General features: G+C 74.0%; 55 protein-coding genes and 1 pseudogene (1 of these 56 only partly in view). 22 read left to right on the top strand and 34 right to left on the bottom strand.

The features are described 5' to 3' along the window. Both ppdK and PSED_RS23030 read right to left on the bottom strand, forming a co-directional pair. A protein-coding gene (gene ppdK / locus PSED_RS23035; protein ID WP_013676646.1) for a pyruvate, phosphate dikinase crosses the window boundary here: on the bottom strand, nt 1–560 show its 5' portion. Its footprint begins 2173 nt before the window's first position; the window shows 560 of its 2733 coding nt (coding positions 1–560); its start codon is at nt 558–560; its stop codon lies beyond the left edge, outside the window. Between the two features lie 145 nt (nt 561–705). Then, nucleotides 706–2139, bottom strand: a complete 1434-nt coding sequence (locus PSED_RS23030; RefSeq protein WP_013676645.1) for a protein adenylyltransferase SelO — start codon at nt 2137–2139, stop codon at nt 706–708. An 81-nt stretch (nt 2140–2220) separates the two neighbouring features. On the opposite strand from PSED_RS23030, the gene PSED_RS23025 reads away from it, so the two are divergent. Further along, nucleotides 2221–2880 (top strand): TMEM175 family protein, encoded by a 660-nt coding sequence (locus PSED_RS23025; protein ID WP_013676644.1) that lies wholly within the window; start codon nt 2221–2223, stop codon nt 2878–2880. 45 nt (nt 2881–2925) lie between these two features. On the opposite strand, the gene PSED_RS23020 is transcribed toward PSED_RS23025, so the two are convergent. Continuing rightward, nucleotides 2926–3873: an acyl-CoA desaturase gene (locus PSED_RS23020; protein WP_013676643.1), complete on the bottom strand. Its 948-nt coding sequence runs from the start codon at nt 3871–3873 to the stop codon at nt 2926–2928. Between the two features lie 69 nt (nt 3874–3942). Next, nucleotides 3943–4143 carry a cold-shock protein gene (locus tag PSED_RS23015; RefSeq protein ID WP_013676642.1) on the bottom strand — a complete coding sequence of 67 codons (201 nt, stop codon included), beginning with the start codon at nt 4141–4143 and terminating at the stop codon, nt 3943–3945. A 266-nt stretch (nt 4144–4409) separates the two neighbouring features. Here PSED_RS23015 and PSED_RS23010 point away from each other — a divergent pair, with 266 nt between their 5' ends. Next, the gene (locus PSED_RS23010) at nt 4410–5066 is read left to right on the top strand and encodes a TetR/AcrR family transcriptional regulator C-terminal domain-containing protein (protein ID WP_202946456.1); all 657 of its coding nucleotides are present in this window, start codon (nt 4410–4412) and stop codon (nt 5064–5066) included. A gap of 23 nt (nt 5067–5089) precedes the next feature. On the opposite strand, the gene PSED_RS23005 is transcribed toward PSED_RS23010, so the two are convergent. Both PSED_RS23005 and glnA read right to left on the bottom strand, forming a co-directional pair. After that, complete coding sequence (locus tag PSED_RS23005; RefSeq protein WP_013676640.1) at nt 5090–5794, bottom strand: DUF4097 family beta strand repeat-containing protein; 705 nt, start codon at nt 5792–5794, stop codon at nt 5090–5092. A gap of 233 nt (nt 5795–6027) precedes the next feature. Beyond that, on the bottom strand, nt 6028–7449 hold the full coding sequence (gene glnA / locus PSED_RS23000) for a type I glutamate--ammonia ligase (protein WP_013676639.1): 1422 nt from the start codon (nt 7447–7449) through the stop codon (nt 6028–6030). Between the two features lie 182 nt (nt 7450–7631). On the opposite strand from glnA, the gene PSED_RS22995 reads away from it, so the two are divergent. After that, a complete protein-coding gene (locus PSED_RS22995) occupies nt 7632–8105 on the top strand; it encodes an RDD family protein (protein WP_013676638.1) in 474 nt (157 codons plus the stop codon). 60 nt (nt 8106–8165) lie between these two features. Here the strand turns inward: PSED_RS22995 and PSED_RS22990 are convergent, their stop codons facing one another. Both PSED_RS22990 and lipA read right to left on the bottom strand, forming a co-directional pair. After that, nucleotides 8166–8900, bottom strand: coding sequence for a DUF4191 domain-containing protein (locus PSED_RS22990; protein WP_013676637.1), 735 nt, complete (start codon nt 8898–8900; stop codon nt 8166–8168). Nucleotides 8901–8917: 17 nt separating this feature from the next. Further along, nucleotides 8918–9922 carry a lipoyl synthase gene (gene lipA, locus PSED_RS22985; RefSeq protein WP_013676636.1) on the bottom strand — a complete coding sequence of 335 codons (1005 nt, stop codon included), beginning with the start codon at nt 9920–9922 and terminating at the stop codon, nt 8918–8920. Between the two features lie 143 nt (nt 9923–10065). On the opposite strand from lipA, the gene PSED_RS22980 reads away from it, so the two are divergent. After that, nucleotides 10066–11001 carry an LLM class F420-dependent oxidoreductase gene (locus tag PSED_RS22980; RefSeq protein WP_013676635.1) on the top strand — a complete coding sequence of 312 codons (936 nt, stop codon included), beginning with the start codon at nt 10066–10068 and terminating at the stop codon, nt 10999–11001. Between the two features lie 55 nt (nt 11002–11056). Then, nucleotides 11057–11740, top strand: coding sequence for an HdeD family acid-resistance protein (locus PSED_RS22975; protein WP_143770580.1), 684 nt, complete (start codon nt 11057–11059; stop codon nt 11738–11740). Between the two features lie 37 nt (nt 11741–11777). Here PSED_RS22975 and lipB read toward each other — a convergent pair whose 3' ends face one another. From lipB to lpdA, 4 genes are all read right to left on the bottom strand, one after another. Next, entirely contained in the window at nt 11778–12545 is a 768-nt protein-coding gene (gene lipB, locus PSED_RS22970; RefSeq protein WP_013676633.1) for a lipoyl(octanoyl) transferase LipB, read from the bottom strand. 29 nt (nt 12546–12574) lie between these two features. Then, on the bottom strand, nt 12575–13459 hold the full coding sequence (locus PSED_RS22965; protein WP_013676632.1) for a TIGR01777 family oxidoreductase: 885 nt from the start codon (nt 13457–13459) through the stop codon (nt 12575–12577). An 82-nt stretch (nt 13460–13541) separates the two neighbouring features. Then, nucleotides 13542–15386, bottom strand: coding sequence for a 2-oxoglutarate dehydrogenase, E2 component, dihydrolipoamide succinyltransferase (gene sucB / locus PSED_RS22960; protein WP_013676631.1), 1845 nt, complete (start codon nt 15384–15386; stop codon nt 13542–13544). Nucleotides 15387–15441: 55 nt separating this feature from the next. Next, nucleotides 15442–16836: a dihydrolipoyl dehydrogenase gene (lpdA, locus tag PSED_RS22955; protein WP_013676630.1), complete on the bottom strand. Its 1395-nt coding sequence runs from the start codon at nt 16834–16836 to the stop codon at nt 15442–15444. 201 nt (nt 16837–17037) lie between these two features. On the opposite strand from lpdA, the gene PSED_RS22950 reads away from it, so the two are divergent. Then, the gene (locus PSED_RS22950) at nt 17038–17406 is read left to right on the top strand and encodes a hypothetical protein (RefSeq protein ID WP_013676629.1); all 369 of its coding nucleotides are present in this window, start codon (nt 17038–17040) and stop codon (nt 17404–17406) included. Nucleotides 17407–17429: 23 nt separating this feature from the next. Here the strand turns inward: PSED_RS22950 and PSED_RS22945 are convergent, their stop codons facing one another. Beyond that, nucleotides 17430–18935, bottom strand: coding sequence for a leucyl aminopeptidase (locus PSED_RS22945; protein WP_013676628.1), 1506 nt, complete (start codon nt 18933–18935; stop codon nt 17430–17432). Between the two features lie 150 nt (nt 18936–19085). Here PSED_RS22945 and PSED_RS22940 point away from each other — a divergent pair, with 150 nt between their 5' ends. Both PSED_RS22940 and PSED_RS22935 read left to right on the top strand, forming a co-directional pair. Beyond that, nucleotides 19086–20369 carry an APC family permease gene (locus PSED_RS22940; RefSeq protein WP_132975654.1) on the top strand — a complete coding sequence of 428 codons (1284 nt, stop codon included), beginning with the start codon at nt 19086–19088 and terminating at the stop codon, nt 20367–20369. Between the two features lie 75 nt (nt 20370–20444). After that, nucleotides 20445–21551, top strand: coding sequence for a branched-chain amino acid aminotransferase (locus PSED_RS22935; protein ID WP_013676626.1), 1107 nt, complete (start codon nt 20445–20447; stop codon nt 21549–21551). Between the two features lie 22 nt (nt 21552–21573). On the opposite strand, the gene PSED_RS22930 is transcribed toward PSED_RS22935, so the two are convergent. From PSED_RS22930 to PSED_RS22915, 4 genes are read right to left on the bottom strand one after another with little or no spacing between them, the layout of a single operon-like run. Continuing rightward, a complete protein-coding gene (locus PSED_RS22930; RefSeq protein WP_013676625.1) occupies nt 21574–22344 on the bottom strand; it encodes an adenosylcobinamide-GDP ribazoletransferase in 771 nt (256 codons plus the stop codon). Then, nucleotides 22341–23396, bottom strand: a complete 1056-nt coding sequence (locus PSED_RS22925; protein ID WP_013676624.1) for a nicotinate-nucleotide--dimethylbenzimidazole phosphoribosyltransferase — start codon at nt 23394–23396, stop codon at nt 22341–22343. The genes PSED_RS22930 and PSED_RS22925 overlap by 4 nt, the downstream gene beginning before the upstream one ends. Before the next feature lie 20 nt (nt 23397–23416). Beyond that, nucleotides 23417–23938, bottom strand: coding sequence for a bifunctional adenosylcobinamide kinase/adenosylcobinamide-phosphate guanylyltransferase (locus PSED_RS22920; protein ID WP_013676623.1), 522 nt, complete (start codon nt 23936–23938; stop codon nt 23417–23419). A gap of 2 nt (nt 23939–23940) precedes the next feature. Further along, entirely contained in the window at nt 23941–24597 is a 657-nt protein-coding gene (locus PSED_RS22915; protein ID WP_013676622.1) for a DUF3043 domain-containing protein, read from the bottom strand. A 45-nt stretch (nt 24598–24642) separates the two neighbouring features. Here PSED_RS22915 and PSED_RS22910 point away from each other — a divergent pair, with 45 nt between their 5' ends. From PSED_RS22910 to PSED_RS22900, 3 genes are all read left to right on the top strand, one after another. Continuing rightward, nucleotides 24643–25764, top strand: coding sequence for a glycerate kinase family protein (locus PSED_RS22910; RefSeq protein ID WP_233899122.1), 1122 nt, complete (start codon nt 24643–24645; stop codon nt 25762–25764). A gap of 142 nt (nt 25765–25906) precedes the next feature. After that, entirely contained in the window at nt 25907–26281 is a 375-nt protein-coding gene (locus PSED_RS22905) for a HesB/IscA family protein (protein WP_013676620.1), read from the top strand. A 157-nt stretch (nt 26282–26438) separates the two neighbouring features. Beyond that, on the top strand, nt 26439–27374 hold the full coding sequence (locus tag PSED_RS22900) for a carbohydrate kinase family protein (protein WP_086002816.1): 936 nt from the start codon (nt 26439–26441) through the stop codon (nt 27372–27374). Between the two features lie 125 nt (nt 27375–27499). Here the strand turns inward: PSED_RS22900 and PSED_RS22895 are convergent, their stop codons facing one another. Continuing rightward, nucleotides 27500–29017 (bottom strand): glycerol-3-phosphate dehydrogenase/oxidase, encoded by a 1518-nt coding sequence (locus tag PSED_RS22895; protein ID WP_013676618.1) that lies wholly within the window; start codon nt 29015–29017, stop codon nt 27500–27502. Next, entirely contained in the window at nt 29014–29601 is a 588-nt protein-coding gene (locus PSED_RS22890; protein ID WP_199796708.1) for a TetR/AcrR family transcriptional regulator, read from the bottom strand. Before PSED_RS22890 ends, PSED_RS22895 begins: the two co-directional genes overlap by 4 nt. 37 nt (nt 29602–29638) lie before the next feature. On the opposite strand from PSED_RS22890, the gene PSED_RS22885 reads away from it, so the two are divergent. Beyond that, a complete protein-coding gene (locus PSED_RS22885; protein ID WP_013676616.1) occupies nt 29639–31207 on the top strand; it encodes an FAD-binding oxidoreductase in 1569 nt (522 codons plus the stop codon). Beyond that, nucleotides 31204–32070, top strand: coding sequence for a diacylglycerol/lipid kinase family protein (locus PSED_RS22880; protein ID WP_013676615.1), 867 nt, complete (start codon nt 31204–31206; stop codon nt 32068–32070). The genes PSED_RS22885 and PSED_RS22880 overlap by 4 nt, the downstream gene beginning before the upstream one ends. On the opposite strand, the gene PSED_RS22875 is transcribed toward PSED_RS22880, so the two are convergent. The 3 genes from PSED_RS22875 to asnB form a co-directional block, all read right to left on the bottom strand. Then, complete coding sequence (locus PSED_RS22875) at nt 31986–33011, bottom strand: acyl-CoA desaturase (RefSeq protein WP_013676614.1); 1026 nt, start codon at nt 33009–33011, stop codon at nt 31986–31988. The two genes, PSED_RS22880 and PSED_RS22875, sit on opposite strands and share 85 nt — an antisense overlap. A gap of 168 nt (nt 33012–33179) precedes the next feature. Next, entirely contained in the window at nt 33180–34202 is a 1023-nt protein-coding gene (locus tag PSED_RS22870; RefSeq protein WP_013676613.1) for a GNAT family N-acetyltransferase, read from the bottom strand. Between the two features lie 90 nt (nt 34203–34292). Continuing rightward, complete coding sequence (gene asnB, locus PSED_RS22865) at nt 34293–36206, bottom strand: asparagine synthase (glutamine-hydrolyzing) (RefSeq protein WP_013676612.1); 1914 nt, start codon at nt 36204–36206, stop codon at nt 34293–34295. Between the two features lie 187 nt (nt 36207–36393). Between asnB and ctaC the strand changes: the two genes are divergently transcribed. Together ctaC and PSED_RS22855 are read left to right on the top strand one after the other, a co-directional pair. Further along, nucleotides 36394–37341, top strand: coding sequence for an aa3-type cytochrome oxidase subunit II (ctaC, locus tag PSED_RS22860; protein ID WP_013676611.1), 948 nt, complete (start codon nt 36394–36396; stop codon nt 37339–37341). Between the two features lie 18 nt (nt 37342–37359). After that, nucleotides 37360–37758, top strand: coding sequence for a cytochrome c oxidase subunit 4 (locus PSED_RS22855; RefSeq protein ID WP_013676610.1), 399 nt, complete (start codon nt 37360–37362; stop codon nt 37756–37758). A 279-nt stretch (nt 37759–38037) separates the two neighbouring features. Here the strand turns inward: PSED_RS22855 and PSED_RS35555 are convergent, their stop codons facing one another. The 4 genes and pseudogenes from PSED_RS35555 to PSED_RS22840 all read right to left on the bottom strand — a co-directional run bounded on the left by PSED_RS35555 (nt 38038) and on the right by PSED_RS22840 (nt 40424). Continuing rightward, nucleotides 38038–38502 carry an aromatic-ring hydroxylase C-terminal domain-containing protein gene (locus PSED_RS35555; RefSeq protein WP_407692850.1) on the bottom strand — a complete coding sequence of 155 codons (465 nt, stop codon included), beginning with the start codon at nt 38500–38502 and terminating at the stop codon, nt 38038–38040. Between the two features lie 12 nt (nt 38503–38514). After that, nucleotides 38515–38700 (bottom strand): annotated as a pseudogene (locus tag PSED_RS35550) (FAD-dependent monooxygenase); the annotation flags it as partial. 78 nt (nt 38701–38778) lie between these two features. Beyond that, complete coding sequence (locus PSED_RS22845; RefSeq protein ID WP_013676609.1) at nt 38779–39936, bottom strand: acyl-CoA dehydrogenase family protein; 1158 nt, start codon at nt 39934–39936, stop codon at nt 38779–38781. A 47-nt stretch (nt 39937–39983) separates the two neighbouring features. After that, entirely contained in the window at nt 39984–40424 is a 441-nt protein-coding gene (locus PSED_RS22840) for a DUF2000 domain-containing protein (protein WP_013676608.1), read from the bottom strand. A gap of 49 nt (nt 40425–40473) precedes the next feature. Between PSED_RS22840 and PSED_RS22835 the strand changes: the two genes are divergently transcribed. Continuing rightward, nucleotides 40474–41283, top strand: a complete 810-nt coding sequence (locus tag PSED_RS22835; protein WP_013676607.1) for a helix-turn-helix domain-containing protein — start codon at nt 40474–40476, stop codon at nt 41281–41283. A gap of 136 nt (nt 41284–41419) precedes the next feature. On the opposite strand, the gene PSED_RS22830 is transcribed toward PSED_RS22835, so the two are convergent. Further along, the gene (locus PSED_RS22830) at nt 41420–42079 is read right to left on the bottom strand and encodes an O-methyltransferase (RefSeq protein ID WP_013676606.1); all 660 of its coding nucleotides are present in this window, start codon (nt 42077–42079) and stop codon (nt 41420–41422) included. Between the two features lie 30 nt (nt 42080–42109). On the opposite strand from PSED_RS22830, the gene PSED_RS22825 reads away from it, so the two are divergent. Next, nucleotides 42110–42913 (top strand): enoyl-CoA hydratase/isomerase family protein, encoded by an 804-nt coding sequence (locus tag PSED_RS22825; RefSeq protein WP_013676605.1) that lies wholly within the window; start codon nt 42110–42112, stop codon nt 42911–42913. 46 nt (nt 42914–42959) lie between these two features. Here PSED_RS22825 and PSED_RS22820 read toward each other — a convergent pair whose 3' ends face one another. Beyond that, nucleotides 42960–43583, bottom strand: coding sequence for a hypothetical protein (locus PSED_RS22820; RefSeq protein ID WP_013676604.1), 624 nt, complete (start codon nt 43581–43583; stop codon nt 42960–42962). A gap of 161 nt (nt 43584–43744) precedes the next feature. After that, nucleotides 43745–44641: a DNA-3-methyladenine glycosylase family protein gene (locus tag PSED_RS22815; RefSeq protein WP_041762098.1), complete on the bottom strand. Its 897-nt coding sequence runs from the start codon at nt 44639–44641 to the stop codon at nt 43745–43747. Between the two features lie 489 nt (nt 44642–45130). Between PSED_RS22815 and PSED_RS22810 the strand changes: the two genes are divergently transcribed. From PSED_RS22810 to PSED_RS35545, 3 genes are all read left to right on the top strand, one after another. After that, nucleotides 45131–46549: a sensor histidine kinase gene (locus PSED_RS22810; protein ID WP_013676602.1), complete on the top strand. Its 1419-nt coding sequence runs from the start codon at nt 45131–45133 to the stop codon at nt 46547–46549. Between the two features lie 3 nt (nt 46550–46552). Then, nucleotides 46553–47209, top strand: coding sequence for a response regulator transcription factor (locus tag PSED_RS22805; protein WP_013676601.1), 657 nt, complete (start codon nt 46553–46555; stop codon nt 47207–47209). 119 nt (nt 47210–47328) lie between these two features. Then, the gene (locus tag PSED_RS35545) at nt 47329–49029 is read left to right on the top strand and encodes a C40 family peptidase (RefSeq protein WP_325176123.1); all 1701 of its coding nucleotides are present in this window, start codon (nt 47329–47331) and stop codon (nt 49027–49029) included. A 179-nt stretch (nt 49030–49208) separates the two neighbouring features. Here PSED_RS35545 and PSED_RS22795 read toward each other — a convergent pair whose 3' ends face one another. Both PSED_RS22795 and PSED_RS22790 read right to left on the bottom strand, forming a co-directional pair. After that, nucleotides 49209–49418: a type II toxin-antitoxin system antitoxin gene (locus PSED_RS22795; RefSeq protein WP_013676599.1), complete on the bottom strand. Its 210-nt coding sequence runs from the start codon at nt 49416–49418 to the stop codon at nt 49209–49211. 10 nt (nt 49419–49428) lie between these two features. Next, nucleotides 49429–50349 carry an SPFH domain-containing protein gene (locus PSED_RS22790; protein ID WP_013676598.1) on the bottom strand — a complete coding sequence of 307 codons (921 nt, stop codon included), beginning with the start codon at nt 50347–50349 and terminating at the stop codon, nt 49429–49431. 105 nt (nt 50350–50454) lie between these two features. Between PSED_RS22790 and PSED_RS22785 the strand changes: the two genes are divergently transcribed. Next, nucleotides 50455–51042, top strand: coding sequence for a maleylpyruvate isomerase N-terminal domain-containing protein (locus PSED_RS22785; RefSeq protein WP_013676597.1), 588 nt, complete (start codon nt 50455–50457; stop codon nt 51040–51042). Nucleotides 51043–51228: 186 nt separating this feature from the next. On the opposite strand, the gene PSED_RS22780 is transcribed toward PSED_RS22785, so the two are convergent. Beyond that, nucleotides 51229–52107, bottom strand: a complete 879-nt coding sequence (locus tag PSED_RS22780) for a hypothetical protein (protein WP_143770578.1) — start codon at nt 52105–52107, stop codon at nt 51229–51231. Between the two features lie 484 nt (nt 52108–52591). On the opposite strand from PSED_RS22780, the gene lepA reads away from it, so the two are divergent. Next, nucleotides 52592–54448: a translation elongation factor 4 gene (lepA, locus tag PSED_RS22775; protein WP_013676595.1), complete on the top strand. Its 1857-nt coding sequence runs from the start codon at nt 52592–52594 to the stop codon at nt 54446–54448. 45 nt (nt 54449–54493) lie between these two features. On the opposite strand, the gene PSED_RS22770 is transcribed toward lepA, so the two are convergent. Both PSED_RS22770 and PSED_RS22765 read right to left on the bottom strand, forming a co-directional pair. After that, nucleotides 54494–54961 (bottom strand): MarR family winged helix-turn-helix transcriptional regulator, encoded by a 468-nt coding sequence (locus tag PSED_RS22770; protein ID WP_049803483.1) that lies wholly within the window; start codon nt 54959–54961, stop codon nt 54494–54496. A gap of 78 nt (nt 54962–55039) precedes the next feature. Continuing rightward, nucleotides 55040–56005, bottom strand: coding sequence for a zinc-binding dehydrogenase (locus PSED_RS22765; RefSeq protein WP_013676594.1), 966 nt, complete (start codon nt 56003–56005; stop codon nt 55040–55042). Between the last annotated feature and the right edge of the window lie 15 nt (nt 56006–56020).

Raw genomic sequence — 56020 nt, 5'->3', positions numbered from 1 at the left:
TCGACGAGGCCCTGCAGCGCGGCCGGGCTGAGCTCGACGTCGGTCGTCGCGCCCTCGCGGGTCTTCACGGCGTCGAGCCGGTCCTCGAACCGTTCCGACGGGATGTCCAGCACCGTGCGGCCGAACATCTGGATGAGCCGCCGGTAGGAGTCCCAGGCGAAGCGCTCGTCCTTGGCCGCCTCCGCGAGGCCCTTCACGGAGTAGTCGTTGAGCCCGACGTTGAGGACCGTCTCCATCATCCCGGGCATCGACACCTTGGCCCCGGAGCGGACGGAGACGAGCAGCGGGTCCTGGATGTCGCCGAGGCGCCTGCCCAGGCCGTCCTCGAGGCGGCGCAGCGCCATCGTGACCTGGACGCGCAGCGACTGCGGTTCCTCGCCGCGGTCGAGGTAGTGCCGGCACGCCTCGGTCGTGATGGTGAAGCCGGGCGGGACCGGCAGGCCCAGCCGCGTCATCTCCGCGAGGTTGGCGCCCTTGCCGCCCAGGAGGTCGGTCTGGCTGCGGTCACCGTCGGCGAAGTCGTAGACCAGCTGGGCGCGCTCGCGCATGGCCGTCGTCATGGAAAAACCCCCGGAGGTCCTGCGTCGTCGACATCGGGTCCGGTGCAGTACAACGGACGAACGACGACCACCACAACGCACCGGGTCGTGAATGTTGACACCCCGGTGGTCGTCCGCAGCGAGATCGTCTCGAAACGAGACGATCTCAGGTCCCGCAGTACGTGACGTGCGGAATCGATCCCGTGGGGGCCGGCCCGACGAGATCGTCGAGGCCCGGCCGCTGCTCGAAGGGCCGTGAGACGGCGTCGAGCAGCCGCTCGAACGGCGCCTGGTCACCGGCCTCGGCGGCGGCGAGCGCGGCGTCGACGCGGTCGTTGCGCGGGATGTAGAGCGGGTTGACGCGGTCCATGGCGGCGGCCACCCCCGCGCGGTCGGCCGGGAGCAGCGCCTCGCGCCGGGCGGCCCACGCGTCGAACCGGGCGCGGTCGAGGACGAGGTCGCGCGCCGTCCCCGCCGCGAGGGCCCGGAAGAACGTGGTGAAGTCGACGTGCTCGGCGTGCAGCAGGTCCATCAGGTCGGTGCCCAGCGCCACGTCCGGCGCCGCGATGCCGAGCTTGGCGGCCATCCCCGTCGCCCAGTACCGCTCGTAGGCGGCGGGGTAGCCGGCCAGCACGCCGTCGAGGGCGTCGGCCGCGTCGGGGCCGAGCAGCGGCGCGAGCGTCTCGCCGAACCGGGCGAGGTTCCACCGCAGGATCGACGGTTGCCTGCCGTAGGCGTAGCGGCCGGTGTCGTCGAGCGAGCTGAACACGGTGGCGGGGTCGACGGCGTCCATGAACGCGCACGGGCCGTAGTCGATCGTCTCGCCGGAGACCGTCGTGTTGTCGGTGCTCATCACGCCGTGGACGAACCCGACGAGCATCCAGCGCGCGACCAGCGCCGCCTGCGCGTCGACGACACGGCGGAACAGCTCCAGGTAGGGCTGCGGCGCGTCGGCGGCCGCCGGATGGTGCCGGGCGATCACGTGGTCGGCGAGCGCGCGCAGCATCTCGCGGTCGCCCGACGCCGCCGCGTACTCGAACGTCCCGATCCGCAGGTGGCTCGCCGCCACCCGGCACAGCACCGCGCCGGGAAGCGACCGCTCGCGCCGGACCCGGGTCCCGGTGGCGACGACGGCCAGCGCCCGCGTCGTCGGGACACCCATGGCCTGCATGGCCTCGCCCATCAGATACTCGCGCAGCATCGGCCCGACGGCTGCCATGCCGTCGAACCCGCGGGAGAACGGTGTCGCGCCCGTGCCCTTCAGGTGCAGGTCCCGGCGCCGGCCGCGGGTGTCGACGACCTCGCCGAGCAGCAGCGCGCGGCCGTCGCCCAGCCGGGGCCGGTAGACCCCCCACTGATGGCCCGAGTAGACCAGCGCGCGGGTGGTCACCCCGTCGGGCAGCCCGTTCCCGACGAGCAGCGCCACCCCGGCCGGCTCGCGCAGACCGGCGGCGTCGACGCCCAGCTCGGCCGCGAGCGCGTCGTTGAGCACGAGCAGCTCGGGCGTCGCGACCTCCACCGCCTGCCACGGCAGCGACATCCCCGGTACGTCCCGCGCGTAGGAGTCGTCGAACGTGAACAGGGTCCGGGCTGCCGTCATGTCCCCGAGACTACGTATCCGGTGTCCACGGCCTGCCGTGATCGGCCAGGATGCCGGGAGAGGGGACCGAGGGAGGACGGCATGGCCACTGAGGTGTCCGGGGGCGGGGACGACACCGGGCAGGAGGACGACCTCGAGCGGGAGGGTGGCGTCGGGATGGGCCGGCTGCTGGCCTTCAGCGACGGCGTGTTCGCGATCGCGTTCACGATCCTGGTGCTCGACATCGTCGTCCCGGAGGGGTTGAGCGCGCAGGCGTTGAAGGCGGCGCTGGTGGAGCAGCTGCCGTCGATCTGGTCGGCCGTCCTGAGCTTCGCGGTGATCGGCCGGTTCTGGATCTCCCACCACCACATGCTCGGCCTCGTGCGCAGGCCCGACGCCGGTGTGCTCGTCCTGAACACCGCGCTGCTCGCGACGATCGCGATGATCCCCTACACGACGTCGCTGCTGGCCGAGTACGGCGACGAGACCGTCGCGGTGGTCGTGTACTCGGCGACGGTCGCGGCCACCGCCGGACTGCAGCTGGTGCTGCTGTGGTGGGCGGTGCGGCGACGCCTGCTGGAGCCGCGGACGTCGCGCAACGAGCTCGTCGACACCGTGGGTGGGCTCACGGGCGCGGTGCTGGCGTTCGTCGTCGCGATCCCCGTCGCCTTCGCCTCGCCGACGGCCGGCGAGCTGTGCTGGCTGCTCGCGTTCGTCCCGGTGGGACCGATCATGCGGCGGTGGTCGCGCACGGACGGCTGATCCGCGGGCGACCACCGGCGACGGGCGGGACGGCGCGTCGGCGGCTCAGGCCGGGGTGCGGGCGAGGCGCTGCAGGCGGACCGGGGTCGGCCAGCGGACCGAGTCGGCCCAGCCCAGCTTCTCGAACACCCAGATGACCCGGGCGGAGATGTCGATCTGTCCGCGGCGTACCCCGTGGCGCGCACAGGTCGGGTCCGCGTGGTGGAGGTTGTGCCAGGACTCACCCATGGACAGGACGGCCAGCGGCCACACGTTCGTCGACCGGTCGCGGCTGGTGAAGGGGCGGTCGCCCATGACGTGGCAGATCGAGTTGATCGACCAGGTCACGTGGTGCAGGACGGCGACCCGGACGAGGCTCGCCCAGACGAACGCCGTGGCGGCGCCCCACCAGGACATGCTGATGAGACCGCCGAGCAGGGCGGGCGCGAGCAGGCTGGCCAGGGTGAGCAGGCCGAAGCTGCGGCTGATCCGGGAGATGTCGCGGTCGGCGACGAGGTCGGGGGCGAACCGGTCGGCGTTGGTGCGGGCCGGCTCGAACAGCCAGCCGACGTGCGACCACCACAGGCCCCGGACGAGCGCCGCGGGCGTGGTGCCGAAGCGCCACGGCGAGTGCGGGTCGCCCTCCTTGTCGGAGAACGCGTGGTGGCGGCGGTGGTCGGCCACCCAGGTGAGTACGTCACCCTGCAGCGCGAGACTGCCGGCGACGGCGAGCGCGATCCGCAGCGGACGCTTGGCGCTGAACGAGCGATGGGTGAACAGACGGTGGAAGCCGACGGTGACGCCCAGCGCCGACACGAGGTAGAACCCCACGGCGAGGCCGACGTCGGTCCAGGTGAGGCCCCGCCCCCAGGCCAGGGGGACGGCGGCGACGAGCGCGAGCATCGGCACGATGACCGCGACGTACACGAGGCCGACCTCGCCGCGGTGGCGGCGCCCGTCGAGCACAGGTTTCGGGCCGCTGCCCGTGGGGGCGGGCGCGGTCAGTGTCGTCACAGCGGAGGGTCCTCCTCGGTATGGGGGCATGGGGCGGTGTCGGGAGCGGGGCCGGGGACGGCCGGCTGGTCAGGGCTGCCACACGCCGGTGGCGTGCGGCCCGTCGGGGCCCTCGACGAGGGTGAACGTCACGCGGTCGCCCGGGCACAGGCTCTGCTGCCCGCCCCCGTCGATCTGCGCTCCGGAGACGGAGACCTCGGTGCCGTCGTCGAGGGTGATGACACCGATGCGACGGCGCGGATCGAACCACGTCACGGTTCCGTCGACCATGCCGCCTCCGCGCTCGAAATGTACCTGGCGTAGCGCTACGGTGTAGATCTACGTCGTAGACGCTACGCTGTAGCGGCGAACTGTCAAGTTGGAGCACGGGGGCTCGACGCGGAGAGTCACGGGGCAGAGTCACGGGGCATGGGGGGACGATGGAGGCCAGGGGAACGGCGGAGGGGGACGAGGCCGCCTCGTCCGGGGCCGGGGGTGGGCGGACGCTGCGGCGGGCCGCCCTCGACCGTCGGACGGTGCTCGTGGAGGCCCTCCGCATGATCGACGCGGATGGCGTCGAGGCACTGTCGATGCGCCGCCTCGGCCGCGCTCTCGGCCGCGACCCGATGCGGCTCTACCGGTTCGCCGCCAGCAAGGACGAGCTGCTCGACGGTGTCGTCGAGCTCGTGCTGGCGGATCTGCAGGTGCCGAGAGCGGTCGACGGGGCGGACTGGGACGTCGTCCTGCGCCGCTGCGCCCACAGCTTCCGCGCCATCGCGCTCGCCCACCCGCACGTCGTGCCGCTCCTGGTCACCCGCCCGCTGGCCACGCCCCTGGGGCTGCGCCCGATCGCCACGCTGCGCCCGCTCGAGGCGATCGTCGACCTGCTCGTGGGCGCCGGGTTCGACCCCAAGGGTGCGCTGCACGGCTACCGGCTGTTCACGGGGTTCCTGCACGGTCACGTGCTCAACGAGGTCCAGGAGCAGGTGGCCGACCCCGACGAGACCGACGACCTGCTCCGGCTCGGCCTGCACCGGCTACCGGCGCGTGACTTCCCACGGCTGCGGGCGCTCGCGCACGAGCTCGCCGCCTACGACGGGGCCGCCGAGCTCGACGAGGGCCTCGACATCCTCGTCACCGGCCTGCGCCACCAGCTCTCCGCCGGGCTGCGGTCCGGCCCCGCCCACCGTGAGGGCGGGGCCGGCGCCTCCTGAGCCGCGGCGCGGCGGCGCGCGGGTCACGCGGAGGCGAGCTGGATCGCTCCGCTCACCGTCGTCGCGGTGAGCGTCCGGGGAGCGGCCGGGTCGTCGACGACACGGACGCCGACGTCGCCGGACACGCTGCGCGTGCTCACGCGGTAGCCGGCGGGCGGCACGGCGAGGTGCACGTCACCGGAGACGGTGCGGGCCTGCACGTCGTCGGGCACGACGGCGAACCCGGCCCGGATCGGCCCGTCGACGGTCGTCGCCGCGAAGCGCGGCGTCCACAGCCCCGTGGCGTCGATCGCGCCGTCGACCGTCCGGACGCTCACCGCGGTCCCGGCGGGCACGGCGACCTGCTGTTCGGTCTCGCAGCCGAGGTGGAAGGACGGGCAGTCCGACCGCAGCGTCAGCACGCCGTCGGCGACCGCCGTGGTGAGGACCGGCTCGTCGCCGGGGGAGAAGTGGCGGACCGTCGTGGCGACGACGTCCGGGCCCTCCGCCGGGCGGAGCCCGACGGTGCCCGAGTCGACCTCGACGACGATCTCGCGGACGCCGGCGAACGTGCGGCTGACGGTGTCCTGCTGCAGCGACCGGGCGGTGGAGACGCCCAGCGCGACGGCCGCGACGGTCACGCCGACGACGAGGACGACGACGGCGCCGATGACGAGGGCGAGCCGGGCGCCGCGCCGACCGGAGCGGGGTGGCGGGGCGGCGGGGACGGGTGTGCGTGTCGGTGGCATGCGGCGAGGGTCCGCCGGCACGTGCCGCCGCGGCACCGGGCGGGCCCCGCGACAGGGGCAGGGTTTTCCCTCGTCGGAGCCGGGTCCCGGAGGCCCGTACGGACGGGCCACCCCGACGACGGGCCCCTGGAACGACGGGGGCCCGGCACCCACGCGAGGTGAGGTGCCGGGCCGACGCGGGCGTCGATCCCACGACCCGGGCGCGTCAGGCGCAGCCCGGACCGCTCAGTGGATCAGACGTCGTAGTACAGGGCGAACTCGTACGGGTGCGGGCGCAGGCGGAGCGGGTCGATCTCCGTCTCGCGCTTGTAGGAGATCCACGTCTCGATCAGGTCGGACGTGAAGACGCCACCCTCGAGCAGGTACTCGTGGTCGGCCTCGAGCCGGTCGATGACCGCGCCCAGGCTGCCCGGGACCTGCGGGATGTCCTTGGCCTCCTCGGGCGGGAGCTCGTAGAGGTCCTTGTCGATGGGCGCCGGCGGCTCGATCTTGTTCTTGATGCCGTCGAGGCCTGCCATCAGCATCGCCGAGAAGGCCAGGTACGGGTTGCCCGACGAGTCGGGGCAGCGGAACTCGATGCGCTTGGCCTTCGGGTTGTTGCCCGAGAGCGGGATGCGGATGCAGGCCGAGCGGTTGCGCGCGGAGTACACCAGGTTGACCGGCGCCTCGAAGCCCGGGACCAGGCGGTGGTAGGAGTTCACCGTCGGGTTGGTGAAGGCCAGCAGCGACGGCGCGTGGTGGAGCAGGCCGCCGATGTAGTAACGCGCGGTGTCGGACAGGCCGCCGTAGCCGGACTCGTCGTGGAAGAGCGGCTGGCCGTCCTTCCACAGCGACTGGTGCACGTGCATGCCGGAGCCGTTGTCACCGAACAGCGGCTTGGGCATGAAGGTGGCCGTCTTGCCGTGCTGCCACGCCGTGTTCTTGACGATGTACTTGAACAGCATGATGTCGTCGGCGGCGTGGAGCAGGGTGTTGAACTTGTAGTTGATCTCCGCCTGACCCGCGGTGCCCACCTCGTGGTGCTCGCGCTCCACGTCGAAGCCCATCGCGGTCATCGTCGAGACGATGTCGGCGCGCAGGTCCGCGTAGTGGTCGACCGGCGGGACGGGGAAGTAGCCGCCCTTGTAGTTGACCTTGTAGCCGAGGTTGCCGCCCTCCTCCTCGCGGCCGGTGTTCCACCAGCCCTCGGAGGAGTCGATGTGGTGGAACGTCTCGTGCGGGCTCGACGCGAAGCGGATCGAGTCGAAGATGTAGAACTCGGCCTCCGGGGCCATGTACGCGGTGTCCGCGATGCCCGAGGCGTTGAGGTACTCCTGCGCCTTGCGGGCGATGTTGCGCGGGTCGCGGCTGTAGGGCTCGCCGGTGATCGGGTCGTGCACGAAGAAGTTGATGTTCAGCGTCTTGTGCTTGCGGAACGGGTCCAGCCGGGCGGTCGCCGTGTCGGCGAACAGCGCCATGTCCGACTCGTTGATCGCCTGGAAGCCGCGGACGGACGAGCCGTCGAACGCGGCACCGTCCTGGAGCAGGTCGGCGGCGGTGGTGGCGGGGACGGTGAGGTGCTGCATGACGCCGGGCAGGTCGCAGAACCTGATGTCGACGTACTCGACCTTCTCGTCCGAGATGTACTTGAGTACCTCTTCGGAGTTGCTGAACACGCTCACTCGCTCCTTCGATGGGGCCGGGTTGATCGGCGGAGTCCGCGATGACCCGCATGGATCGGCTGAAATCGTCGTTGACGCTATGGCGGCGGTGTTGCCCGGCCGTCACCCTCGCGTTTCACCGAGGTTAACGGCCGGACCTGGGACTGACCTCACAACGCCCGCCTACGCTAAGGGGCATGAGCCGCTGGATCGACTCCTGGATGCCGGGATCACCCGCCGGATCCGACGACGCCGCCCCGCGCACGCCGCCCGGCGAGAAGTTCGGCCTGCCTGCGACGGGGGTGGGGTCGGTGGCCGGTTTCTGGCGCCGTGCCGGGGGTGTCACGATCGACTGGCTGCTGGGCTACCTCGTCTCGCTGCTGTTCGTCGGCGCGAGCTCGTTCGACCGCGGCTCGACGTTCGGCTGGACGATCTGGCTGGTCTGGTTCGCCATCACGGCGCTGTCGGTGGCGGTGTTCGGCTCGACGCCGGGCATGGCCGCGCTGGGCATGCGGGCGGCTCCCGTCGACGGCAAGGTGCTCGTCGGCATTCCGCGTGCCGTGGTCCGCACGCTGCTGCTCGGCGTCGTCATCCCGCCGTTGATCCGCGACGAGGACGGCCGCGGCCTGCACGACCGGGCGGCGAAGACGATCGTCATCCGTACCCGGTGACACGCGTCCCGACGGGGACAACCTGACCCGGGACGGGCCGGAGAGCGAGGCGGACGCCGGTCAGCGCCGCCGGACCGTGCGCTGCACGCTGCGCATCTTGGCGCCCTGCGGCAGCGGGCCCTTGGGCATCGCGGCGGTGCCGGTGCGCGTGCCGAGGGCGGCCAGCCGCGTCTCGAGCGAGTCCATCTGCTTGCGGTCGATGTTGCGCGGCAGCTTGCGCAGGTGGGTGTGCAGCTTCGACAGCGGCACCTCGTTGTCGCCGTTGCCGACGACGATGTCGTAGATCGGCGTGTTGCCCACGACGCGGGCGGTGCGCTTCTTCTCCTGCGCGAGCAGCGGGCGAACCCGGTGCGGGCTGCCCTCGCCGACGAGGACGACGCCGGGCAGGCCGATGACCCGGTGCACCGCGTCGAGGTGGGTGTTGCCGCTGACGCTGCTGGTGACCCGCCACTGGCCGCGCAGATTGTCCAGCGCCCAGCCCGCGGCCCCGGGCTGGCCCTCTGCCTTGCCGTAGACGGTGCGCTGCACCCGGCGGCCGAAGATGCTGACGGCCCCGAGCGCGCCCACCGCGATGCCCAGCGGCAGCGTGAACCACTGCAGGTGCCAGAACAGCCCGATGACGAACCCGAGCGCGCCACCGAGCACGACCGCGCCCACCATGAGCGGGATGAGCAGCTTGTCCTCGCGGCGCTGCATCTTGAACGCCTCGAAGATCTGGGAACGTCGCTGCTTGGATGCGGCGCGACGCTCGCGCTTCGCCGCGCTCCTCGCCGCCTTGTCGGGCTTACCGGCCATGGGGGCCAGGATACGTCTTAACTCCCGGCGAGCAGGGACCGAGCCTCCTGCGCGGCAGCGCCCTCGCTCGCGAGGTGGGCGAGGTTCGGGGAGAGCTCCTCACCGCGGGCCGCGACGGTCTGGGCGTAGAGCCGCCCGGCGCGGTAGGACGAGCGCACCAGCGGCCCGGCCATCACCCCGGCGAAGCCGATCCGCTCGGCGGTCTCGGCGTGCTCCACGAACTCCTCGGGCTTGACCCAGCGCTCGACGGGGTGGTGCCGGGCCGAGGGACGCAGGTACTGGGTGATCGTGATGATCTCGCAGCCGGCCTCGTGCAGGTCGGCCAGCGCGGCGGTGACCTCGTCGGGAGTCTCGCCCATGCCCAGGATGAGGTTGGACTTGGTGACCAGGCCGGCCGCCCGGGCCTTGGTGATGACCTGCAGCGAGCGGTCGTAGCGGAACGCCGGGCGGATGCGCTTGAAGATCCGCGGGACGGTCTCGAGGTTGTGCGCCAGCACCTCGGGGCGGGCGTCGAAGACCTCGGTGAGCTGGGCGTCGGTGTTGGTGAAGTCGGGGATCAGCAGCTCGACGCCGGTGCCGGGGTTGAGCGCGTGGATCTGGCGGACCGTCTCGGCGTAGAGCCAGGCGCCGCCGTCGGGCAGGTCGTCGCGCGCGACGCCGGTGACGGTCGAGTAGCGCAGGCCCATCTGGGCGACGGACTCGGCGACCCGGCGGGGCTCGTCGCGGTCGAGCTCGGCGGGCTTGCCGGTGTCGATCTGGCAGAAGTCGCAGCGTCGCGTGCACTGCTCGCCGCCGATGAGGAACGTGGCCTCGCGGTCCTCCCAGCACTCGTAGATGTTGGGACAGCCGGCTTCCTCGCAGACGGTGTGCAGGCCGCCGGTGCGGACCAGACCCTTGAGCTCGGTGTACTGCGGGCCGGTGCGGGCACGGGTGCGGATCCACGACGGCTTGCGCTCGATCGGGGTCTCGCTGTTGCGGACCTCGAGACGGAGCAGCTTGCGACCTTCGGGTGCGATCGTCACGCCCGCAAGGTTACGCCGCGCGATCTCGGCACGGCGCTGCCCTGAGTGCTGCCCTGAGTGCTGCCCGGAGCTGCACGGACGACCACGGACCGTCGCGCGGACGGCCTCGGCGGCCCGCGCCGCGCGGGGCTAGCGTTGACGCCGTGGACTTCCGGATCTTCACCGAGCCGCAGCAGGGTGCCGACTACGACGACCTGCTGCGCGTCGCGCGGGCCGCCGAGGACGCCGGCTACGACGCCTTCTTCCGCTCCGACCACTACCTCGCCATGGGCGACGTCAGCGGTGAGCCCGGCCCGACCGACGCCTGGATCACGCTCGCCGGCCTCGCGAGGGAGACCTCGCGCATCCGGCTCGGGACGCTGGTCACCGCCGCGACGTTCCGCCACCCCGGCCCGCTGGCGATCTCGGTGTCGCAGGTCGACCGGATGTCCGGCGGGCGCGTCGAGCTGGGCCTGGGCACCGGCTGGTTCGAGGCCGAGCACCTCGCCTACGGGCTGGAGTTCCCGTCGCTCGGGGAGCGCTTCGACCGCTTCGCCGAGCAGCTCGCGGTCGTCACCGGGCTGTGGGAGACGTTGCCCGGAGACCGGTTCTCCTTCTCCGGCAAGCACTACACCGTCGTCGACTCGCCCGCGCTGCCCAAGCCGGTGCAGCAGCCCCGCCCGCCGGTCGTCATCGGTGGCCGCGGCGCCACCCGGACGCCCGCTCTCGCGGCCCGCTACGCCGACGAGTTCAACGTGCCCTTCGCGGCCCCGGACCTCGTCTCGACGCAGTTCGAGCGGGTGGCGGCGGCCTGCGCCGAGATCGACCGGGATCCCGGTGAGATCGTGCGGTCCATCGCGCTGACCGTCTGCGTCGGGCGGACCGACGCCGAGGTCGCCGCGCGGGCGCTGATGATCGGGCGCGACGAGGCGCAGGTGCGTGCCGAGGGGCTCGCGGGCTCGCCCGCCGAGGCGGTCGACCGGCTCGGGCGGTGGCGCGAGCAGACCGGAATCTCCCGTGTCTACCTACAGCTGCTCGACCTGAACGACCTCGACCAGATCGAGCTCGTCGCGACGGAGGTCGTGCCCCAGCTGGGGTGAGCGGTCCCCTTTCGGGGGCTGGCCCGGCGGGCGCGGTCGGGTACGTTCTGCTCGCATGACGGTCCCTGGATCCAGCGCTGTGTCCGGTGTGGAGTCGATCGCGCGCGGCGTGTGGTGGCTCGTGCTGCTCAGGGGGATCCTGGGGATCCTCTTCGGACTCATCCTGTTGTTCACGCCCGGCACGGCGCTGCTCGCGCTCGTGTTCGTGTTCGGCATCTACGCGGTGCTCGACGGCATCACCGCCGTCGTCGCCGGCATCCGGCACCGGTCCCAGGACAACCACTGGGGCTGGCACGTCGTGCAGGGCGTGATCTCGGTCGCGGCGGGCATCGTCGCGTTCGTGTGGCCCGGCGTGACGGTGCTGGCGATCCTGTTCGTGATCGCGTTCTGGAGCATCGTCAACGGCATCGCCCAGATCTCCGAGTCGCTGGCGATGCGCCGCAACGGGTCCACGACCTGGGGCTGGATGCTCGCGGCCGGGATCCTGAGCATCGTGTTCGGCATCCTGCTGCTGGTGTGGCCGAAGATCGGTCTCGTCAGCCTGCTGTGGATCGCCGGGATCTACGCACTCGTGTTCGGCATCGTCGTCGTGGTCTGGGCGTTCCGGCTCCGGTCGGCGATCAGCGCGGTCGCCGGGAGCGGGACGGCGCCGGCAGCCGGGGACACGGGCCCGGCGGCCGCCGGCGGCGCGTCGCCCGACACACCGCCCCCGGCCGGGAGCGGGAACCACGAGCGGTAAACCGCCGCACTGCTCGGGCGGGGTCGACCGGGGACGGTCAGCGCAGCCGGGGGTCCAGCCGCAGGTCGATGCCGGCGGGCGCCGCCGGTCGTTCGACGACGTGCTCGACGACCGGGAGGGTGCCCTCCAGCGCGGCGAGGACGGCGTCGTGGGCGAGGCCGCGGACCTCCGCGACCGACACCCGCCGGCCCAGCTCCAGCGACAGCGACGTGACGCCCGCGTCGCTGATCCCGCACGGGACGATCTTGTCGAAGGCGGAGAGGTCGGCGTCGCAGTTGACGGAGAACCCGTGCAGGGTGACCCCGCCCTGGACGCGGACGCCGATCGCGGCCACCTTGCGCTCAGGACGGCCGCCCTCGGCGGGCAGCCACACCCCGCTGCGGCCGGCGACGCGGCCGGCGGAGGTCAGACCGAGCTGGTGGCAGACCCGGATCAGGGCCTCCTCCAGCCGGCGCACGTAGTCGACGACGTCGAGCGGCTCGGTCAGCGCGATGATCGGGTAGCCGACGAGCTGGCCCGGGCCGTGCCAGGTGATCAGGCCGCCGCGGTCGACGTCGATGACCGGGGTGCCGTCGGTGGGTCGGTCGGACGGGCGCGTCCGCCTGCCCGCGGTGTACACCGAGTCGTGCTCCAGCAGCATCAGCACGTCGGGGCCGGTGCCCTCGCGGCGGGCCGCGGCGTGCTCGCGCTGGCGGTCCCACGCCTCGAGGTAGCCGATCCGCTCGATGACCTCGGTCTGCACGGGACCCGTGCCGGCGCGGCAGCTGCGGGTGGTGGTGGGGACCGAGATCAGCGTGTCGGACATGGCCCCACAGTACGTCAGCGGGGGGTCCGTCAGACCGCCGCGGCGAGGGCCTCGGTCACTGTGTCGTGCCGGTGCCGGAAGCCCGCGTCGAGCAGTGCCTTCGGCACGGCCCGCTGCCCGAACAGCAGCATCTCCTCGCCCATCTCGCCGAGCACGGAGCGGATCACGACGGCCGGCACGGCGAACGGCGCCGGGCGCCCGAGGGCCTTGGCGAGCGTACGCGTCAGCTCCCGGTTGGTGACGGGCGTCGGCCCGGTGACGTTGACGGGCCCGGACAGCTCCGGGTGCTCGATCGCGAACACGATCGCGCCGACCTCGTCGTCGAGGGAGACCCACGACATGTACTGCCGCCCGGTGCCCAGCCGGGCGCCGAGACAGAGCCGCCACACCACCTTCATCGGAGCGAGCAGCCCACCCGACCGCGACAGCACCAGCCCGGTGCGCAGCAGCACCACGCGTGCGCCCGCCTCGGACGCGGGCGCGGTGGCCGCCTCCCAGTCACGGCAGACGTCGGCGAGGAAGCCGCCACCCGACGGCGCGGACTCGGTGACGGCGCGGTCGCCCGCGTCGCCGTAGTAGCCGACGGCCGACCCGCTGACCAGCGTCGGGACGCCGTGCTCGGCGACGGCGCGGGCGAGCACCTCGGTCGGGACGTTGCGGCTGTCGCGGATCGCCTGCTTGCGCGAGCCGCTCCAGGGGCGGTCGCCGATCCCGACCCCGCCCAGGTTGACCACGGCGTCGGCACCGTCGAACGTGCCGTCGTCGATGCGGCCGGCGGGTGGGTCCCAGCCGCGCTCGTCGGGGGCCGACGGAGCCCGCCGCACGAGCCGTACGACGTCGTGCCCGGCCGCGCGCAACGCGGACACCAGGCTGGTACCGATGAGACCGGACGAACCGGCGACGACCACGCGCACGCCCGTGATCCTTCCCGAGCCCACCGCGGCCCGCGACCGGAGCGGCCCGGCGGCCCGCCGGGGGCCGCCGGACCGTCGATGCCTACAGGCCCAGGTCGGACTCGAACGCGCCCTCCTCGAGGCGGGCCTTGACGGCGCTGACGAAGCGGCCGGCGTCGGCACCGTCGACGAGGCGGTGGTCGTAGGTCAGCGGCAGGTAGCAGACCGAGCGGATGGCGATGACGTCCTCGCCGTCCGCGCCCGCGACGACCTTGGGCTCCTTGACGATCGCCCCGGTGCCCAGGATCGCGACCTGCGGCTGGTTGATGATCGGGGTGTCGAACAGGGCGCCCGCGCTGCCGATGTTGGTGATCGTGAACGTGCCGCCGGACAGCTCGTCGGGACCGATCTTGTTGGCCCGGGTGCGGGCGGCCACGTCGGCGATGTGCCGGGCCAGGCCCGCGATGTTGAGCTCCTCGGCGTTCTTGATCACCGGGACGAGCAGGCCGCGGGGGGTGTCGACCGCGATCGCCAGGTGCACGGCGCCGTGGTAGGTCACCTCCTTGGTCTCCTCGTTGATCGACGCGTTGACCTGCGGGAACGCCCGCAGCGCCTCGATGGTGGCCTTGGCGAAGAACGGGAGGTACGTGAGCTTGACGCCCTCGCGGGCCTCGAACTCGGCCTTCGCCGCGGCGCGCAGCTTGGCGACGCGGGTGACGTCGACCTCCTGCACCGTCGTCAGCTGGGCCGAGACGGCGAGCGACTCGCGCATCCGCTGCGCGATGACCTGGCGCAGCCGCGGCATCTTGACGGTGGTGCCCGGCTGGGGCGCGCCGTCGGCACGCTGCGGGACCGCCGTCGGGGTGCGCGGCGCGCCGCTCGCGGCCGGCTGTGCGGGAGCGGCGGGGGCGGCCGGGGCCGGCGCGGGAGCCGCCGGGGCGGCCTTCTCCGCGGCCTTCTCGGCGGCGGCCAGCACGTCCTGCTTGCGGATGCGGCCGCCGACGCCGCTGCCCTGCAGCGTCGCCAGGTCGACGTCGTTCTCCGCGGCGAGCTTGCGCACGAGCGGGGTCACGTAGGGGATGCGGTCGCCACCGGCCGCATCGCCGTTGTCGCTCCCGTTGCTGCTGCTCGCGGCCGGTTCGCTCTGCCGGGGCGCGTCCTGCGTCGCGGCCGGCTCGGGCTCCGCCGGGGCGGCCTGCTGCGCCGGGGCCTGCTGCGCGGGCTCCTCCGCCTTCGTCTCCTGTGCGGGGGCCTCCTGCGGCTTCTCGGCGGGAGCGGACGGGGCGGCGGCGGCGGCCGAGCCGTCGCCGATCAGGGCGAGCTGCGCACCCACCTCGACCGTCTCGTCCTCGCCGACGGTGATCTCCAGCAGGGTCCCCGCGAGCGGCGAGGGGATCTCGGTGTCGACCTTGTCGGTCGAGATCTCCACGAGCGGCTCGTCGACCTCGACGGTGTCGCCGACCTGCTTGAGCCAGCGGGTGACCGTGCCCTCGGTGACGCTCTCGCCCAGCTCCGGCATCGAGACGGGGGACCCGCCGCCGGAGCCGCCCGAGCCCGACCCGGACGACGCGGCCGCCGGCTCCGGCTCGGCCGTCGCGGCGGGCTCGGCCTGCGCGGCCGGCTCGGGCTCGGGCTCGGCGGCGGGCTCGGGCTCGGCCTGCGCGGTGCCCGCGCCGCCGCCGGAGTCGGACCCGCCACCGGCCGCCTCGTCGGCGTCACCGATCACAGCCAGCTCGGCGCCGACCTCGACGGTCTCGTCCTCGGCGGCGACGATGCGCTGCAGGACGCCGGCCGCGGGCGACGGGATCTCGGTGTCGACCTTGTCGGTCGAGACCTCCAGCAGTGGCTCGTCGACCTCGACCCGGTCGCCCTCCTGCTTGAGCCAGCGGGTGACCGTGCCCTCGGTGACGCTCTCACCGAGGGCGGGCATCTGGACGGAGAAGGCCATGGCGGGTCGGAGCTCCTCTTGTGCGTGTCGCGTCGTGTGCGGGTGTCGGCAGCCGTCAGCCGTGGGTGTGCAGCGGCTTGCCGGCGAGGGCGAGGTGGGCCTCGCCGAGTGCTTCGTTCTGGGTCGGGTGGGCGTGGATCAGCGCGGCGACGTCCTCGGCCTGAGCATCCCAGTTGTAGATCAGCTGCGCCTCCCCGATCAGCTCACCCACCCGGGCACCGACCATGTGCAGCCCGACGACCAGGCCCGGGGTGCCGGCGGGGCCGGCCTTGACCAGCTTGATCGCGCCCGACGTCTGCAGGATCTGGGACTTGCCGTTGCCGCCGAGGTCGTAGGTCAGCGTCTGCACCTCGCCGTGGCGCTCGCGGGCCTGCTCCTCGGTCAGCCCGACCGAGGCGACCTCCGGCTCGCAGTAGGTGACCCGCGGGATGCCGGCCTCGTCGATCGGGGCGGGAGCGAGGCCGGCGATGTCCTCGGCGACGAAGATGCCCTGCGCGAACCCGCGGTGGGCCAGCTGCAGGCCGGGGACGATGTCGCCGACGGCGTAGACGCCGTCCAGGTTGGTGCGCAGGCGGTCGTCGGTGAGGACGAAGCCGCGCTCCATCCGGACCCCGGCCTCCTCGTATCCGTGGCCGGTGGTGTTGGGGCCGCGGCCGACGGCGACGAGCAGCAGGTCGGCCTCGATCTCCTCGCCGGACTCGAGGCTGACGGTCACCCCGTTGTCGTCCTGCTTGGCGCCGGTGAACCGGACCCCGGTCTTGAAGGCGATCTTGCGCTTGCGGAACGCGCGCTCGAGGAGCTTCGAGGAGAACTCGTCCTCGTTGGGGACCAGCCGCGGCAGCGCCTCGACGACGGTGACCTCCGCCCCGAACGACCGCCACACGCTGGCGAACTCGACCCCGATCACGCCGCCGCCGAGCACGACGACCCGTTTCGGGGCCTCCTCGAGGGTCAGCGCCTGGTCGGAGGTGATGATCCGGCCGCCGATCTCGAGGTCGGGGAGGCTGCGTGCGTAGGACCCCGTCGCGAGCACGACGTTGCGGCCCACGTAGCGGTCCACCGCGCCGTCGACGGCCACGTCGACCGCGTTGGGCGCGACGAACGTGCCCGTGCCCTGCACCAGCTCGATCCTGCGGGACTTCACCAGCCCCTGCAGTCCCTTGTAGAGCCTGCCGACGACACCGTCCTTGTAGGAGTTGACGCCGGCCATGTCGACACCGTCGAACGTGGACCGGACACCGATCTTGGAGCCCTCGGCCGCGGCGTCGGCGACCTCGGCGGCGTGCAGCAGGGCCTTGGTCGGGATGCAGCCGCGGTGCAGGCACGTGCCGCCCAGCTTGTCCTTCTCGACCAGCACGACGGACATGCCCAGCTCGGCGGCGCGCAGCGCGGCGGCGTAGCCGCCGGACCCTCCTCCGAGAACGACCAGGTCGGCGTTGCGCTCGGACACGTTCGGCTCCTCCTCGAGGTGCTGGGCGCGGGTCTCGCGCCACAGGCGCGCTCATCTTGTCATTCGGCGACGCCGCGGTGGGGGCAGGGCCGCCGGGAGAAAATCACCGCCCCGCTCCGTTGGACGCGTGAGGCAGCACAGCGGCGGCGTGATCCGGGCCCGCGAGGGCGGGCGCCGGGGCCGTCGGGCGGAGGTGACGCGATGGGCCTGGTCAACAGGCTGCGGGGGGCGCGGCGCGTGCGCGGGGGCCGGCACATCCCGGAGGCGGAGGAAGCACATCTGCGGGCGTGGGCGGCGGCCCACCACGGCGTCGAGGCGTTCGTCGAGCCGAGGACCACTGTGACCGACACGACCGTGGTGATGGTCGCCTCCGACGGTTCCTGGACGCGGCGGCGGGTCGCCGGCCCGCAGGCCGCCCGCAAGCTGGGGCGGTCGCTGCGGATCCCGGTCTACGACGTGCAGCTCGTCGGCTACCCGCAGCGGATGCGCGACCACGACGCCCGCGAGCGGGTGCTGCGCGAGCGTCGCCGCCGTGCCGACCTGCAGGATCGCGACGACCCGCAGCGGTGACCGCCGGGCGTTCTCAGCCGTTCTCAGCCGTTCTCGGCGATGTCGGTGAGCAGCGCCCACAGCGTGCGGACGGGCACGCCGGTGCCGCCCTTGCCGGTGTAGCCCCACGCGCCGCCGGTGTTGAACGCCGGGCCCGCGATGTCGACGTGCGCCCACTGGAGCCCTTCGGGCACGAACTCGCCCAGGAAGATCCCGGCCGCGAGCATGCCGCCCCACCGGGCGCCGGTGACGTTGGCGAGGTCGGCGATCCGCGAGTCGAGTTCCGGGCGCAGGTGCTCGGGCAGCGGCATCGCCCAGCCGCCCTCGCCGGTGGTCCGGGCGTGCGCGGCGACGCGGTCGCGGAACGCGTCGGAGCCCATGATCCCGGCGGTGCGGGTGCCGAGCGCGACCATCTGCGCGCCGGTCAGCGTCGAGGTCTCGACGAGGTAGTCGGGGTCGTCCTCGGCGGCGCGGACGATCGCGTCGGCCAGGATCAGCCGGCCCTCGGCGTCGGTGTTGAGCACCTCGACGGTCTTGCCGCCGTACATCCGCAGCACGTCGCCGGGGCGGTAGGCGGTGTCGCTGGGCATGTTCTCGGCCATCGGCACGGTCGCGGTGACCGCGACGGGCAGGTCGAGCCGGGCGGCGAGCACCGTCGTCGCGACGACGGCCGCGGCGCCGGACATGTCCGAGGTCATGTGGTCCATGCCCGCAGCGGGCTTGATCGAGATGCCGCCGGTGTCGAACGTGATCCCCTTGCCGACGAGGGCGACCTTCGCCCGGGGCGAGTCGCCGCCCGCCCAGGACAGCCGCACCAGCCGCGGCTTGCGCGACGAGCCCTGCCCGACACCGAGGATGCCGCCGTAGCCGCCTTCGGCGAGCGCGGCGTCGTCGAGCACCTCGACCTCGAGCCCGGCCGCCTCGCCGAGCTCGCGGGCCCGGCGCGCGAACGAGTCGGGGAACAGGTCGTTGGGCGGGGTGTTGACGAGGTCGCGCGCGGTGGCGACGGCGCCCGCGACGGCCGCGGCGGTCGTCGCCGTCTCCTCGGCGCCGTCGGCGTCGGGACCGGTCAGCAAGGTGATCTTCCCGACGGGACGCGTACCGCCGTCGCCGCCGCGGTACTCCTGGAACGTGTACGCCCCGAGCAGCGCGCCCTCCGCGGCGGCCGCGAGGTCGATCGCGCCCAGGGTGCTCGCGACGTGCCCGGTGCCCGCCAGCGTGCGGCTCACCGCCCCCGCAGCCCGGCGCACCTGCTCGGCGTCGGGCGCCCCGTCCGCGCCGGGCCTGCCCAGCCCGACCCCGACGACGACGGGTGCGGCGACGGCCCCGCGCGCGGCCAGCCGCACGACCTCCTCGGCCTTGCCCGTCGCCCCGACGAGCGCCAGCTCGGTGACGAGCTCGTCGCCGTCGCCGAACGCGGCCGCGACGGCCTCGGCACCCGCGGCGAGCGACGGTCCGGCGTCGCCGGACCCGGGCAGCAGCCCGACGACGACGGCGTCGGCCTCGACCTCGGCGGCGGAGGCGGTGCTGGTGCGCAGTTCGGTGGTCACGGGGCTCCTTGTCGCGAGAGAGGGGCCGACCGGGTGCCGGGCCGGCGACGGTGCCGCGGCCCGCACGTGGGGCGACGTGAGACCGCTTCGAAATGCTAATGACACCTCGACGGGGCCCGGCCGGACGGGCCCGGATGCAAGGCTGTGGGCGTGTTGTCGTCTCTGACCCGGCGCCTCGGAACCGCCGACGCGGTCGCCCTCGGTCTGGCGGCGATGCTGGGCGCCGGTGTCTTCGCGGTGTTCTCCCCGGCCGCGGCTGCGGCGGGGCGGTGGCTGCTGCTCGCGGTGGCCCTCGCAGCGGTCACCGCACTGTGCAACGCGGCGTCCGCGGCCGATCTCGCGGTCGCGCACCCGGAGAGCGGCGGCGGGCACGTCTACACGCGCGAGCAGCTCTCGCCGGGGGTCGGCCGGCTCGCCGGGGTGGCGTCACTCGTCGGCAAGGTGTCCTCGGCCGCCGCGGCGGCGGGGGTGTTCGGCACGTACGTGCTGCCCGCGCAGCCCTTGATCTGCGCGGTCGTGGTGATCGCGGTGGTGGGTGCGCTCACGGTGTCGGGCGTGCGCTGGTCGCCGGGCACCGCGTGGCTGCTCGTCGGCGGCACCCTGGCGGTGCTCGCGGTGGTGGTCGTCGTCGGGCTGCTGGGCCCCGGTGGGTCGACGGGCGTGTCCGCGTCCCCGGTCAGCGACACCCCGGTCCCGGTGCAGGTGATCACGGGGCCCGTCGGCGTCGTGACGGCCGCCGGGCTCGTCTTCTTCGCGTTCGCCGGGTACTCGCGCGTCGCGACGATCGGCGAGGAGCTGCGCGATCCCGAGCGTTCCCTGCGCCGCTCCATGGTCATCGTCTTCACGATCCTCACGCTCACCTACGTGGCGGTGGCGGGCGCGCTGCTCGTCGGGCTGGGCGCCGACCGGGTCGCGGCCGAGCACGCGCCGCTGGTCGCGCTGGTCGACACCGGGCAGGCGCCGGCACTCGGTGTGCTGGTCCGGATCGGGGCGGCCGTGGCGTCGGGCGCCGCGCTGCTGTCGGTGCTGGTCGTGACCGGCCGGACGATGCGGGAGATGGCCTCGCAGGGCGAGCTGCCGCGGGTGTTCACCAAGGTCGGCAGCCGGTCGACGCCGTGGGTCGCCGACCTCGCGGGCGCGGTGCTGGCCCTCGTCGTGGCGCTGTTCGCGGGACCGGTCGCGGCGATCACGCTGTCCGCGTGCGCGACGCTCGTGCACTATGCGCTGATCGACGTCGCGGCGCTGCGGCTGCCGCGGGCCCGCCGGCACTGGCCGGCCTGGCTCTCCGCGCTCGGCCTCGTGCTCTGCGTCGGGCTGGCGGTGCTGCTGCCGCTGCCGACGGTGCTGGTCACCGCCGCGGCGCTCGCCGGTGGCTGGGTGCTGTGCACGATGGTCGCGCAGTGGTCGGCGCGGCCCCGGCCGTCCGGCGACTGACCGGGCGCCGCCGTCCGGCGACCGGGTGTTCGGACACGCGATGGGCAGGCTTGCCCGGCGGGTTACCGTTCTGCCATGAGCGCGACGGCCTTCACCCGCACCATGAACCCCGCCCCGGTGTCCGACGAGCGCCGGGCGGAGATCCTGGCCGACCCCGGGTTCGGCCGGTTCTTCACCGACCACATGGTCACCGTGCGGTGGACCGAGAGCCGTGGCTGGCACGACCCGGCCGTCGTCCCCTACGGCCCGCTCTCGTTCGACCCCGCCTCGATGGTGCTGCACTACGGCCAGGAGATCTTCGAGGGGCTCAAGGCCTACCGCCAGCCCGACGGGTCCGTCGCGTCGTTCCGGCCCGAGGCCAACGCCGCCCGGTTCCGCGCGTCGGCGGCCCGGATGGCGATGGCCGAGCTGCCCGACGAGCTGTTCCTCGCGTCGTTGCGCGAGCTGATGGCCGTCGACCACGCGTGGGTGCCCGAGGCCGGCACCGAGGACTCGCTCTACCTGCGGCCGTTCATGCTCGCCACCGAGGTCGGGCTGGGGGTGCGGCCGTCCGCGGAGTACCTCTACGCGCTGATCGCCGCCCCCGCAGGCCCGTACTTCACCGGCGGGGTGAAGCCCGTCGACGTCTGGCTCTCGACCGACTACACGCGCGCAGCCCTCGGCGGCACGGGTGGCGCGAAGTGCGGCGGCAACTACGCGGCGTCGCTGCTGCCGCAGGCCCAGGGCGCGGCCCACGGCTGTGCGCAGGTCGCCTACCTCGACGCCGAGGAGCGTCGCTGGGTCGACGAGATGGGCTCGAACAACCTGTTCTTCGTCATCGGTTCGGGCGACCACGCCGAGATCGTCACGCCCTCGCTGACCGGGAGCATCCTCGCCGGCATCACCCGCGACTCGCTGCTGGTGCTGGCCAAGGAGATCGGCTGCGAGGTCACCGAGCGCCGGATCTCCGGCGACGAGTGGCTGCAGGGGTCCGCCGACGGGACGATCACCGAGGTGTTCGGCTGCGGGACCGCCGCGGTGATCACGCCGATCGGCAAGGTCAAGCACCCCGGTGGCGAGGTCGTCGTCGGCAACGGCGAGCCGGGCCCGGTCACGCTGCAGCTGCGCAAGCTGCTCACCGACATCCAGCGCGGCGTCGCGCCGGACACCCACTCCTGGATGACGACGCTGTACCGCGCCTGACACGCCCGTCCGATCAGCCCGATCAGAGCGCGGCGGAGAGCACGACGAGCACGGCGGTGACGCCGAGCTCGGACGCGGCGCCGAGCACGTCGCCGGTCATGCCGCCGAACCGCCGGCGGGTGTGCGCCGAGAGCCCCACGACGAGCACCGCCGCCGCCGCGACGCCCAGCACCCCCGGCCACCGGGCCGGGACGAGCAGCGCCGCGGCCGCCGCGAGCAGCACCCACCAGGCGGCGGCCACCCACCACGGCTGGGAGCCCGCGACGGACGCGCCCAGCCCGCCCGGTCGGGCCGCCGGCACCCCGCGGCGCGCGCACCAGGCGAAACCCGCCCGGCCCGTCGCCGCGGCGAGCGCACCGGCCGCCGTCGCGACGGCCGGGCCCAGCGGCGCCACCGCGGCCAGCGCGGCGGCCTGCGCCCCGAGCGCGACGAGCAGCGTCACCACCGCGAACGGGCCGGCGCCGCCGTCGCGCATGACGGCCAGCGCCCGCTCCGGCGGGCCGTAGCAGCCGAGTCCGTCGGCGGTGTCGGCGAGCCCGTCGACGTGCATGCCCCGCGTCGCCAGCACCCCCGCGGCCACGCCGAGCAGGCCGGCGACGAGCGTCGGCACCCCGGCGGCGACCAGGCCCCAGGCGAGCGCCCCCGACACCGCGCCGACCAGTGCGCCGACGACCGGCGCCCACCGGATCGCCGCCGCGGCGACCCCGGCGGCGGGAGCGCTCCCGGTGCCGGCGCGGACCGGCAGCACCGTCAGCCACGACAGGGCGAGCGCGAGCCCGCGCCAGGCGGTCACGTGCCGGTCGCCGCCGAGGCCCGGGGCGCGGTGTCGGCCAGCAGCCTGGCGGCCATCTGCAGCATCGGGACGACGGCCAGCGCACCCGTGCCGTCGCCCAGCCGGATCCCGAGGTCGAGCACGGGCTCGAGGGCCAGCCGTTCGAGCAGCGGGCCGACGGCGGGCTCGGGGGAGCGCTGCCCGGCCAGCCACCACCGGCGCGCACCCGGCGCGAGCTGCTCGGCGAGCAGCGCGGCGGTGGTGACGACGAGCCCGTCGAGCAGGACCGGCGTCCGCCGCAGCGAGGCCTGCAGCAGGAACCCCGTGAGCACGGCGATGTCGGCGCCGCCGGCGGTGCGCAGCAGCCCGACCGGGTCGCGGCGCACGGGCCGGGTCCGGCGCAGCGCGTCGCGCACCGCGGCCGCCTTGCGCATCCACGTGTTGTCGTCGATCCCGCTCCCGCGCCCGACGACGGCGACCGGCTCGATCCCGGTGACGGCCGCGACGAGCGTCGACGCGGCGGTCGTCGCGCCGACCCCGAGCGAGCCCGGGACCAGCAGGTCCGCGCCCGCGTCGACCTCCTCGTCGGCGAGCGCGCGGCCGATGCGCAGCGCGGCGTCGGTCTCGTCCTCGGTCAGCGCGTCCTCGACGTCGATGCGCCCGCTGCCGCGGCGCACCCGGTAGCGCGGCTCGGCGGCGTCCGGGGCGCCCGGGTCGTCGAGCCCGGCGTCGACGATCCGCACCGACGCCGACGCCACCGGCGCGACGACCGCCGCCGGCATCGTCCGGTCGCGTGCGGCCGTGACCTGCAGTGCCGTCGTCCCGGCCGGGTAGGCGGACACGGCGGCGGCCGCGATCCCGTGGTCGGCGGCGACGACGACGACCCGCGGGCGCAGCGGCGCGTGCGGCGGGCAGGTGCCCTGCACCGACGCGAGCCAGCACCCCAGCTCGGCGAGCCGGCCCAGCCCCCCGACGGCGACGGCGAGCGCGTCGTGGCGCGCGACGGCCTCGCGGCGCGCCTCGACGCTCGGCTCGGGCACGGTCGGCAGGTCCTCGACGGCAGAGTTGACCACGCCGTCTTCCTACCGGGCCGTCATTTCAGCCGGAGCGGCAGCCCGGCCACGAGCAGCACGACGTCGTCGCACACCGCGGCGAGCGCCGAGTTCAGCGCACCGAGCTCGTCGCGGAAGAGTCGGCCGGCGCGGGTCTCCGGGACGACCCCGAGCCCGACCTCCGCCGAGACCAGCACCGCGCGGCCCGGGCTCGTGGCGACGGCGCCGACCAGCGCCTCGACCGCGGCCCCGACCTGCCCCGGGGTCGCGGGAGCGGTCCAGGCCCCCGCGTCGTCGAGGACACCGGTCAGCCAGGTCGCCATGTCGTCGACGAGCAGCGTCGCGGGCCGGGAGAGCTCGGCGACGAGATCGGGGTCCTCGACCGTCGTCCAGTGCGCGGGCCGCCGGTCGCGGTGCGCGGCGATGCGCGCGTCCCAGTCGGCGTCGCCCGGGATGCGCCGGGCCGTCGCGCAGTAGCGGACGGGCACGCCCGCGGGCAGCAGCGCCTCGGCGTGCGCCGACTTGCCCGACCGGGTGCCCCCGAGGACCAGCGTGGCGGACACCGTCAGACGGTGGCGCCGCGCTGCACCCGCGGCTTCGGCGTCCGCAGCTTGCGCACCTGGCTCGCGCGCGTGAAGCAGTACCAGGACGTGCTCAGCGCACGGATGTCCTCGGAGGGGAACTTCGCGCGCGCCTTGCGCGTGACCGACATCCCCAGCAGTACCCCCTCGCCGATCATCACGATCAGCGCGAGCAGGCAGAACAGGCTGAGGTACTGCTGGATCGCCGGGATCGGCAGCACGACGGCGACCAGCACCAGCACCGCGAGCGGCATGAACATGCCGATCAGGTGCGGCCGCGAGTCGATGACGTCGCGGATGTAGGCCCGCACCGGGCCGCGGTCGCGCGGCAGCAGGTAGCGGTCGTCGCCCGCGTCCATCCGGGCCCGGCGCTCGGCCGCGGCGGCGCGGCGCGCGTCCTTGCTGGGCCGGTTGGCCTTCGCGTACTCCGACGCCTCCTTGCGGGTGCGGGGCGCCGGCGTCGCGGGACGGCGGGCCGCCGACTGGGAGTCGCGGCGCTTCGGGGTCGGCCGGCCCTTGCCGGGGGTGTGGCCCTTGGCCGGCGGATCGTCCGGAACGTCCTGCGCGGTGTCGGCGGCGTCGACGGCCGTACCGGCGGCGTCGTTGCCCGTGGTCTCGTCGGAGCGGCGCAGGAACCTCACGGCCCACAGGGTACGGCCGATAGCCTGCGTGACGTGCGGGTGGTGGTGGCTCCAGACTCATTCGGCGGGACGTTGAGCGCGTCCGGCGCGGCGGCGGCGATCGCGCGGGGGTGGCGCGAGGCCGTCCCCGGCGACGAGGTGCTGTCGTTACCGCTGGCCGACGGCGGTACCGGCTTCCTCGACGTGCTGCACACCGCGCTCGGCGGGACGCTGCACACGCTGACGGTGACCGGGCCGCTCGGCGAGCCGGTCGAGGGCGCGTGGCTGCAGGTCGACGACGTCGCCTACGTCGAGTCCGCGTCGGCCTGCGGACTGCAGCACGTGCCGCGGCCCGACCGCACCCCCGACGTCGCCCGCCGCGCCACCACGCGCGGCGTGGGCGAGCTGATCGCCGCGGCCCGCGACGCCGGCGCGCGCGAGATCGTCGTCGGACTCGGTGGTTCGGCGACGACCGACGGCGGCGCGGGCATGCTCGCGGCGCTCGGCGCCACGGCCGTCGACGCCGACGGCACACCGCTGCCCGACGGGGGCGCGGCGCTGGCCCGGTGCGCGCGTCTGGAGGGCCGCCCGGACCTCGGCGCGGCGGTCCTCGTCGCGGCCGCGGACGTCGACAACCCGCTGCTCGGTCGCCATGGCGCGGCAGCGGTGTTCGGGCCGCAGAAGGGGGCCGACGACGCGACGGTCGCCGAGCTCGACGCCGCGCTGGCGGTCTTCGCGGGGGCGCTGGCCGCCGCACTGGGCGCCGACGTCCGCGACGAGCAGGGCGCGGGCGCCGCCGGCGGGATGGGTGCCGCGCTGCTCGCGCTGGGCGCCCGGCGGGTGTCGGGGGCCGGGCTGGTGCGTGAGCTCGTCGGGCTCGACGCCGCGCTCGACGGCCTGGCCGGCGACGGTGCGGGTCTCGCGGTGACGGGGGAGGGCAGCTTCGACTGGCAGTCGCTGCGCGGCAAGCTCGTGACGACCGTCGCGCAGGCCGCCGCCGACCGCGGCGTGCCGTGCCTGGTGCTGGCCGGACAGGTGTCGGTCGGGCGGCGCGAGGCCGCCGCCGCGGGCGTCGACGCCGCGTACTCCGTGGCCGACGACGCGGGTGGCGTCGAGGCCTCGATGGCCGACCCGGAGGGCACGCTCGCCGCCCTGGCGGCCAGGGTCGCCGCCCAGTGGAGTCGCTGACCTGCGACGACGGGGGCGGGCGTGGGTCGTGTCACCCTGCGGCGCCGGGATCGCGCCCCAGCACCCGTGCGGGCCTACACTGGGTTGCGACCGGAGCGATCCGGTGGGAATGAGTGGGACCCGTGCGTGTGTTGGGAGAGACATGACCGTCGAGAACACCGTCCAGACCGACGCTCCCGCGTCCACCGAGACGCACGGCGTCGAGCTGACCGATGCGGCCGCCACCAAGGCGCGCCTCCTGCTCGAGCAGGAGGGCCGCGACGACATGCACCTGCGCATCGCCGTCCAGCCCGGTGGCTGTGCGGGCCTGCGCTACCAGCTCTTCTTCGACGACCGCAGCCTCGACGGCGACCTGTTCCGCGACTTCCACGGTCTCAAGGTGGGCGTCGACCGGATGAGCGCGCCGTACCTGCAGGGCGCGGTGATCGACTTCGTCGACACCATCGAGAAGCAGGGCTTCACGATCGACAACCCCAACGCGGGCGGCTCGTGCGCCTGCGGCGACTCGTTCAACTGAGCCGCACGGGTTCACGGACCGGTCTCGACGGCCCCCGCTCCGCCTCGGCGGAACGGGGGCCGTCGTGCGTCGTGGGCCCGGTCGGCGGCGGGTGCAGCGGGTAGGCTGACCCGTCGTGACTGTCGCCGTGACCGGTTCCATCGCCACCGACCACCTCATGCACTTCCCGGGGAGGTTCGCCGACCAGCTCGTCGCCGAACAGCTCCAGCGCATCTCGCTGAGCTTCCTCGTCGACGACCTGATGGTCCGCCGCGGCGGCGTCGCCGGCAACATCGCCTTCGCGCTCGGCGTGCTCGGGCAGTCCCCGGTGCTGGTCGGTGCCGTCGGGTCCGACTTCGGCGACTACCGTTCGTGGCTGGAGCGCCACGGTGTCGACACCGCCGGCGTCCACGTCCACGACGACCTGCACACCGCCCGCTTCGTCTGCACCACCGACGACGACATGTGCCAGATCGCGTCGTTCTACGCCGGCGCCATGTCGCGGGCCCGTGACATCGAGCTCGCGCCCGTCGTCGCGCGCAACGCGGGGATCGACCTCGTCCTCATCGGGGCCAACGACCCCGCGGCGATGCTGCGCCACACCGACGAGTGCCGCCAGCGCGGCTACGCCTTCGCCGCCGACCCGTCCCAGCAGCTCGCCCGCATGGACGGCCCGGAGATCCGCCGCCTCGTCGAGGGTGCCCGCTACCTGCTGACCAACGACTACGAGTTCGAGCTGCTGCTGCGCAAGACCGGCTGGACCGCCGAGCAGGTGCGCGAGCAGGTCGACATCCGGGTGACGACGCTCGGCGAGAACGGCGTGCAGATCGTCGGGCGCGACGGGACCGAGCTGAAGGTCGGCGTCGTGCCCGAGACGGGCAAGGTCGACCCGACGGGCGTCGGCGACGCCTTCCGCGCCGGTTTCCTCGCCGCGACCGCGGCCGGGCTGTCGCTGGAGCGGGCCGCCCAGCTGGGCTCGCTCGTCGCCGTCTGGGTGCTCGAGACCGACGGCCCGCAGGAGTGGACCTACGACCGCACCGCCGGGCTGGAGCGCCTGCGCGACGCCTACGGCCCCGACGCGGCGGGCGAGCTGTCCGCGGTCCTCCCCGCGTAGACCCTCAGGAGCGACCGCAGGCCGTGTGCGCCGGTCGCCTCTCACTCTGCAGGAACGGCACTTTCCCGCAACCCAGTTGCGGGAAAGTGCCGTTCCTGCGTTCGGAGGGGCGAGCGGGACGAGCCTCAGGGGCGCAGGGCGGCGCGGGCGGCCGGTTCGGCCATGGCGCGGCGGGACGGGACGAGGCCGACGCGGGTGCGGCGGTCGAGCAGGTCGTCGACGTCGAGCGCGCCCTCGTGCAGCACACCCCACCGCAGCTCGGCCGGGCTGACCGGCACCCCGTCGGCGACGGGCTCGGGATCGCCGCAGGCGAGGACCTCGGCCGCCTCCGAGCCGTACCGCGCGACGAGCCGCGGCGGCGCACCCGGCGGGACCGGACCCGCACCGACCAGCGGCAACGACGCGGTCCGGCTCGGCCCGGCGGCCAGCGTGCGGACCTTCACCGCGGTGTCGACGGCGTCGGCGGCCATGGCGCGGTAGGTCGTCAGCTTGCCGCCGACGATCGTCACCACCCCCGACGGCGAGGTCAGCACGGCGTGCCGGCGGGAGAGGTCGGCACCGCTGTGGCGCCCGTCGTCGAGCAGCGGGCGCAGCCCGGCGTAGGCGCCGAGCACCTGGTCGCGCCGCACGGGCGTGTCGAGCGCGGAGTTGAGCACGTCGAGGAGGAACCCGATCTCGGTCTCGGTGGGCTCGGGCACGTCGGGGACCGGGCCCTCGACGGGCTCGTCGGTGATCCCCAGGTACACGAGCCCGCCGGGCTGGGGGAGCGCGAAGGCGTAGCGCGACATCGAGCCGCCGATCGGCACCGTCAGCGCGCCCCGCGGGTCGCCGAGGGCGGAGGCGGGCAGCACGACGTGGCTGCCGCGCGAGGGGCGCAGCGTGATCCCGTCGACGAGACCACCCGCCCACACCCCGGCGGCGTTGACGACGGCGCGGGCGCGCAGCCGGACGGGCGCGTCGGCGACGGTGTCGTGCACCAGCGCACCGTCGGCCGCGACGGTGACGGCCCGGCACCGGGTGAGGATCCGGGCGCCCAGGCCCGCTGCGGTCCGGGCGAGGGCGACGACCAGCCGCGCGTCGTCGACGAGCTGGCCGTCCCAGGACAGCCAGGCGCCCTCGCCGGTGTCGCGCAGCGCGGGCACGAGCAGGCGGGCCTCCGCCGGGCCGATGCGCCGCGGCGCGGGCAGCGTGGCGCGCCGGGTCCCGGCCGCCCGCGAGAGCACCTCCGCGCCGCGCAGCCCGGCGCCGGTGAGCAGCGCGCGCCTGCCGTCGCCCGGCAGCAGCATCGGCAGCGGCCGGACCAGGTGCGGCGCGACGGTCTCCAGCAGCACCCGGCGTTCCCGCATGCTGGCGAACGCGACGCCGACCCGGCCCGACGCGAGGTAGCGCAGCCCGCCGTGGACGAGCTTCGAGCTCCACCGCGACGTCCCGAAGGCGAGATCGTGCGCGTCGATCGCGGCGACGGTGAGCCCGCGGCTCGCAGCGTCGAGCGCGACGCCCGCGCCTGTCACCCCGAGCCCGACGACGAGCAGGTCGACGACCTCGCCGCCCGCGAGCGCGGCGAGCTCCCGCTCGCGGCGCGCCCGGTTGAGCGACGTCCCGGCGGGCGCGGGGCCCGTCGGTGGCGCGGCGGCGTCGCTCACGGGCGCAGGTACCCGTCGAGGAGCGTGGCCAGCTCGCCGGGGAGTCCGGCGGCGGGTGCGTCGGCGGCGACGGCGCCGGCCGAGAGCACGTAGGACTGGGCGGTGAGCAGCACGAACCGGGCCAGCAGCCCGGCGTCGCCCTGCCGGACGGTGCCGCCGGCCTGCGCGGCGAGGATCGCGACGGTCAGCCGGTCGACGATCGCCTCGGTGCTGCGGCCGCGGCGGCGCAGGACGTAGGGCAGCAGCAGCTCGGGATCGACGTCGACGATCTTGCGGACGAGGCCGTGCCGGCGCAGCGCCTCGCAGACCTCGACGACGCGGGCCACGAGCGCCGCGCGGTCGCCGTCGAGGGCATCGCCGGTCAGGGTGTGCAGCTCGCGGGTGAGCACGTCGCCGACCAGCTCGTCGATCCCGCTCCACCGGCGGTACAGCGACATCCGGGAGACTCCTGCGCGGCGCGCGACGTCGGCGAGAGTGGTGCGCCGGACGCCGACGTCGAGCACGCAGGCGCGGGCCGCGTCGAGCACGGCGCCGTCGTCCAGCCGGACGGTGGACACCCCCGGCTTGTTACGACTGGACGTCACATGTCACAGTGTAACGGTGAAGCCGCGACGCCGCGACATGCTGTGGTCCGGGTGGGGCGACCCGGAGAAGGCCGTCACGCTCCCCCCGGGCGTGGTCACCCTGCTCGAACAGGCCCTCGGTGTGCAACCCGCCGAACGGCCGCCGGTCGCGCTCTCCGAGGTGACGCTGCCGCCGCCGAAGCTCGACATGGCGGTGTCGAGCGAGCTCGCGATGTTCGTCGGGCCGCCGAACCTGCACAGCCACCGCGACGCTCGTATCCGGCACGCCGCCGGCCGGTCGACCACCGACCTGCTCCGGCTGCGCGCGGGGGACGCGAGCGGCGCCCCCGACGCCGTCGTCCTGCCCGCGACGCACAACGAGACCCTCGGCGTCCTGGGTGCCTGCGCGCGCCGCCGGGTCGCGGTCGTGCCGTTCGGTGGCGGGACCTCCGTCGTCGGGGGGCTGGCCGCCGACCGGGCGGGCTACAGCGGGCTGGTCGCCGTCGACGTCCGCAGGATGACGGGGCTCGTCTCGCTCGACGCCGAGTCCCTGACGGCGACGTTCCAGGCCGGCACTCCCGCGGTCGAGGCGGAGGAGTTGCTGGCGGCCAAGGGGTTCACCCTCGGTCACTTCCCGCAGTCGTTCCAGTGGGCGCGCCTCGGCGGGTTCGCGGCGACGCGCTCGGCCGGCCAGGCGTCGGCCGGCTACGGGCGGTTCGACGAGATGGTCCTCGCGCTGAAGGTCGCCACCCCCGAGGGAACGATCGAGCTGGGGCGGGGCCCCTCGTCGGCCGCCGGACCCGACCTGCGGCAGCTGATCCTCGGGTCGGAGGGCGCCTTCGGCGTCATCACCGAGCTCACGGTGCGGGTGCACCCGGCACCGGAGCGCACGCTCTACCAGGCGTGGCGGTTCGGGTCGTTCGCCGAGGGCGTGGCCGCCGTGCGCGAGCTGGCCCAGCGCGGCCCCCTGCCGACCGTCCTGCGGCTGTCCGACGAGGCCGAGACGGGAGTAGACGCCGGCCTGCACGGCCGCCCGGCCGCCGGGGGCTGCCTCGTCGTCGCGGGCTACGACGGCACCAGCGCCGGTGTCGAGCCGTTCGCCGCCGCCGGGGCCGCGGCGCTCGCGGCCGCCGGTGGCACCCGGCTCGACGACGCGATCGGCGAGGGGTGGGCCGCCGGCCGGTTCGACGCGCCCTACCTGCGCGACGCGCTGCTCGACGCCGGCGCGATCGCCGAGACCCTGGAGACCGCGACGAGCTGGTCGACGCTGGTGGCGCTCAAGGAGGCCGTGACCGCGGCACTGACGGCGTCGCTGTCGGCGCAGGGCACCCCGCCGCTGGTGATGTGCCACGTCTCGCACGTCTACCCGACGGGTGCGTCGCTGTACTTCACCGTCGTGGCCGCGGCCCGGGAGAACGCCGTCGCCGCGTGGGGAGCGGCGAAGAAGGCCGCGACCGACGCGATCGTCGACGGCGGCGGGACGCTCACCCACCACCACGGCGTCGGCGTCGAGCACCGGCCGTGGCTGGAGCGCGAGATCGGGCCCCTGGGCGTGGAGATGCTGCGCGCGGTCAAGGCGCGGCTCGACCCCGCCGGCATCCTCAACCCCGGCGTCCTCGTGCCGTGACCGCGTACACCGCGGTCGTCAACCCGGCCGCGGGGCACGGCGCCGGCGCGCAGGTCGCCGCGGAGCTCGTCACGTTGCTGCCGCGCGGCACGCTCGAGGTCGTCGGCTCCCGCGACGGCGCCCACGCGCGTGAGGTCGCGACGCGGGCGGTCGGCGACGGACGCGTCGTGGTCGCCGTCGGCGGCGACGGCCACACGGGCGCCGTGGCCGGTGCGGTGGCCGCCGCGGGCGGAGTGCTCGGCATCGTCCCCGCCGGGCGGGGCAACGACTTCGCCCGCCAGCTCGGGCTCCCGACCGACCCCGCAGGCGCGGCCGCGGTACTGCGCGACGGGCACGAGCGCGCCGTCGACGTCATCGACGCCGCGGGCCGGCTCGTGCTCGGGAGCGTCTACGCCGGGGTCGACTCGGTCGCGTCGGAGATCGTCGCGGCGCGGCCGCGGGTGCCGGGCCGCGTCGTCTATCCCTACGCGGCGGTCCGCGCGCTGCTCACGACGCGCCCGGCGGGGTTCCGGCTGGTCCTCGACGGCGTCGAGTGGGCCGAGCGGGGCTGGTCGGTCGTCGTCGCCAACTCGGGCTGGTACGGCGCGGGGATGCACATCGTGCCGACGGCCGTCGTCGACGACGGGCTGCTCGACGTGCTGATGATCCGCGACTCGTCACGTTGGGCGCTGATCTCGTCGATGCGCCAGGTCTACGACGGCTCGCACGTCGGCCGGCCCGACGTCGAGGTGCGACGGGCGCGGACGGTCGAGCTCGACGCCGACCGCCCGCTGCCGGTTCACGCCGACGGCGAGCCGCTCACGTCCGGGTCGGTCACGGTGACGGTCCGGCCGGCGGCGCTGCGGGTGCTCGCGCCGTCCTGAGCGCGCATGCGGCTCAGCCGGCGCTCGGTGGGCCAGCGCACCGCCGTCGCCCACCCCAGCTTCTCGAAGATCCGGATCAGCCGGGCGGAGATGTCGATCTGGCCGCGCTTCACCCCGTGACGTGCGCACGTCGGGTCGGCGTGGTGCAGGTTGTGCCACGACTCGCCGAACGACGCCAGCGCCAGCCACGCGACGTTGACCGAGCGGTCGCGCGCGGCGAAGGGCCGGTCGCCCCACATGTGGCAGATCGAGTTGATCGACCACGTGACGTGGTGCAGCAGCGCGATCCGGACGAGCCCCGCCCAGAAGATCGCCGTCAGCGCCCCGGTGAGCGACCACGTCACCAGGCCGCCGATCACGCCGGGCAGCAGCAGCGAGGCGACCGCGATCGGCAGGAACGCCCGGTCGACACGCACGACGTCGCGGTCCGCCAGCAGGTCGGGGGCGAAGCGCGCGGCGTTCGTGCGGTCGCGGCCGAACAGCCAGCCGACGTGCGCGTGCCACATGCCGCGGGCCAGCGCACGCGGGCCGGTGCCGAACAGCCAGGGCGAGTGCGGGTCACCGGCCTTGTCGGAGAACGCGTGGTGGCGGCGGTGGTCGGCAACCCACCCGGTCACGGTGCCCTGGAACGCGAGGCTCCCCGCGACGGCGAGCGCGATCCGCAGCCCCCGGTTGGCGCGGAAGGACCCGTGGGTGAAGTGCCGGTGGAACCCGACGGTGATCCCCAGCCCGCTGACGACGTAGAACGCCAGCGCGATCGCGATGTCGGTGACCGAGAGCCCCCAGCCCCACGCGAGCGGGACGGCTGCGGCGACGGCCAGCAGCGGGAGCACGACGAACGTGATGACGAGGGCGTGTTCCGGGCCGCTCTTGCGGCCGTCGGTCAGCGGCTGCGGGGAGCGTGCCGGAGGCGGGACGGTGGACGTCGCGGAAGGCGTCATGTGCCCAGTGCACCCTGTCCGGGCCGCCCGCACAGGCCGGGGAGCCCGACTTCACAGCCTCCGGATAACCGGAGTCACCGCTCCGCCACGGCGCCCGGAACGTCCGGTCGCCGCCCCGACCTGCTGCCGGACGCCCGCGCGCCCGTCGCCCGCGAGATCCGGGACCGGTCACGGATCTGTGGCGGGTTCCACGTCGAGCTCCCATTCCGTCCACGCGTCGTACGGCCGGAAGCCCATCGCCTCGTTGATCGCGACCATCCACGGGTTGGAGTCGGCGTTCCACGTGTCGACGGCCCGCACCTCGGGTGCGGCCGCGGCGAGCCGGGCGAGGTTGGCGAGCTTGACCCGCGCGCCCAGGCGGTGGCCGCGGTGGGCGGGCTCGACGAGCGTGTCGCCCTGCCCCGCGTGCCACGGGACCTCGGTCCGGTGGAGGAGCACGGTGAAGGCCACGAGCGGACCGGTGGCGCCCACCCGCGCGGCGGTGACGAGGGCGGTGACGCCGCGCGCCGCGAGTGCCGCGTCGATCTCGCGGATGCGGGCGGCGTCGTAGGCCTCGGGCTCCCAGTGCAGGTCGTCGAACGGGGCGTCGGTCGACATCCGGCCGCTCAGCCGGGCGATGTCGTCGAGGTGCTCGGCCGGCGTCGGACCGTCCCACCCGACCACGGTGTAGCCGGGCGCGGCGGCGACGGCCTCGGCCTCGAGCCGGGCGAGCGCGGCCGGGTCGGCGGGCGGCAGCGGCAGCCTGCGACGTCGGTCGTGCAGCGCCGCGCGGGCACCGACGGCGCGCATCAGCGCCTCGCCCTCGCCACCGCGGCGGACCTCGAGGATCAACCGGGTCCGGTTGTGCGCGCGGGCGCGCTCGGCGGCGCGCGCGAGCAGTGCCCGGCCGATGCCCCTGCGCCGGTGCGCGGGCAGGACGTCCCCGTCGACGAGCGCGGACCCCACGTTGTCGTGGGTCGGCATCGCGAGCGAGAGCGCGCCGACCGCCTCGCCGTCGCGGCGGGCGACCCAGTGCTCGACGACCCGGCGCGGCCACGGCCGGGTCAGCTCGGCCCGGGTTTCCGCCCACGAGGGGGGCGGGTCGGCGGGCCGGTCGTGGGCGGCGGCGGCCGCGCCGACGTCGAACCAGGTCCGCAGGCCCGGCTCGTCGGCGACGCGAGTGATCTCCACGTCCGTGACGGCCGTCATCATGCCGTCACGATCCTGCCGGCACGTCCGATCCGTCCACCGGATTTCCGGCCCCGGCCGGTGTCTCAGGGTCTCCCGCTGACGGGCTCCTGCTCAGAGCCGCACGGGGTAGGCCGGCTCCGGGACCTCGGGGTGGATGCGGTCCTCGACGAAGATCCCGTGCCAGATCAGGAACACCAGCAGCGTCCAGATACGACGGCTGTGGTCGATCGGGCCGTCGCGGTGGGCGTCGATCATGGCCGAGACCGCGGCGAGGTCGACGAGGTGGTCGGCCTGCGAGTCGCGGACGATGTCGCGTGCCCAGCCGTACATCTCGTCGCGCAGCCAGTGCCGGATCGGCACCGGGAACCCCAGCTTGCGGCGGTTGAGCACGTGCGCGGGCACGATGCCCTCCAGGGCCCGGCGCAGCGCGTACTTCGTCGTCCCCGAGCGGTCGGTGCCCGTGACCTTCTCCGAGCGAGGCAACCCCGAGGCCACGGCGAACACCTCGGGATCGAGGAACGGCACCCGCAGCTCCAGCGAGTTCGCCATCGTCATCTTGTCGGCCTTGACCAGGATGTCGCCGCGCAGCCACGTGAACAGGTCGACGTGCTGCATGCGTGCCACCGGGTCCCAGCCCGCCGACTCCGCGTAGTGCGCGGCGGTGACGTCGGTGTGGCTGCGCCGCGGGTCGTACTGGCGCAGCACCCCGGCGAGTTGCTCGTCGCGGAAGATCCTGGCGTTGCCGTAGTAGCGGCGCTCCATCGGCAGCGCACCCCGGCGTAGCAGGTCCTTGCCGCGCATGCCCTCGGGCAGCCGGGCCGACGCCCTGCCCAGCAGGGTGCGCAGCGCGCCCGGGACCCGCTCGAACGGCGCGAGCGACAGCGGCTCACGGTAGATCGTGTAACCGCCGAACAGCTCGTCGGCGCCCTCGCCCGAGAGGACCACCTTGACGTGCTGGCGCGCCTCGCGGGCGATGAACCACAACGGGACCAGCGCCGGGTCGGCCACCGGGTCGTCGAGATACCAGACGATCAGCGGCAGGGCGTCCATCATCTCGTCGGGCTTGACCGTCCGGACGACGTGGCGCACCCCGATCGCCGCCGCCGACTCGGCGGCGACGTCGATCTCCGAGTAGCCCTCGCGCTCGAACCCCGTGGTGAAGGTGATCAGGTCGGGGTTGTGCTCCTTGGCCAGCGCCGCGATGGCCGTCGAGTCGATCCCGCCGGACAGGAACGCGCCCACTGTCACGTCGGCGCGCATGTGCTTGGCGACGGAGTCGCGCAGCGTGGCCGCGATCCGCGCGTGCAGGGCCGGGCCGGTGCCCGCTCCGGAGTGGAACGACGGGGTGAAGTACCGCTCGGACTCCGGTTCCGCGCCGGGGCGCACCGTCATGTGCGTGCCGGACTCGACGCGGCGGATCGCCCGGTGCAGCGAGCCGGGCTCGGGGGCGTACTGCAACGTCAGGTAGTGCTGCAGGGCGACGGGGTCGAGGTCGTCGGTCAGCCCGAGCTCGCCCAGCAGCCGGACCAGGCTCTTCTTCTCGCTCGCGAACGCCGTGCCCGTCGGGCCCGTGGCCACGTAGAGCGGCTTGATGCCGAACGGGTCGCGTGCGACGAAGAGCACACGCTCCCGGGCGTCCCAGATCAGGAACGTGAACATGCCGCGCAGCCGCGACACCGCCGCGGGGCCCCAGTGGTGGTAGGCCGCGACGATCGCCTCGGTGTCGCCCTCCGTGGCGAACGTCGCACCGTGGGACTCCGCGAGCTCGGCGCGCAGCTCCAGGTAGTTGTAGATCTCGCCGTTGAAGACGATCGTGTAGCGGCCGTCGGCGTAGTGCAGCGGCTGGTGCGAGTTCTCGACGTCGATGATCGACAGCCGGTTGAAGCCGAAGACCGCGTCGGCGTCGTTCCAGGTCCCGCTCTCGTCCGGGCCGCGGTGGCGCATGCAGCGCAGCGCATCCGAGATCGGTCCGGTCCGGCCGGACGCGTCGGCTCCGGCGGTCAGCAGTCCCAGCAGTCCGCACATGGCGAGCCAGTATGGCGACCCCCTCCGACGGTGCCGTCGGCAACACCCGGGGGGCGTGCCGGTGGGGTGCTCGGTTAGTCTCTACGCCTGGTCGAAGAACGCGCGTGCGTCGAGTGCGTTGGACGGCGCATCCGGCCTGGTCAGGGCCGGTGCAACAGGTAGGACGAGAGGCAGGAGGCGGCGAGCAGTGGGCCGAGCACAGCGCGGGGTCGACGGTCGCCGCACCGGTTGGCGGCGCGCAGCCAAGCTGGCGGTTCTCGCAATCGCCATCGTTCCCCTGACGACGGGCTGCTCCGTCGAGGAGGTCGTGCGGTTCGGGTGGCCCGAGGGCGTCACCCCGCAGGCCGAGTCGATGCGCACCCTCTGGACGTGGGCCGCCATCGCGGCGCTGATCGTCGGCGTCATCACCTGGGGCGCAATGTTCTGGACGGTGATCTTCCACCGCAAGAAGAAGGGCGACGACGGCACGCCCCCGCGCCAGACCCAGTACAACCTGCCTGTCGAGATCATCTTCACGGTCGTCCCGACGATCATCGTGGCCGTGCTGTTCGGCTTCACGGTCAACGTGCAGAACTACGTCGACGTGAAGAACGACGCCCCGCAGGAGAAGGTCCAGGTCACGGCCTTCCAGTGGAACTGGCAGTTCGACGTCGACAACCACCAGGGCGGCACGGTCGAGTCGCTCGGCACGTCGAGCACCATCCCGATCCTGGTGCTGCCGACCGACCGGAGCATCCAGTTCACGATCACGTCGAAGGACGTCATCCACAGCTTCTGGGTGCCCGAGTTCCTGTTCAAGCGCGACGTCTTCCCGATGCCGGAGAAGAACGACACCGACAACGTCTTCGTCATCGACAAGATCGACAAGACGGGCGCCTTCGTCGGCCGCTGCGCCGAGCTCTGCGGCTCCTACCACTCGCAGATGAACTTCGAGGTGCGCGCGCTCCCGCCGAACCTGTTCGACTCGTACATGTCCATGCGCACGGCGAACAAGGACATGACCGTCGCTCAGGCGCTGCAGCAGCTGCAGTCCCAGGGCTGCGACCCGCAGCTGTGCGCCCCGCAGGCCACCACGACCTACCCGTTCAGCACCGACCGGACCCAGCGGTCCGCGTCGGAGCCGCAGAACAGCTAGCGGAGGCGAGGAGACACCGTGAAGGTCGAATCCCGAATCTTCGAGATCACCACCGCCTTCTTCTTCATCGCGGCCATCGTCTACACGATCGTCACGAAGGAGGCCGTCGGGATCGCCTGCCTGTTCCTGACGGGGGGGCTGTCGCTGATCATCGGCACGTACTTCCGGTTCGTGTCGCGCCGGCTGGAGACCCGTCCGGAGGACAACCCGGACGCCGAGGTCTCCGACGGTGCCGGTGAGGTCGGCTTCTTCTCGCCCGGCAGCTACTGGCCCATCGGTCTCGCCGCGGCCGCCGCCCTCGTCGGCGTCGCGCTGGCGTTCTGGTTCATCTGGCTGCTGGTCATCGCCGGTGTGCTGCTGCTGATCATGGTCGGCGGGCTCGTCTTCGAGTACCACCTCCGCCCGGCCGACCACTAGGTCGCATGCGTTCACTACGGCCCGGCGCCCTCAGGGGTGCCGGGTCGTCGCGCGTTTCCGGGACGACGGCCCGGCTCCTGCGGTGACGGCACCGACCGGCCGCAACCTCACTGCTCCTGCGCGCGGATATCGCAGCCCTGGGGTTGCGCTCGACGAACCGGGCGCCACCTCACTGCTCTCCTGCCTCGTTCGGGCAGCCGCAGGGTTGCGCGGCGCCGGCCGGGCGCAACCTCATCGCTATCGCGGTAGGCGGGGCGAGCGTGGGAGGACTGCGGCGGGTCAGGTGCGGGGTGGGCCGAGCCAGCGGGTGAGGGCCGCCTGGAGGCCGGCGGTGTCGTCCGGGTCGGCGGCGATCCAGGCGACGTAGCCGTCGGGGCGGACCAGGGTTGCGGGCGGGGTCTCGGCGGGGTCGTGTGCGGGCGGGGTCGTGTCCGGTTCGGGGACGAGGGTGAGTCGGTCGGCCCACGCGGTGGTGTTGTCGCGGGAGGCGCCGGTGGGGTCGACGAGTACTGCCCGGCCGGTCCGGAACGCGTCGGCGAGGGTGCGGCCGTCGCCCAGCGGGATGTCGGGGACGCGGGTGCCGAGCAGTGGGTGCCCGCGTCCGAGGTCGTAGCGCTGCCGGTCGCCGCTGATCGTGGAGACGACGTACGTCGCCCCGTCCGGGGTGTCGAGCAGGTCGGCCATGACCTCCCGCAGTGCGTCGGCCCGCGGTCCGCTCGTCGACGACAGCGCCGTCTGGGCCATGCTCCAGCGCAGCACCCCATCGCCGATGGGATGCCGCTCGGCGGTGTAGGTGTCCAGCAGCGACTCCGGCGCGTAGCCGGCCGCGACGAGCGCCAGCTTCCAGCCGAGGTTCGTCGCGTCGCCGAGGCCGAGGTTCATGCCCTGGCCGCCGGCGGGGGAGTGCACGTGCGCCGAGTCGCCGCAGAGCAGGACCCGCCCCCGGCGCGACGACGCGGTGCCACACCGGCCAGATGGCGGGCCGGTCGACGGCCGTGGCGGTGCGGAACCGGAGCGTGCTCATCCGCGAGCGGCCGGCCCGAGCGCGTCGCGGGCGATGATCACCTGCTGGATCTGGCTGGTGCCCTCGTAGATGCGGAACAGCCGGGCGTCGCGGTAGAAGCGCTCGACGGCGACGCCGCGCATGTAGCCCGCACCGCCGTGGACCTGCACCGCGCGGTCGGCCACCCGGCCCACCATCTCCGAGCAGAAGTACTTCGCCGCGGCGGGTCCGGCGACCTTGTCGCTGCCGTCGTCGAAGGCGCGCGCGGCCTGGCGGACAAGGGCGCGGCCGGCGTGCAGGTCGGTCACGGAGTCGGCGACCATGCCCTGGACCAGCTGGAACGCGGCGATCGGCTTGCCGCCGGCCTGCCGCGCCCTGGCGTACTCCACGGTCTCGTGCACCAGCCGCGCCGCCATCCCGACGCACACCGCCGCGATGTGCACCCGCCCGTGGGCCAGGCATTTCGCCGCGATCCGGAAGCCGTTGTCGATCCCGGCCTCGCCGCCGACCACGGCCTCGGCGGGGACGCGCACGTCGTCGAGGTGCACGTCGGACGTCCAGGCGCCGAACTGGCCCATCTTGTGGTCCTTCGGGCCGGTCGAGAGGCCGGGCGTCCCCGCGGGTACGAGGAACGTCGAGATGCCGCGGTTGCCCGGGGCGTCGGGGTTGGTCCGCGCGAAGACCATGATCACGTCGGCGACGGGCGCATTCGTGATGTAGCGCTTCGAGCCGTTGATGACCCAGTCGTCGCCGTCGCGGCGCGCGACGGTGCTGAGCGTCGACGGATCGGACCCGGCCTCCGCCTCGGTCAGTCCGAACGACGCCGTGACCTCACCCGACGCCAGCCGTGGCAGCCACGACTTCTTCTGCTCCTCGGTCCCGCCCTCGATCAGGACGTGCCCGGCGATGCCGTTGTTGGTGCCGAACAGCGAGCGCAGCGCGGGCGTCGTCCAGCCGAGCTCCATCGCGAGCTCGACCTCCTCGGCGACGGCCAGCCCCAGGCCGCCGTACTGCTCGGGGATCGTGAAGCCGTAGAGCCCCATCGCCTTGCACTGGGCGACGATCTCGTCGGGAATCGCGTCGTCGGCGTCGATCTGCTCCTCGAGCGGAACGACCTCCTGCCGGATGAACTCCCGTACCGATGCCAGCACGTCGTCGAGGTCGGAAGCGTCCACCCGGTTGTTCTAACACCTTTCGCGTCCGGCGGCGGGGCGCATGCCGCTCACGGGTGCATCCGGGCCCCCTTCAGCACCTTGTCGACGGCGTTGCGCGGCCCGTGCACGGCGAGCCCGACGAGATCCAGGTCGGCGGCACGGACGGCCCGCACCGCGGCCCGGTTGTCGACGTCGTTGCCGGTCGCGAACAGGTCCGAGGTGAACACCGCGACCGGCATGCCACGGCCGACCGCGCGCTCGCGGGCGGCGGTGAGCACCTCCTTCGAACCGGCCATGACCAGCACCGGCTGACCCAGCATCGGCAGGTAGCCGGTGCCGTCGGCGTCCGCGTAGGGCTCGCCGACGAGCTCGGGCACCGCCGCCGTGACGGCTCCCGCGAGGAACGCGGTGACGTTGAGCGCCTGCCAGCCGGCGAGGTCGTCGCGCAGCAGGACGACGACCTTCGTCGGGAAGCGGGCGGGCGCGGCGGGGGGCGACTCGTTCGTCATGCTCCGACGGTGCGCCCGGCTGCCCCGCCGCGTCTTGTACGTTCCTGACGTGGGCGGTCCGGCCCCACGGGGGTCCGAGGTGACGGCGTGGCGTCCGGCGGTGCCGGGTGTCGCCGAGGTCTTCCATGCCCGGTTCGTCGACCACGCCTACCCCGCGCACACGCACGACGCCTGGACGTTGCTGATCATCGACGACGGCGCCGTCCGCTACGACCTCGACCGCCACGCCCACGGCGCGCTGCGCTCGCACGTCACGCTGCTGCCGCCGCACGTGCCCCACGACGGCCGCGCGGCCACCGCCGACGGCTTTCGCAAGCGCGTGCTCTACCTCGAACCCGACGTCCTCGGCGAGGACCGGATCGGCGCGGCGGTCGACCGGCCCGCGCTCGACGACGCGCTGCTGCGGCTGTGGATCTCCCAGCTCCACGAGGTGCTCGGGGTGCCGGGGGAGGAGCTCGCTGCGCAGAGCCGCCTCACGCTGGTCCGCGACCGGCTGCGTGGGCATCTCACCGGCCGGGTCGGCCCTGCGCACCCGGTGCGCGACCCGGGGCTCGCCGCCCGGTTGCGCGACCTGCTCGACGCCGCCGTCCCCGACGGCCTCTCCCTCGACGACGCGGCCGCCGTCCTCGGGGTCGACCCGACCCACCTCGTGCGTAGCTTCACCTCCCGGTTCGGCCTGCCGCCGCACCGGTACCTCACCGGGCGGCGCATCGACCGCGCCCGCGCGCTGCTGCTCGACGGCCTCCCGCCCGCCGAGGTCGCGACGGCGACGGGTTTCTACGACCAGGCGCACCTGACCCGGCACTTCCGCCGGATGGTCGGCACGACGCCGGGCCGCTACCGGACCCGGCGCGCCTGACCCGCTGGGGGCCGTGCTGAACTGTCCGCACGCGTCTCGCGGTCGTCCGACGGTGGCCGCGGTTGGGCACGGGCGCCGTCGATCGGCCCGCCGCGACCCGACGTGTGCTGGCGCCGCGGCCGGTTGCCCCTCGGTCCTAGCCCTCGACGACGCCCAGCACGAACCCGTCGTAGCCCTTGGCGCCCACCGTCTGCACCACCGTCGCCGAGATCCGGGGATCGGCGGCCAGCGCGTCGGCGAAGCGACGGGTGCCGACGACGGCGGGGTCCGGATCGTCCGGATCGACGACGCGGCCCTCGCGCACGACGTTGTCGACGACCACCAGCGCCCCCGGCCGCGCGAGCCGGATCGCGTGCTCGAGGTACTCGGTGTTGGAGGCCTTGTCGGCGTCGACGAAGACCATGTCGAACGGGCCCTCGACGCTCGGCAGGGTCTCGAGCGCCGGGCCCAGCACGATCCGTACCCGGTCACCGACCCCCGCACCGTCGAGGTTGGCCCGCGCGACCTCGGCGTGCCGGGGCGACACCTCGCAGGTGACGACCTCGCCGTCGGCCGGTACGGCCCTGGCGAGCCAGACCGTGCTGTACCCGCCGAGAGTGCCGACCTCCAGCACCCGACGCGCGCCGACCGAGCGGGCCAGCAGATGCAGCAGCTTGCCCTGCGCGGGCGTGACGTCGATCGGCGGCAGACCCGCATCGGCGTTGGCGCGCAACGCCGCCGCCAATGTCTCGTCGTCGTCGAGGAGTCGCTGCGTGTAGTACTCGTCCACCTGAGCCCACAGGTCGTCGGCAGTCATGTCCCCACGTTCTCACCTACCCTTCGGTCCATGTCGGATGCTTACGATCGGTTCAACGCCGTGCAGGTCGACCGGCCCGAGGAGTCCGTCCTGCGGATCACCCTCGACGGCCCGAATCTCAACGCCGTCGGCCGCGACGCGCACGCCCAGCTCGCCGACATCTGGCCGGTGATCGACCGGGACGACTCGGTGCGGGCCGTCGTCGTCAGGGGCGCCGGACGGGCGTTCTCCGCGGGCGGAGCGTTCGACATGATCAGCGAGATGGTCGCCGATCCGCTCGTCCGGACGCGCGTCCTGCGGGAGGCCCGTGACCTGGTCTACAACGTCATCAACTGCTCCAAGCCGATCGTGTCGGCGATCCACGGTCCGGCGGTCGGCGCCGGGCTGGCCGTCGCGCTTCTCGCCGACATCTCGATCGCCGGGAAGAGTGCGAAGATCGTCGACGGGCACACCCGGCTCGGCGTCGCGGCCGGGGACCACGCGGTCATCAGCTGGCCGCTGCTGTGCGGCATGGCGAAGGCCAAGTACTACCTCCTGACGTGCGATGCGTTGACGGGGGAGGAGGCCGAGCGGATCGGGCTCGTCTCGCTGTGCGTGGACGACGAGGAGGTTCAGGACAAGGCGATGGAGGTCGCCCGCAAGCTGGTCGTCGGCGCCCCGAGCGCGGTGAGCTGGACGAAGCTCGCGCTCAACAACTGGTACCGCAGCGCAGGCCCCGCGTTCGACGCCTCCCTCGCTCTGGAGTTCTACGGTTTCGGGTTGCCCGACGTCGGTGAAGGTGTTGCGGCGCACCTGGAGAAGCGCGCACCGAAGTTCACCGGTCCGACTCCCTGAACGTGCGCCGGCTGTCCGGCGTCGGGCCGTGCCGGCCGGGCGTGCGTCAGAGCCCGGCGAGCGCGGTCGTCGCGACGGCGACGGCTGCCTGCCGTGTGCGGTCGCGGTCGCCGAGGCCCTGCAGGGTGACGTCGAGCGTGCTCGTCCCCGACCGGACCAGTACACCACCGACACCCTCGGGCAGATCGGCGTCGCTGTAGAAGAACACGGCGCGGGCGCCCAGGCCGTCGACGCTCTCGCCCGGGACACCGACCGACCGGCGTGAGGCGTCGGCCTTCGCGTCGAAGCGCTCGGCGGGCTCCACCCCGAGGGTCACCCCGGGTCCGCCGGGGCGGCTCGCGGTGAACGCGCAGACCGAGCGGCGGGCGCTCTCCGTGCCCTCCCCGGCCGAGACGGGCGCTCCCGTGGCCGAGGCGACGTCGGCAGCGGTGAGCAGGTCGCAGGCCCGGGGCGAGCCCGCCGGGCGGGTCACGTCGGCGGCAGGAGCGATCGACGAGGCGGGTCCGGAGGACGCCGCGGACGGAGCGACCGGTGTCGGTGGCGCTGCCCGGTCCGCAGGCGTCGAGGCCGGGTCCACGCCGACGCAGGCGGTCAGCACGACGAGTGGCAGGAGGGCGACCGCGACCGAGAACCGGACACGGGTGGACAGCGGGACGCTTCGGGCACCCATTTCGGGACCGTAGCCGGGGGCGCCCGTGGCGCGACCGACGGCCCTCGGATCATCCCTCACCGCCGCGGGCGATCTGTCGGTGACCGCCCGCCACCGACGGGCCGCGGAGCCCGCCCCGTGCCGTTCGCTGCGGTGGCCCTGTCCTCGGCGGCCGGGGACCGTCAGGCCGCTCGTCCGTTCCCCACGGGGACCCGCCCCGCGGCCGCCCGCAGCAGGACGGCCACCCAGGTCCGGAAGGGGCGCCATGCCTCGGCGATCCTCGCCAGGTCGGCGGCGTCGGCGGGCCCGTCGAGCCCGTACCGCTCGCCGACGATCTCGGCGAGGTTGTGCTCCGCGTCGACCAACTCGTCGGTGACGCCCGTGGCCCGCACGCGGATCAGCGCCGAGGAGAACGGCCCGATCCCGGGCACGGCGCGCAGGGCCGCGTCGGCATCGTCGGGATCCGCGGCCCGCAGCGTCGCCAGGTCGAACGTGCCGGCCTGCGCGGCGCGCGCGACGGCGTGCAGCCGCTGCATCTTCACCTCCGGTATGCCGGGGAAGGCCTCGACGGCGAGGAGCTGCCCCGGCGTGGGGAACGCCGCCACCGGCACCCCGGCCACGTCCAGCACCCGGCCGTGGGCCCGAGCCAGGCGTTCGCGCACCGCGGCGGCCTGCCGACGGGCCCAGCGCAACGACAGCACGCTCCAGGCCGCGGCCTCGTAGGGGGAGTGGAACAGGACGGGGCGAAGCCCGGGTGCGGCGGCCAGCACGGGCGCGACCACCGGATCGGCCGCCGCGACCCGCTCGTACTCGCGGGCGTCGACGTCGAGGGAGACGATGCGCGCAGCCTGTGCGCGGACGGCCGCCACGTCGGCATCCGGTGGTAGGCCCGAGACCGTGCCCACGACATCCGTGCCGTCGACGGTGAGGGCGACGCCGACCTGACCGCTCAGGTCGTCGAGACAGAACGCCATGCGCATGGTGCCGTCGAAACTCGCCTCGGCGCGGTGCCCGAAGCCGAACGTCGCAGCCTCGGCGAGTGAGAACGGGCCCTGCGGGGTGATCCGGAAGTTCGTCATGCCGCAGAGGATGCGCCGGTGGGCCGACATTTCGACGCCGCGACCGCCCGCCTGTGGACAACTGTCGGTGACGGTCCCGACGCGCCGAGAAACGGTCCGGCTTGTGGACAACTCGGTGGCGAGCATTGACAACCGATCTCCGGTCGGCAACCGTCGGAGGTCCGGAGGCATCGGACCCACGGATCCCCGGGACGGCACGGTGGCGAGGACGGGGGCGTCACCGCGCGCGACGTCGAGGGGGCCGCGGGTCCGGTGTTCGGGACCGAACGAGTGGCCATGCGCTGCCGATGAGGCCACCCTGCGTGACCGTCGGGGATCGCATCCGAGATGATCTGCGAGGTTTCCTCCCCGGCAGGCCGAACGCTTCCCACGCGACGGTGATCGTCGGCAGGCCGGGGAGGGAGCCCTCCCGGCTTCGGGTTGGCCCCACCTTTGTCCCTGCGGTCCACCGGCTGGGCGACCGCGCCGCGCACGACGAGGGTGGGAGGTATGACCGGAACAGCCGTACCGTCCCCGGACGCCTCCGCGGACGGCGTCGCGGGCCCGTCGCCGGGTCGCGGTGGTCGCGCCGTCCCCGATCCCGTCCGTGCCGATCCCGTCCGTGCCGATCCCGTCCGCGTCGGCACCGGCAGACCGGCGCAGCGCCGCGGAGTCGTGGCCAGGGCCGGTCGTGACCTGCGGTACCTGATCGGCGGCCTGCCGCTGTGCGTCGTGGCGTTCGTGGTCGCGATCGCGGGCTTCGCCGCCGGTGTGTCCACCATCGTCGTCTGGATCGGGCTGCCGATCCTGTTGTTCACACTGCGGGCGGCACGTGGTCTCGCGACCGTCGAGCGGCGCAGCACCGAGGCGGTCCTGGGCAGGCCGTTGCCACCGCACCACTACCGGGAGCCGACCGGGCGTGGCCTCCGGCGGATGCTGCGGTCGCTGGCCGAGCCCCAGTCATGGCGCGATCTGCTGCATGCGGTCGTCGGCTTCCCGCTGCGGCTCACGTGCTTCATCGTCGCCGTCGTGTGGACCGCGGTCGCCCTCGGCTCCACGCTCTACGTCACCTGGCAGTGGGCGCTGCCGTACGACGCCGAGTTCAGCGGGTTCTACGGCATCGTCGCCGGGCAGGCCTCGCGCCTCATCGACGTCGCGATCACGACCGCGGGCGGCATCGTCCTCCTGCTGCTGCTCCCGGTGGTGCTGCGGGTGCTCGTCATCGCCCGGGCCGCCGTCGCGCGCGGTCTGCTCACCAACCAGTCGGCCGCCCTGCGGGCCCGGACCACCCAGCTGGCGGCGAGCAGGCGGGCTGCCGTCGCGGCCGAGGCCCAGACGCTGCGCCGCCTCGAGCGTGACATCCACGACGGCCCGCAGCAGCGGCTCGTGCGGCTCACGATGGACCTCGAGGCGGTCACCCGGCGGCTCGACGACGACCCCGACCGCGCCCGTTCGCTCGTCGCCGAGGCGCTGGAGCAGAGCCGTGAGGCGCTGACGGAGCTGCGGGCGCTCTCGCGCGGCATCGCCCCGCCGATCCTGGCCGACCGGGGACTGGGCCCGGCGCTCGCGGCGGCGGCTGCACGCTGTCCCGTCGAGGTCTCGCTCGACGTCGACCTGCCCGCGGACGGCCGGCTGCCGGGGGAGGTGGAGAACGCCGCGTACTTCGTCGTCACGGAGTCGCTGACCAACGTCGCCAAGCACAGTGCCGCGTCGCACTGCGCGGTGACCGTACGGCTCGACGGCGAACGAGTGCTGGTGCAGGTCCTCGACGACGGGGTCGGCGGCGCGCACCTGGGCAAGGGACATGGTCTGGCCGGGCTGGCCGACAGACTGTCGGCGGTGGACGGCATGCTCGACGTCGACAGCCCACCCGGCGGCCCGACCGTACTGACCGCCGACATCCCGTTGGTGGGTGACGAGGGGGAGTGACGGGTGAGGGTCGTCCTCGCGGAGGACTCGCTGCTGCTGCGCGAGGGCCTGGTCCGGTTGCTGGAGGAGGCCGGGGCGCAGGTCGTCGCCGCGGTGGGGGACGGGACGTCGCTGGTGGCAGCCGTCGTCGAGCATTCGCCGGATGTCGCGGTCGTCGACGTGCGGATGCCGCCGACGTTCACCGACGAGGGGCTGCGCGCCGCGGTCGAGGTGCGCGAGAAGGTGCCGGCGACGGCGATCCTCGTGTTGTCGCAGTACGTCGAGGAGAGCTACGCGGCCGACCTGCTGGCGTCGGGCACCGGGGGCGGTCGCGGGGGCGTCGGCTACCTGCTCAAGGACCGGGTCTCCAAGCTGGCCGACCTGTCCGACGCGCTCGACCGGGTGGCAGAGGGCGGCACCGTGCTCGATCCCGAGGTGGTGTCCGCGCTGCTCACCCGCAGACGACGGCGCGATCCGCTCGCGGAGCTGTCCCCGCGTGAGCGCGAGGTGCTGGCCCTGATGGCCGAGGGCAGGACCAACAACGCCATCGGTCGGGCACTCGTGGTGACGCCCGGAGCGGTGGAGAAGCACATCTCGTCGATCTTCGGAAAACTCGGCCTTCCCCCGTCGGGGGATGACCATCGCCGGGTGATGGCGGTCCTGACCTGGTTACGAGCCTGATCGTCGACGCGCCCCGCTGATCGGGTGACGATCGATCCCCTGGGTGAGGGGCTGTCGCCCGGCACGCGCACCGGGCATGCTCGTCGTCAAGGGGGCCGACCGTTCCGGGGGCAGCGGTGGTGACGGCGGGTGACGAGGGGTGGGTTCGTCCCGACCCGCGTGCGCGCGGCGGACGGCACCGCGCCCGTGCCCGGCGCGGGGAACGCGACGGCGTCCTCGCCTCGTGGGCGCTGGCCCTCCTGCTCGGCTGCGCGGCATGCGGGATGCCGTCGGCGGTCCCGGTCCGGCCACTGGCCCAGCAGCAGGAGCTCGCCCTCCCGCCGGTGCTCCCGCAGCCACCGGCCACGGCGCTGCCCCTGGCGGTGGCCGGGCCGTCGATCGCACCCGTGACGGTGCCGCGCACGCCGGCGCGCCCCGCCGCGGACGGTGCGCTCACGTCGGCGGAGTTCACCAGCGGCCTGCCCGACGACCGTGCCGCCGTCGCGGTCCGCACGGCCATGGCCCAGATCGGGCTGCCCTACCAGTGGGGTGGCAACGGGCCCGCCGCGGGCGACGAGGGGTTCGACTGTTCGGGGCTCACGACCTTCGCCTACGCCGCGGCCGGGATCACGCTGCCGCGCACGGCGGCGACGCAGTACGCCCGCGGCCCGCACGTAGCGCCCGACGCGGCGCTGCAGCCCGGTGACCTGGTCTTCTACGGCGCGCCCGGGGCCGTGCACCACGTCGGCATGTACATCGGCGACGGGAAGATGGTGAACGCGCCGACGTTCGGGCGTCCGGTGCAGACCGCCTACTACCGGTGGTCCGGCGACGACTACCTCGGCGCCACCCGTCCCGCCGCGACCGGTGCGACCACGCCCGGGCTGCTGCCCTCCGCGCCGCCGGAGGGCGCCCCGTCGACCCGTCGGCCGCCGCCCGCGGTGTTCGAGGCCCCGCCTGCGCCGCCGCCGACCGAGGTGCCGGTCCCGTCGACCTCGCTCCCACCGGAGCCGGTGACCGCCGCAGCTGCCGTCGCCGCCGGCGAGACGTCGCCGTCCGGCACGGCGACCACGACCGGATCGTCCGCCTCGGCCCTCACGACGAGCCCCGCCGGTGGAGCAGCGCCGTCGAGCGCGCCGGACACGTCGACGACCGCTCCCGGCGCGGGGTCCCCGCCCGACTCCGCGACGAACCCGGGCGCGCCGAACCCCGTCACGGCTGATCCCGGCGGCGGGCCCCCGGGCAGCCAGGCGAACCCGGGCGGCACCACACCGGCCGCGCCGCCGACCACCACACCGACGACCACCACACCGACGACGACCACACCGCTGACGACCACACCGCCGACGACACCGCCGCCGACGACCCCGACGACGGCCCTGTCGCCGGCCGCCGCCACGGCCACCGGTGCCGGCACCCCGACGTCGAGTACAGAGGCGCCGACGGCGGCGACGCACCTCGTCGTCGGCGGGACGACCGTCGCGTTGGTGCCCGTGCCCGCGCCCGCCGCAGGTGGTGTCCCGGCGCCGCCCGCCACGGGCGGCCGGATCGTCGAGGACGACGGCCGAACGGTGGTCGTGCTCGCTGCACCCGAGACGCTGACCGGGCTGGCTCCAGGCGCGACGCTGACGATCCGCGGCATCGACACGGTCCGCACCTGGACGGTCCGGGCCGTCGGCGCCCGCGACGCCGCGGTGCTGGGGCCCGACCTCGTCGCGGCGGGCGGGCTGCTCGTCGTCGCGGGAGCCGCGGGAGCCGCGGGAGCCGCGGGAGCCGCGGGAGCCGCGGGAGCCGCGGGAGTTGCCGGGGCCGCGGCCGCGCTGGTCGTCGTCGCCACCTGACCGTCACGAACGCCCCGTACGCCGACGAACGCAGGTCAGGTCTCGGCGCCTCGGTCGCGACGGCTCGGCCGACTCACCCGACGCCCGCACACACCCGGCCGACCCGTCGACCGGCAGCGGAAGCGCATCCCGCAGCACGGTCGGAGGGTCGGGCCGCACGTGGCTCACCAGCCGGAGGGTCAGGGCTCTGCGGGCTCGTCGTTGCGCGGTCGCCCGCGACGGCGAGGGCCCGTGGCCCCGGAGGGCAGCCTGCCGGCCTGGCGCAGCGCCTCGCGGAGCAGGAAGTCGATCTGCGCGTTGGTGCTGCGCAGCTCGTCGGCGGCCCAACGGGCGAGGGCATCGTGGACCGCCGGGTCGAGCCGGAGCAGGAAGCTCTTGCGATCGGGCATCGTCGTCCGGTCAGTGGTACAGCGAGCCCGCGTTGACGATCGGCTGTGTCGCCCGGTCGCCGCACAGCACCACCATCAGGTTGCTCACCATCGCGGCCTTGCGCTCCTCGTCGAGCTCGACGATCTCGCGCTCCGACAGCCGGGCCAGTGCCATCTCGACCATCCCCACGGCGCCCTCGACGATCCGCCCCCGGGCCGCGACGACGGCCCCGGCCTGCTGGCGTTGCAACATCGCACCGGCGATCTCGGGCGCGTAGGCGAGGTGGGTCAGCCGCGACTCGATGATCGTCACGCCCGCGGACTCCACGCGGTCGCCGATCTCGCGCGAGAGCCGCTCGGTGATCTCCTCGGCGTTCTGCCGCAGGGAGAGCCGGTCGTCGTCGTGCGAGTCGTAGGAGTAGCTGGTGGCGATGTGCCGGATCGCGGTCTCGGTCTGGGTGTGCACGAACGCGACGAAGGAGTCGACCTCGAAGACCGCGCGGGCGGTGTCCTCGACCTGCCACACGACCACGGCGGCGATCTCGATCGGGTTGCCGTCGAGGTCGTTGACCTTGAGGACGTCGCTCTCATGGTTGCGGATGCGGGTGGAGATCTTCTGCCGGCTGGTGAGCGGGTTGACCCAGCGCAGCCCCGACGTCCGGACCGTGCCGACGTAGCGGCCGAAGAACTGCACGACCTTCGCCTCGCCGGGCGCGACCGTGGTCAGGCCGCGCAGCGTGAACAACCCGGCGACCAGCGCGACGACGCCGAGGCCGATCAGCACCCCCGTGCCGGCCGCGATCGCCGCGATCCCGGCGCCGACGAGTACCAGCCCGACGAGCAGCCCCACGAAACCGTTCGGCCCCCAGGCCCTGTGCTCGCGGACAGCCGGGTCCGGCATCCGCACCGGCGTGACGTCGAGTTCGGCGCTACGGGTGTCCTGCGCGCTCATGATCTTCCTCCCCCGGGCCGGGGTGTCCGGCCGCTATCTAGATGATAGCTATTTTCTGGCGGAACGTGCTATCACTTTTTGCGACGGGGGTCCTACCCTCTCCGGATGGACGCCGACGACGTGCGCCAGGCCGCTGCCGCGAGCGCGACGCTGCTCGAACCCGCTGCCGAGCGGGACTGGTCGGTCGCGGCGAGCGGCGTCGACATGTCCGTGGCCGGGGTGGTCGCGCACGTCGGGCAGACGCTGCTGCAGTTCGCGGCCGACCTCGCCGCCGGCGGCTCGCCGGTCGCGGCGCTGCACGTGCGGCTCGACCCCGCGGTCCCGGCTGCCGAGCTGCTGGCCACGACGGCGGTCTGCGCGGAGGTGCTCGCCTGCGTCGTCGAGACGATGCCGCCCGAGGTCCGCGGGCATCATCCCTTCGGCGCCGCCGATCCGGCCGGCTTCGCCGCGATGGGTTGCCTGGAGCTGCTGGTGCACACCGACGACGCCGCCCGCGGGCTCGGGCTCGTCTTCGAGCCCGACGCCCATCTCGCCCAGCACGTCCTGCACCGCCTGTTCCCGGCGGCGCCGCGAGGGGCGCGCTCCTGGCCCACACTGCGCTGGTCGACGGGCCGCTGCGCCCTCGACGCCGACCATCCCCGGTTGCAGGAATGGCGCTGGCACAGTGCCCCGCCGGACGGTCGTCCCGTCTGAACGCCCGCACGCCGCCACGGCATCCGGTCGCAACCTGACGGTCGTCTCGCATGCGGTCGGCAGCAGTGGGGTTGCGCGCCACCGACCGGCCGCAACCCCGCTGCTCTCTCCCAGCCCGAGGAGAGCAGTGGGGTTGCGGCTCGGGGGCGGCCCCGGGCGCGAGGGGCCGGGGCGCCGGTGCCCGGGTCAGGCGGGCGCGCCGGCCCGGTCGACGCGGCGGTGGTAGCGCTCGCCCAGCCGCCCGCCGAGGGTCGCGGTCAGCAGGGTGACGATCGCGACGACCACGAGCAGGACGATGCCGCCGATGGTCAGCGCGCCCGTCGGCAGCGCGATCGAGGGCAGCACGATGCGGTCCATGACGTCGTACTCCGCGCCCGCGACCGCGCCGGCGATACCGAGCACGATCGTCACGATCAGACCGAGGACCCAGGTGGCCGTGCCGTTGCGGGCGCCGTCGAACCGCGCGAGCCGCCCGGCGACGTACCCGCCGCCGAGGTAGGCCAGCCCCATCACGACGACGATCGTGATCGCGCCGACCAGCCCGACGGTCTCGGGCGCGGGGTTGGCGGGGGACCCGGAGAGGTCGAGGGAGAATCCGGTGGCCGCGGCGAGGCCCGCGGCGATCCCGAGCAGGATGACCGTCAGCCCGACGGCGACGATCCAGCCGAAGAACGCCGCACCGAACTTGACCCCGCCGAACCGCTCGTGCTGCCGCTCGCGCGCCATGATGAGAGCGCTGCGCCCGGCATAGTGCCGGTCGAGCTCGGAGCGGGTGTGGGCGTCGGGTTCGCCGGAGCGGGCCGCGGGCGCGGTGCGGAACGCCGCGCGGTCGACCGGCACCGCGACGCCGTCGTCGCCGTGCGGGGTCGCGCGGTCGAGGGGTACCAGCCGGCGCCTGCCGAACCTCTCCTTGACGACGCCCCACGGCACCGTGGAGCCGTCGGCCGGCGGATGCACCCCGGAGAGCGTGCCCAGCCGGACACCGTCGCGGCCGTGGACGGTCCGGCCGACCCAGCCGGCCGGGCCCCGCCCGTCCCCGGCGCCCGGCGCGGACTCCTCTGACACGGCCCCCGGAGCGGCGCCGGTCTGCGGACCGCCGCCGTCGGCCGCGCCTCGGCCGGCCACGGTCTCGGGGGCGGCGCCGGTCCGCGGACCGGATCCCGGAGCGGCGTCGGCTCGTGCACCGGAGGGACCCGGACCGGTACCGCGGGGAGGCCTGGCCGGGCCGGGTGCCACGTGTGGACCGGGCGCCGTCGGAGGGTCGACGGCGGCGTGCCGTGCCCCCGGCGCGTCGTCGGGAGGTATCGCGTCCTGCATATCGGGTGGCGGCGGGTCCTGCGGCGACGGTGCCGCGCGGTGCCGCGGCTCGTACGGCGTCTGGTTCGGCGTCGTGGTCATGGGGGACACCTCCTGATCCCCACGTTCCCGATGGTGTCGCCGCTCACACCCGACGCACGCGCAGGTCACCGGATCGGTGGGCGGCCGGGAGGCCGCAGGCCGCGGCGACCGACATGGGACGATGGAGGTCACCCGCAGCGAAGGAACCTGAGTGACGACGTACGCCGACCGCACGTTCACCCCACCGGAGCGCATCCGGAACTTCTGCATCATCGCCCACATCGACCACGGGAAGTCCACCCTGGCCGACCGGATGCTGCAGCTCACCGGGGTCGTCGAGGAGCGCGCGATGCGGGCGCAGTACCTCGACCGGATGGACATCGAGCGCGAGCGCGGCATCACGATCAAGGCGCAGAACGTCCGGCTGCCGTGGAAGGTCACCGGCGAGGACGGCTCGGAGCAGGACGTGGTCCTGCACCTGATCGACACCCCCGGCCACGTCGACTTCACCTACGAGGTCTCCCGCGCGCTCGAGGCGTGCGAGGGCGCGATCCTGCTGGTCGACGCGGCGCAGGGCATCGAGGCGCAGACGCTCGCGAACTTGTACCTGGCGCTGGAGAAGGACCTGACGATCGTCCCGGTCCTCAACAAGATCGACCTTCCCGCCGCCGACCCCGACCGCTACGCCGCCGAGATCGCCCACATCGTCGGCTGCGAGGCCGAGGACGTGCTGCGGGTGAGCGCCAAGACCGGCGACGGCGTGCGCGAGCTGCTCGACGAGGTCGTCCGGCAGGTGCCCCCGCCCGTCGGCGACCCGGACGCACCGGCCCGGGCGATGATCTTCGACTCCGTGTACGACACCTACCGCGGCGTCGTCACCTACATCCGGGTCGTCGACGGGAAGATCACCCCGCGCGAGCGGATCCGGATGATGTCGACGGGCGCGACGCACGAGCTTCTCGAGGTCGGCATCGTCTCGCCGGAGCCCAAGCCGTCGGACGGCCTGGGCGTCGGCGAGGTGGGATACCTGATCACCGGGGTGAAGGATGTCCGGCAGTCGAAGGTCGGTGACACGGTCACCAGCCAGCGGCACGGCGCGAGCGAGCCGCTCACCGGCTACCGGGAGCCGCGGCCGATGGTCTACTCGGGCCTCTACCCGGTCGACGGCTCGCAGTACCCGGACCTGCGCGAGGCGCTCGACAAGCTGCAGCTCAACGACGCGGCGCTCACCTACGAGCCGGAGACGTCGGCGGCGCTGGGCTTCGGGTTCCGGTGCGGCTTCCTGGGCCTGCTGCACCTGGAGATCACCCGTGACCGGCTGGAGCGCGAGGCGGGGCTCGACCTGATCTCGACGGCGCCGAACGTCGTCTACCGGGTGGTGCGCGACGACGGCGCCGAGCAGCTGGTCACCAACCCGTCGGACTGGCCGACGGGGCGGGTCGCGCAGATCTTCGAGCCGGTCGTCAAGGTGACGGTGCTGGCGCCGTCGGAGTTCGTCGGCACGATCATGGAGCTGTGCCAGAACCGGCGCGGGCAGCTCGGCGGCATGGACTACCTGTCCGAGACGCGCGTCGAGCTGCGGTACACGATGCCGCTGGCCGAGATCATCTTCGACTTCTTCGACGCGCTGAAGTCGCGCACGCGCGGCTACGCGAGCCTCGACTACGAGGAGGCGGGCGAGCAGGAGTCGGACCTGGTCAAGGTCGACATCATGCTGCAGGGCGAGCCGGTCGACGCGTTCTCGGCGATCCGGCACAAGGACGACGCCTACTCCTACGGCACCTCGATGACGACGAAGCTGCGCGAGCTGATCCCGCGCCAGCAGTTCGAGGTGCCGATCCAGGCGGCCATCGGGTCGCGGATCATCGCGCGCGAGAACATCCGCGCGATCCGCAAGGACGTGCTGGCCAAGTGCTACGGCGGCGACATCACCCGCAAGCGCAAGCTGCTGGAGAAGCAGAAGGAGGGCAAGAAGCGGATGAAGACCATCGGCCGGGTCGAGGTTCCGCAGGAGGCCTTCGTGGCGGCGCTGTCGACGGACTCGTCGGCGGACAAGGCGAAGAAGTAGGACCGGGGCCCGGGTGGCGACCGCGCCGCCCGGGCTGTCCGGACCTCAGGCCGAGGTGTCGGCCAGGTGCGCCAGCAGGTCGGCCAGCTGGGCGCGTTCGCGGGGGTGGGCGCCCAGTGCGGTGCCGATCCGGCGTTCCACCATCCCGCACACCCGTTCGACCACGCCGCGCCCTTCGGCCGCCAGGTGCACGAGCACGCGGCGCCGGTCGACGGGGTCGTGGCGGCGGTAGGCCAGCCCTGAGGCGACCAGCCGGTCGACGACGCGGGTCGCCGTCGGGGCCGGCAGAGCGGTGTGGCCGGCGATCTCACCCATGCTCCGGCCACCTCCCCTGGCCAGCATCAGGAGGACCCGCCAGCCGTCGCGGCTGACCCCCTCGGACGTGGTCGCGGGGACCAGTGCCGTGGCGACGGCACGGTCAACGCGGTCGAGCAGCTCGACCAGGCCGGGTACGCGCGGCGCCGGGGCGGCGGCGACAGCCCCCGGCGCCGATCGACTGAATGGCTCAGACACGGTGACCGACTGTACTTGACGATTGAGCTATCTCGGCCACTTTGCTGGGAAGATGCCGGGAAAAGGTCGTTTTCGGTGTCAGTGAGTGAACACGATCTTGCCGGCTGTATTGCCCTCGAGCATCGCGCGGAAGCCCTCGGTCGCCTCGCTCATGGGCAGCTCGAGGCCGATCTCGGGGTCGATCCCGGCGTTCGCGACGAACTGCAGCAGGTTCGCGAGCTCGTCGCGGGTGCCCATGGTCGAGCCCTCGACCCGGATCTGCAGGAAGAACAGCCGCTGCAGATCGGCGTTCGCGTCGGGGCCGCTCGTCGAGCCGCAGCAGATGATCGCGCCGCCCGGGCGCACCGAGCGCATCGAGTGCCCCCACGTCGCCTTGCCGACGCTCTCGAAGACCGCGTCGACCCGCTCGGGCAGCCGCGCGCCCGACTCGAACGTCGCGTGCGCGCCGAGCTTCTCGGCCAGCGCACGCTTCTCCTCGCTGCGGCCGGTGACCCAGACCCGCATGCCGGCGGCCCGGCCGAGCTGGACCAGCGCCGTCGACACGCCGCCGGAGGCGCCCTGCACGAGCATCGTTTGGCCCGGCTGCAGGCCGGACTTGGTGAACAGCATCCGGTAGGCCGTCAGCCACGCGGTGCCCATGACGGCGGCCTGCGCGGCGGAGAGCCCGGTGGGGCGGGGCACGGCGTTGCGCGCGGGCACGACGACCGTGTCGGCCATCGTGCCCTGGTACTTCTCGGTCAGCAGCGTGCGCCGCGGGTCGAGGGTCTCGTCGCCGCGCCAGGCCGGGTCGCCGATCACGGAGTGGATGACGACGTCCGTGCCGTCCTCGAGCGTGCCGGCGCCGTCGCAGCCCAGGATCATCGGGAACTGCTCGGGCTTGATGCCGACGCCTCGCAGCGTCCACAGGTCGTGCATGTTCAGGCTCGCCGCCCCCACCTTCACCGCGACCCAGCCCTCGGGCACCTCCGGATCGGGTCGCTCCCCGACGGTGAGCGAGTCGAGGGGGGAGTCGGCATTCGGCGCGGCGGCGTAGACGGCGAACATGCCCAGAACCTAGCC

Origin of the sequence: Pseudonocardia benzenivorans CB1190, assembly GCF_000196675.2 — a bacterium.
GTDB classification, from domain to species: domain Bacteria; phylum Actinomycetota; class Actinomycetes; order Mycobacteriales; family Pseudonocardiaceae; genus Pseudonocardia; species Pseudonocardia benzenivorans.
Note: the sequence above shows the minus strand (reverse complement) of the source record. Positions and strands in the feature narration are given on the sequence as shown.

Coding starts and splice junctions, on each gene's coding strand:
- PSED_RS23030 (WP_013676645.1), bottom strand. CDS start 2,139: ATGACGGCAGCCCGGACCCTGTTCACGTTCGACGACTCCTACGCGCGG.
- PSED_RS23025 (WP_013676644.1), top strand. CDS start 2,221: ATGGCCACTGAGGTGTCCGGGGGCGGGGACGACACCGGGCAGGAGGAC.
- PSED_RS23015 (WP_013676642.1), bottom strand. CDS start 4,143: ATGGTCGACGGAACCGTGACGTGGTTCGATCCGCGCCGTCGCATCGGT.
- PSED_RS23010 (WP_202946456.1), top strand. CDS start 4,410: ATGATCGACGCGGATGGCGTCGAGGCACTGTCGATGCGCCGCCTCGGC.
- PSED_RS23005 (WP_013676640.1), bottom strand. CDS start 5,794: ATGCCACCGACACGCACACCCGTCCCCGCCGCCCCGCCACCCCGCTCC.
- PSED_RS22995 (WP_013676638.1), top strand. CDS start 7,632: ATGAGCCGCTGGATCGACTCCTGGATGCCGGGATCACCCGCCGGATCC.
- PSED_RS22990 (WP_013676637.1), bottom strand. CDS start 8,900: ATGGCCGGTAAGCCCGACAAGGCGGCGAGGAGCGCGGCGAAGCGCGAG.
- PSED_RS22975 (WP_143770580.1), top strand. CDS start 11,057: ATGACGGTCCCTGGATCCAGCGCTGTGTCCGGTGTGGAGTCGATCGCG.
- lipB (WP_013676633.1), bottom strand. CDS start 12,545: ATGTCCGACACGCTGATCTCGGTCCCCACCACCACCCGCAGCTGCCGC.
- sucB (WP_013676631.1), bottom strand. CDS start 15,386: ATGGCCTTCTCCGTCCAGATGCCCGCCCTCGGTGAGAGCGTCACCGAG.
- PSED_RS22950 (WP_013676629.1), top strand. CDS start 17,038: ATGGGCCTGGTCAACAGGCTGCGGGGGGCGCGGCGCGTGCGCGGGGGC.
- PSED_RS22935 (WP_013676626.1), top strand. CDS start 20,445: ATGAGCGCGACGGCCTTCACCCGCACCATGAACCCCGCCCCGGTGTCC.
- PSED_RS22905 (WP_013676620.1), top strand. CDS start 25,907: ATGACCGTCGAGAACACCGTCCAGACCGACGCTCCCGCGTCCACCGAG.
- PSED_RS22900 (WP_086002816.1), top strand. CDS start 26,439: ATGCACTTCCCGGGGAGGTTCGCCGACCAGCTCGTCGCCGAACAGCTC.
- PSED_RS22885 (WP_013676616.1), top strand. CDS start 29,639: ATGCTGTGGTCCGGGTGGGGCGACCCGGAGAAGGCCGTCACGCTCCCC.
- PSED_RS22875 (WP_013676614.1), bottom strand. CDS start 33,011: ATGACGCCTTCCGCGACGTCCACCGTCCCGCCTCCGGCACGCTCCCCG.
- PSED_RS22870 (WP_013676613.1), bottom strand. CDS start 34,202: ATGATGACGGCCGTCACGGACGTGGAGATCACTCGCGTCGCCGACGAG.
- asnB (WP_013676612.1), bottom strand. CDS start 36,206: ATGTGCGGACTGCTGGGACTGCTGACCGCCGGAGCCGACGCGTCCGGC.
- PSED_RS35555 (WP_407692850.1), bottom strand. CDS start 38,502: ATGGCCCAGACGGCGCTGTCGTCGACGAGCGGACCGCGGGCCGACGCA.
- PSED_RS22840 (WP_013676608.1), bottom strand. CDS start 40,424: ATGACGAACGAGTCGCCCCCCGCCGCGCCCGCCCGCTTCCCGACGAAG.
- PSED_RS22830 (WP_013676606.1), bottom strand. CDS start 42,079: ATGACTGCCGACGACCTGTGGGCTCAGGTGGACGAGTACTACACGCAG.
- PSED_RS22825 (WP_013676605.1), top strand. CDS start 42,110: ATGTCGGATGCTTACGATCGGTTCAACGCCGTGCAGGTCGACCGGCCC.
- PSED_RS22820 (WP_013676604.1), bottom strand. CDS start 43,583: ATGGGTGCCCGAAGCGTCCCGCTGTCCACCCGTGTCCGGTTCTCGGTC.
- PSED_RS22815 (WP_041762098.1), bottom strand. CDS start 44,641: ATGACGAACTTCCGGATCACCCCGCAGGGCCCGTTCTCACTCGCCGAG.
- PSED_RS22810 (WP_013676602.1), top strand. CDS start 45,131: ATGACCGGAACAGCCGTACCGTCCCCGGACGCCTCCGCGGACGGCGTC.
- PSED_RS22795 (WP_013676599.1), bottom strand. CDS start 49,418: ATGCCCGATCGCAAGAGCTTCCTGCTCCGGCTCGACCCGGCGGTCCAC.
- PSED_RS22790 (WP_013676598.1), bottom strand. CDS start 50,349: ATGAGCGCGCAGGACACCCGTAGCGCCGAACTCGACGTCACGCCGGTG.
- PSED_RS22785 (WP_013676597.1), top strand. CDS start 50,455: ATGGACGCCGACGACGTGCGCCAGGCCGCTGCCGCGAGCGCGACGCTG.
- PSED_RS22765 (WP_013676594.1), bottom strand. CDS start 56,005: ATGTTCGCCGTCTACGCCGCCGCGCCGAATGCCGACTCCCCCCTCGAC.